General features: G+C 68.5%; 47 protein-coding genes and 1 pseudogene. 25 read left to right on the forward strand and 23 right to left on the reverse strand.

The window, feature by feature from the left end:
- Nucleotides 1-174 precede the first annotated feature (174 nt).
- From F1599_RS12285 to F1599_RS12295, 3 genes are read left to right on the forward strand one after another with little or no spacing between them, the layout of a single operon-like run.
- Nucleotides 175-3,369, forward strand: coding sequence for an MdtB/MuxB family multidrug efflux RND transporter permease subunit (locus F1599_RS12285; RefSeq protein ID WP_150083290.1), 3,195 nt, complete (start codon nt 175-177; stop codon nt 3,367-3,369).
- Nucleotides 3,366-6,698: an efflux RND transporter permease subunit gene (locus F1599_RS12290; protein WP_150083291.1), complete on the forward strand. Its 3,333-nt coding sequence runs from the start codon at nt 3,366-3,368 to the stop codon at nt 6,696-6,698. Before F1599_RS12285 ends, F1599_RS12290 begins: the two co-directional genes overlap by 4 nt.
- 17 nt (nt 6,699-6,715) lie before the next feature.
- Nucleotides 6,716-8,167: an efflux transporter outer membrane subunit gene (locus F1599_RS12295; protein WP_223819611.1), complete on the forward strand. Its 1,452-nt coding sequence runs from the start codon at nt 6,716-6,718 to the stop codon at nt 8,165-8,167.
- 183 nt (nt 8,168-8,350) lie between these two features.
- Here F1599_RS12295 and F1599_RS12300 read toward each other — a convergent pair whose 3' ends face one another.
- The gene (locus F1599_RS12300) at nt 8,351-9,265 is read right to left on the reverse strand and encodes a LysR family transcriptional regulator (protein ID WP_149316842.1); all 915 of its coding nucleotides are present in this window, start codon (nt 9,263-9,265) and stop codon (nt 8,351-8,353) included.
- Nucleotides 9,266-9,415: 150 nt separating this feature from the next.
- Here F1599_RS12300 and F1599_RS12305 point away from each other — a divergent pair, with 150 nt between their 5' ends.
- Nucleotides 9,416-9,868, forward strand: coding sequence for a PACE efflux transporter (locus F1599_RS12305; protein ID WP_150083293.1), 453 nt, complete (start codon nt 9,416-9,418; stop codon nt 9,866-9,868).
- 274 nt (nt 9,869-10,142) lie between these two features.
- On the opposite strand, the gene F1599_RS12310 is transcribed toward F1599_RS12305, so the two are convergent.
- Entirely contained in the window at nt 10,143-10,355 is a 213-nt protein-coding gene (locus tag F1599_RS12310) for a glycine zipper 2TM domain-containing protein (protein WP_006579879.1), read from the reverse strand.
- A gap of 208 nt (nt 10,356-10,563) precedes the next feature.
- On the opposite strand from F1599_RS12310, the gene F1599_RS12315 reads away from it, so the two are divergent.
- From F1599_RS12315 to dacB, 8 genes are all read left to right on the forward strand, one after another.
- On the forward strand, nt 10,564-11,316 hold the full coding sequence (locus F1599_RS12315; RefSeq protein ID WP_150083294.1) for a hypothetical protein: 753 nt from the start codon (nt 10,564-10,566) through the stop codon (nt 11,314-11,316).
- A gap of 115 nt (nt 11,317-11,431) precedes the next feature.
- A complete protein-coding gene (locus tag F1599_RS12320; RefSeq protein WP_150083295.1) occupies nt 11,432-12,694 on the forward strand; it encodes a flavin-dependent oxidoreductase in 1,263 nt (420 codons plus the stop codon).
- A gap of 34 nt (nt 12,695-12,728) precedes the next feature.
- The gene (locus tag F1599_RS12325) at nt 12,729-13,880 is read left to right on the forward strand and encodes an ABC transporter substrate-binding protein (RefSeq protein WP_150083296.1); all 1,152 of its coding nucleotides are present in this window, start codon (nt 12,729-12,731) and stop codon (nt 13,878-13,880) included.
- The gene (locus F1599_RS12330) at nt 13,877-14,377 is read left to right on the forward strand and encodes a DUF3237 domain-containing protein (protein ID WP_150083297.1); all 501 of its coding nucleotides are present in this window, start codon (nt 13,877-13,879) and stop codon (nt 14,375-14,377) included. Before F1599_RS12325 ends, F1599_RS12330 begins: the two co-directional genes overlap by 4 nt.
- 37 nt (nt 14,378-14,414) lie before the next feature.
- Nucleotides 14,415-14,963: a MarR family winged helix-turn-helix transcriptional regulator gene (locus F1599_RS12335; protein WP_149316836.1), complete on the forward strand. Its 549-nt coding sequence runs from the start codon at nt 14,415-14,417 to the stop codon at nt 14,961-14,963.
- A 195-nt stretch (nt 14,964-15,158) separates the two neighbouring features.
- The gene (locus F1599_RS12340) at nt 15,159-16,790 is read left to right on the forward strand and encodes a hypothetical protein (protein WP_150083298.1); all 1,632 of its coding nucleotides are present in this window, start codon (nt 15,159-15,161) and stop codon (nt 16,788-16,790) included.
- Nucleotides 16,791-16,880: 90 nt separating this feature from the next.
- Nucleotides 16,881-17,870, forward strand: a complete 990-nt coding sequence (locus F1599_RS12345) for a hypothetical protein (protein ID WP_149316834.1) — start codon at nt 16,881-16,883, stop codon at nt 17,868-17,870.
- A gap of 99 nt (nt 17,871-17,969) precedes the next feature.
- Nucleotides 17,970-19,562: a D-alanyl-D-alanine carboxypeptidase/D-alanyl-D-alanine endopeptidase gene (gene dacB, locus F1599_RS12350; protein WP_150083299.1), complete on the forward strand. Its 1,593-nt coding sequence runs from the start codon at nt 17,970-17,972 to the stop codon at nt 19,560-19,562.
- Between the two features lie 156 nt (nt 19,563-19,718).
- On the opposite strand, the gene F1599_RS12355 is transcribed toward dacB, so the two are convergent.
- The 7 genes from F1599_RS12355 to F1599_RS12385 form a co-directional block, all read right to left on the reverse strand.
- Nucleotides 19,719-20,696 (reverse strand): L-threonylcarbamoyladenylate synthase, encoded by a 978-nt coding sequence (locus tag F1599_RS12355; protein WP_149317097.1) that lies wholly within the window; start codon nt 20,694-20,696, stop codon nt 19,719-19,721.
- A 49-nt stretch (nt 20,697-20,745) separates the two neighbouring features.
- Complete coding sequence (locus F1599_RS12360; protein ID WP_150083300.1) at nt 20,746-21,990, reverse strand: 5-(carboxyamino)imidazole ribonucleotide synthase; 1,245 nt, start codon at nt 21,988-21,990, stop codon at nt 20,746-20,748.
- A 126-nt stretch (nt 21,991-22,116) separates the two neighbouring features.
- Entirely contained in the window at nt 22,117-22,614 is a 498-nt protein-coding gene (gene purE, locus F1599_RS12365; protein ID WP_149316831.1) for a 5-(carboxyamino)imidazole ribonucleotide mutase, read from the reverse strand.
- A gap of 40 nt (nt 22,615-22,654) precedes the next feature.
- Nucleotides 22,655-23,563 carry a phosphoribosylaminoimidazolesuccinocarboxamide synthase gene (locus tag F1599_RS12370; protein WP_150083301.1) on the reverse strand — a complete coding sequence of 303 codons (909 nt, stop codon included), beginning with the start codon at nt 23,561-23,563 and terminating at the stop codon, nt 22,655-22,657.
- 179 nt (nt 23,564-23,742) lie between these two features.
- On the reverse strand, nt 23,743-24,807 hold the full coding sequence (gene fba / locus F1599_RS12375) for a class II fructose-bisphosphate aldolase (RefSeq protein WP_149316829.1): 1,065 nt from the start codon (nt 24,805-24,807) through the stop codon (nt 23,743-23,745).
- Nucleotides 24,808-25,068: 261 nt separating this feature from the next.
- Nucleotides 25,069-26,505 (reverse strand): pyruvate kinase, encoded by a 1,437-nt coding sequence (pyk, locus tag F1599_RS12380; RefSeq protein ID WP_149316828.1) that lies wholly within the window; start codon nt 26,503-26,505, stop codon nt 25,069-25,071.
- Nucleotides 26,506-26,618: 113 nt separating this feature from the next.
- Nucleotides 26,619-27,815, reverse strand: a complete 1,197-nt coding sequence (locus tag F1599_RS12385) for a phosphoglycerate kinase (protein WP_149316827.1) — start codon at nt 27,813-27,815, stop codon at nt 26,619-26,621.
- 400 nt (nt 27,816-28,215) lie between these two features.
- On the opposite strand from F1599_RS12385, the gene F1599_RS12390 reads away from it, so the two are divergent.
- Nucleotides 28,216-29,376 carry a helix-turn-helix transcriptional regulator gene (locus tag F1599_RS12390; RefSeq protein WP_149316826.1) on the forward strand — a complete coding sequence of 387 codons (1,161 nt, stop codon included), beginning with the start codon at nt 28,216-28,218 and terminating at the stop codon, nt 29,374-29,376.
- A gap of 119 nt (nt 29,377-29,495) precedes the next feature.
- Here the strand turns inward: F1599_RS12390 and F1599_RS12395 are convergent, their stop codons facing one another.
- The 3 genes from F1599_RS12395 to F1599_RS12405 all read right to left on the reverse strand — a co-directional run bounded on the left by F1599_RS12395 (nt 29,496) and on the right by F1599_RS12405 (nt 31,953).
- Nucleotides 29,496-29,819: an AzlD domain-containing protein gene (locus F1599_RS12395; RefSeq protein WP_149316825.1), complete on the reverse strand. Its 324-nt coding sequence runs from the start codon at nt 29,817-29,819 to the stop codon at nt 29,496-29,498.
- Nucleotides 29,816-30,715, reverse strand: a complete 900-nt coding sequence (locus F1599_RS12400) for an AzlC family ABC transporter permease (protein ID WP_223819612.1) — start codon at nt 30,713-30,715, stop codon at nt 29,816-29,818. The genes F1599_RS12395 and F1599_RS12400 overlap by 4 nt, the downstream gene beginning before the upstream one ends.
- Nucleotides 30,716-30,918: 203 nt before the next feature.
- A complete protein-coding gene (locus tag F1599_RS12405; RefSeq protein ID WP_223819613.1) occupies nt 30,919-31,953 on the reverse strand; it encodes an AraC family transcriptional regulator in 1,035 nt (344 codons plus the stop codon).
- A gap of 142 nt (nt 31,954-32,095) precedes the next feature.
- Between F1599_RS12405 and F1599_RS12410 the strand changes: the two genes are divergently transcribed.
- Nucleotides 32,096-32,851, forward strand: coding sequence for an SDR family NAD(P)-dependent oxidoreductase (locus F1599_RS12410; RefSeq protein WP_150083302.1), 756 nt, complete (start codon nt 32,096-32,098; stop codon nt 32,849-32,851).
- 158 nt (nt 32,852-33,009) lie between these two features.
- Here the strand turns inward: F1599_RS12410 and F1599_RS12415 are convergent, their stop codons facing one another.
- Nucleotides 33,010-34,029 carry a Bug family tripartite tricarboxylate transporter substrate binding protein gene (locus F1599_RS12415; RefSeq protein ID WP_187829101.1) on the reverse strand — a complete coding sequence of 340 codons (1,020 nt, stop codon included), beginning with the start codon at nt 34,027-34,029 and terminating at the stop codon, nt 33,010-33,012.
- A 319-nt stretch (nt 34,030-34,348) separates the two neighbouring features.
- On the opposite strand from F1599_RS12415, the gene F1599_RS12420 reads away from it, so the two are divergent.
- The 6 genes from F1599_RS12420 (at nt 34,349) to F1599_RS12445 (ending at nt 39,308) form a co-directional block, all read left to right on the forward strand.
- Entirely contained in the window at nt 34,349-35,269 is a 921-nt protein-coding gene (locus F1599_RS12420; RefSeq protein WP_149316823.1) for a branched-chain amino acid transaminase, read from the forward strand.
- A gap of 86 nt (nt 35,270-35,355) precedes the next feature.
- Entirely contained in the window at nt 35,356-35,550 is a 195-nt protein-coding gene (locus tag F1599_RS12425) for a zinc-finger domain-containing protein (protein ID WP_150083303.1), read from the forward strand.
- A gap of 184 nt (nt 35,551-35,734) precedes the next feature.
- On the forward strand, nt 35,735-36,757 hold the full coding sequence (waaF, locus tag F1599_RS12430) for a lipopolysaccharide heptosyltransferase II (RefSeq protein ID WP_149316822.1): 1,023 nt from the start codon (nt 35,735-35,737) through the stop codon (nt 36,755-36,757).
- Nucleotides 36,758-36,953: 196 nt separating this feature from the next.
- Nucleotides 36,954-37,394, forward strand: coding sequence for a YybH family protein (locus F1599_RS12435; protein WP_149316821.1), 441 nt, complete (start codon nt 36,954-36,956; stop codon nt 37,392-37,394).
- A 118-nt stretch (nt 37,395-37,512) separates the two neighbouring features.
- Complete coding sequence (locus F1599_RS12440; protein ID WP_223819620.1) at nt 37,513-38,505, forward strand: YheT family hydrolase; 993 nt, start codon at nt 37,513-37,515, stop codon at nt 38,503-38,505.
- A 158-nt stretch (nt 38,506-38,663) separates the two neighbouring features.
- On the forward strand, nt 38,664-39,308 hold the full coding sequence (locus tag F1599_RS12445) for a DUF2946 family protein (RefSeq protein ID WP_150083304.1): 645 nt from the start codon (nt 38,664-38,666) through the stop codon (nt 39,306-39,308).
- Nucleotides 39,309-39,417: 109 nt separating this feature from the next.
- Here the strand turns inward: F1599_RS12445 and F1599_RS12450 are convergent, their stop codons facing one another.
- On the reverse strand, nt 39,418-41,355 hold the full coding sequence (locus F1599_RS12450) for a beta-barrel assembly-enhancing protease (protein ID WP_395895602.1): 1,938 nt from the start codon (nt 41,353-41,355) through the stop codon (nt 39,418-39,420).
- 161 nt (nt 41,356-41,516) lie between these two features.
- Between F1599_RS12450 and moaC the strand changes: the two genes are divergently transcribed.
- Nucleotides 41,517-41,993, forward strand: coding sequence for a cyclic pyranopterin monophosphate synthase MoaC (gene moaC / locus F1599_RS12455; protein WP_150083305.1), 477 nt, complete (start codon nt 41,517-41,519; stop codon nt 41,991-41,993).
- Between the two features lie 144 nt (nt 41,994-42,137).
- On the opposite strand, the gene F1599_RS12460 is transcribed toward moaC, so the two are convergent.
- The 9 genes and pseudogenes from F1599_RS12460 to recA form a co-directional block, all read right to left on the reverse strand.
- A complete protein-coding gene (locus F1599_RS12460) occupies nt 42,138-43,067 on the reverse strand; it encodes a hypothetical protein (protein ID WP_149316816.1) in 930 nt (309 codons plus the stop codon).
- Nucleotides 43,068-43,256: 189 nt separating this feature from the next.
- Entirely contained in the window at nt 43,257-45,083 is a 1,827-nt protein-coding gene (locus F1599_RS12465) for a PglL family O-oligosaccharyltransferase (protein WP_150083399.1), read from the reverse strand.
- Nucleotides 45,084-45,369: 286 nt separating this feature from the next.
- A pseudogene (locus F1599_RS26520) lies at nt 45,370-45,867 on the reverse strand (pilin); the annotation flags it as partial.
- Nucleotides 45,868-46,005: 138 nt separating this feature from the next.
- A complete protein-coding gene (locus tag F1599_RS12475) occupies nt 46,006-46,701 on the reverse strand; it encodes a TerC family protein (protein ID WP_150083306.1) in 696 nt (231 codons plus the stop codon).
- Nucleotides 46,702-47,008: 307 nt separating this feature from the next.
- Nucleotides 47,009-47,890 (reverse strand): succinate--CoA ligase subunit alpha, encoded by an 882-nt coding sequence (sucD, locus tag F1599_RS12480; RefSeq protein ID WP_006576698.1) that lies wholly within the window; start codon nt 47,888-47,890, stop codon nt 47,009-47,011.
- A gap of 73 nt (nt 47,891-47,963) precedes the next feature.
- A complete protein-coding gene (sucC, locus tag F1599_RS12485; RefSeq protein ID WP_149316813.1) occupies nt 47,964-49,130 on the reverse strand; it encodes an ADP-forming succinate--CoA ligase subunit beta in 1,167 nt (388 codons plus the stop codon).
- Nucleotides 49,131-49,231: 101 nt separating this feature from the next.
- Nucleotides 49,232-49,912 carry a DUF2889 domain-containing protein gene (locus tag F1599_RS12490; protein ID WP_149316812.1) on the reverse strand — a complete coding sequence of 227 codons (681 nt, stop codon included), beginning with the start codon at nt 49,910-49,912 and terminating at the stop codon, nt 49,232-49,234.
- Nucleotides 49,913-50,247: 335 nt separating this feature from the next.
- Nucleotides 50,248-50,715 carry a recombination regulator RecX gene (gene recX / locus F1599_RS12495; RefSeq protein WP_149316811.1) on the reverse strand — a complete coding sequence of 156 codons (468 nt, stop codon included), beginning with the start codon at nt 50,713-50,715 and terminating at the stop codon, nt 50,248-50,250.
- Between the two features lie 147 nt (nt 50,716-50,862).
- Nucleotides 50,863-51,915: a recombinase RecA gene (gene recA / locus F1599_RS12500; protein WP_149316810.1), complete on the reverse strand. Its 1,053-nt coding sequence runs from the start codon at nt 51,913-51,915 to the stop codon at nt 50,863-50,865.
- Nucleotides 51,916-52,351: 436 nt separating this feature from the next.
- On the opposite strand from recA, the gene F1599_RS12505 reads away from it, so the two are divergent.
- The 4 genes from F1599_RS12505 (at nt 52,352) to F1599_RS12520 (ending at nt 57,190) form a co-directional block, all read left to right on the forward strand.
- A complete protein-coding gene (locus F1599_RS12505; protein WP_149316809.1) occupies nt 52,352-53,044 on the forward strand; it encodes a response regulator in 693 nt (230 codons plus the stop codon).
- Nucleotides 53,045-53,132: 88 nt separating this feature from the next.
- Nucleotides 53,133-54,707 carry a sensor histidine kinase gene (locus tag F1599_RS12510; RefSeq protein WP_150083307.1) on the forward strand — a complete coding sequence of 525 codons (1,575 nt, stop codon included), beginning with the start codon at nt 53,133-53,135 and terminating at the stop codon, nt 54,705-54,707.
- Entirely contained in the window at nt 54,704-55,072 is a 369-nt protein-coding gene (locus F1599_RS12515; protein ID WP_149316807.1) for a DUF4212 domain-containing protein, read from the forward strand. Before F1599_RS12510 ends, F1599_RS12515 begins: the two co-directional genes overlap by 4 nt.
- Before the next feature lie 417 nt (nt 55,073-55,489).
- Nucleotides 55,490-57,190 (forward strand): MFS transporter, encoded by a 1,701-nt coding sequence (locus F1599_RS12520; protein ID WP_149316806.1) that lies wholly within the window; start codon nt 55,490-55,492, stop codon nt 57,188-57,190.
- The last annotated feature ends 124 nt before the right edge of the window (nt 57,191-57,314 follow it).

Raw genomic sequence — 57,314 nt, forward strand, 5'->3', positions numbered from 1 at the left:
CGGGGTCGGCACCAGGCGCGGCGCCCGACGCGGCCCCGAGCGCAGCCCCGAGCGCAGCCCCAAGCGCAGCCCCAAGCGCAGCCCCAAGCGCGACGCCGGGTGCGGCTCCGCGCGCGGCCTCCGCCGCCGCGCCGGCACCACGACAATGAGCCCGCGCCGTAACGAGGACGCTGCATGAACCCGTCACGCCTATTCATCGAGCGGCCGGTCGCCACCGCGCTGCTGATGCTCGCGATCCTGCTGTCCGGGCTGGTCGCCTACCGGATGCTGCCGCTGTCGGCGCTGCCCGAGGTCGACTACCCGACCATCCAGGTCACCACGCTGTATCCGGGCGCGAGCCCCGACGTGATGACCTCGGCGGTGACCGCGCCGCTGGAGCGCCAGTTCGGCCAGATGCCGGGGCTCAAGCAGATGTCCTCGTCCTCGTCGGGTGGCGCGTCGGTGATCACGCTGCAGTTCGACCTGACGCTGCCGCTGGACGTCGCCGAGCAGGAGGTGCAGGCCGCCATCAATGCCGGCAGCAATCTGCTGCCGGGCGACCTGCCGATGCCGCCCGTCTACAGCAAGGTCAATCCCGCCGACGCGCCGATCCTGACGCTGGCGATGACCTCGGACACGCTGCCGCTGCCCAAGCTGCAGGACCTGGTCGATACGCGCGTGGCGCAGAAGATTTCCCAGATCCAGGGCGTGGGCCTGGTCACCATCAGCGGCGGCCAGCGCCCGGCCGTGCGCATCCAGGCCAATCCGACCGCGCTGGCCGCGCTCGGCATGTCGATCGACGACCTGCGCACCGCGATCGGCGCGGCCAACGTCAACGGCGCCAAGGGCAGCTTCGATGGCCCGGCGCGCGCCTCGACCATCGACGCCAACGACCAGCTGCGTTCGGCCGACGAATACCGCCAGATCATCATCGGCTACCAGAACGGCGCGCCGATCCGCATCACCGACGTGGCCACCATCGTCGACGGCCCGGAGAACTCGCGGCTGGCGGCCTGGGCCAACGGCAAGCCGGCCATCGTCGTCAACATCCAGCGCCAGCCCGGCGCCAACGTGATCGCGGTGGTCGACCGCATCAAGGCCATGCTGCCGCAGCTGCAGGCCTCGCTGCCGGCCTCGGTCAAGGCCGAGGTGCTGACCGACCGCACCACCACCATCCGCGCCTCTGTGCACGACGTCGAGATCGAGCTGCTGCTGGCGATCGCGCTGGTGGTGATGGTGATCTTCCTGTTCCTGCGCAACGTGCCGGCGACCGTGATCCCCGGCGTGGCGGTGCCGCTGTCGCTGGTCGGCACCTTCGGCGTGATGTACCTGGCCGGCTTCTCGATCAACAACCTGACGCTGATGGCGCTGACCATCGCGACCGGCTTCGTCGTCGACGACGCCATCGTGATGATCGAAAACATCATGCGCTACATCGAGAAGGGCGAGTCGCCGATGGCTGCGGCGCTCAAGGGCTCGAAGCAGATCGGCTTCACCATCATCTCGCTGACCTTCTCGCTGGTGGCGGTGCTGATCCCGCTGCTGTTCATGGGCGATGTGGTGGGCCGGCTGTTCCGCGAGTTCGCGGTGACGCTGGCGGTATCGATCCTGATCTCGGCGGTGGTGTCGCTGACGCTGACGCCGATGATGTGCGCGCGCATGCTGCGCCATGTGCCCGAGGACCAGCTGCCGCGCTTTCATCGCGCCACCGGCACCTTCTTCGATCGCGTGATCGAGCGCTACGGCCGCGCGCTGAACTGGGTGCTGGGGCGGCAGCGGGCGACGCTGCTGGTGGCGATCGGCACGCTGGCGCTGACCGTGGTGCTGTACCTGGCGATTCCGAAGGGCTTCTTCCCGGTGCAGGACACCGGCGTGATCCAGGGCGTCACCGAGGCCTCGCAGAGCATCTCGTTCCAGGCGATGGCGCAGAAGCAGCGCGCGGTCTCCGAGGTGGTGCTGAAGGACCCTGCGGTGCAGAGCGTGTCCGCCTTCATCGGCGTCGACGGCACCAACACGACGATGAACGCCGGCCGCATGCTGATCAACCTGAAGCCCAAGGGCGAGCGCGACGACATCGCGACCGTGACCGAGCGGCTGCAGGCCGCGGTCGAGGAAATGGGCGGCGTTTCGCTGTACATGCAGCCGGTGCAGGACCTGACCATCGAGGACCGCGTCTCGCGCACGCAGTACCAGTTCACGGTGGAAGACCCCGATCCGCAGACGCTGGCGACCTGGGTGCCGAAGCTGGCCGAGCGGCTGAAGGAGGAACCCGAATTCCGCGACGTCGCCTCCGACCAGCAGAACAACGGCTTGCGCGTCTATGTCGACATCGACCGCGACGCGGCCGCGCGCTTCGGCATCACCACCGCGGTGATCGACAGCGCGCTGTACAGCGCCTACGGCCAGCGGCTGGTATCGACGATCTTCACGCAGGCGAGCCAGTACCGCGTGGTGCTGGAAGCGATGCCCGAATTCCGCGACAACCCGCAGGCGGTGGCCGAGCTGCGGCTGCCCTCCTCGTCCGGCGGACAGGTGCCGCTGGGCGCGTTCGCCCGCATCAGCGAGCGCACCGGCCCGCTGGTGATCAACCACCAGGGCCAGTTCCCCGCCGCGACGATCTCGTTCAACCTGGCGCCGGGCGCGTCGCTGGGCCATGCGGTCGACAAGATCAAGCAGGTCGAGCAGGAGATCGGCCTGCCGATCTCGATGCAGACCACCTTCCAGGGCGCGGCGCTGGCCTTCAGCGCGTCGCTGTCGAACACGCTGTGGCTGATCCTGGCCGCGGTGGTCACGATGTACATCGTGCTCGGCGTGCTGTACGAGAGCACCATCCATCCGGTGACGATCCTGTCGACGCTGCCGTCGGCCGGCGTCGGCGCGCTGCTGGCGCTGCTGCTGGCCGGCCATGACCTGGGCATCATCGCGATCATCGGCATCATCCTCCTGATCGGCATCGTCAAGAAGAACGCGATCATGATGATCGACTTCGCGCTGGAGGCCGAGCGCGAGCGCGGCATGGCGCCGCGCGACGCGATCTTCGAGGCGTGCCTGCTGCGCTTCCGGCCGATCCTGATGACGACGATGGCGGCGCTGCTGGCCGCGCTGCCGATGATGCTGGGCACCGGCATCGGCTCCGAGCTGCGCCGGCCGCTGGGCATCACGATGGTGGGCGGCCTGCTGGTCAGCCAGGTGCTGACGCTGTTCACCACGCCGGTGATCTACCTGGCGTTCGACCGGGTCGCCGGCCGGCTCAAGGGCTGGCGGCGCCGCCGCTTCGGCGATCCCGACGCCGACGTCGATGGGGACTTCGGCCCGGGCGGCACGCCGGGGGGTACCCCGGGCGGCATCCCCGGAGCCCCGCCGCCCGTCGACACGCCGAGGGCGCCATGAACCTGTCGGCCATCTTCATCCACCGGCCGGTCGCGACCGCGCTGCTGACGCTGGGCATCCTGCTGGCGGGGCTGGCCGCGCTGCGGATGCTGCCGGTGTCGCCGCTGCCGCAGGTCGACTATCCGACCATCTCGGTGTCGGCCTCGCTGCCGGGCGCGAGCCCCGAGACGATGGCCGCCACCGTGGCGACGCCGCTGGAGCGCGCGCTCGGCTCGATCGCCGGCGTCAACGAAATCACGTCGAGCAGCTCGCTCGGCTCGACGCGGATCGTGCTGCAGTTCGACCTGTCGCGCGACATCGACGGCGCCGCCCGCGACGTGCAGGCAGCGATCAACGCCTCGCGCGCGACGCTGCCGAGCAGCCTGCCGGGCAACCCGACCTACCGCAAGGTCAACCCGTCGGACGCGCCGATCATGATCATCGCGCTGACCTCGCCAACGATGACACGCGGCCAGCTGTACGACGCCGCCTCGACCATCCTCGCGCAGAAGCTGTCGCAGATCGAGGGCGTCGGCCAGGTCACGATCGGCGGCGCCTCGCTGCCGGCGGTGCGGGTCTCGCTCAATCCCACCGCGCTGAACAAGTACGGCATCGCGCTGTCCGACGTGCGCAACGCGATCAGCGCGACCAATGCGAACCGGCCGCTGGGCGTGGTCGAGAACGACAGCAAGGCCTGGCAGATCTACGCCAACGACCAGGCGATGAAGGCGGAAGACTACATGCCGCTGATCATCCGCTATGCGACGCCGGGCAGCTATTCGACCACCACCGCCGGCGCGCTGATCGCCAGCACGTCGAGCGCGACCTCGGGCGGCACGGTGCGCACCACCACCGTCAACGGCGTGACGACCACCACGGTGACCGCGGGCGGCACGACCACCACGACCGTCAACAATGCCAGCGGCAGCAATGGCGCCACCAGCGGGCCGAACGCCTTCGCGGTGCCGGTGCGGCTGTCCGACGTCGCCACCGTGACGGACTCGGTGCAGGACGTGCGCAACGCCGGCTCGGCCAACGGCGAGCCTTCCGTGCTGCTGGTGCTGAACCGCTCGCCGGGCGCCAACATCATCGAGACCGTCGACCGCGTCAACGAGATGCTGCCGACGCTGCGGCAGATGATCCCGGCCGCGATCTCGATGGACGTGATGATGGACCGCACGCCGACCATCCGCGCGTCGCTGCGCGAGGTCGAGCACACGCTGATCATCTCGGTGGCGCTGGTGATCATGGTGGTGTTCCTGTTCCTGCGCAACGTGCGCGCCACGCTGATTCCCAGCGTCGCGGTGCCGGTGTCGCTGATCGGCACCTTCACCGTGATGTACCTGGCCGGCTTCTCGCTGAACAACCTGTCGCTGATGGCGCTGACGATCGCCACCGGCTTCGTCGTCGACGATGCGATCGTCGTGCTGGAGAACATCTCGCGCCATCTGGAGGCCGGCATGCGGCCGGTGCAGGCGGCACTGCGCGGCGCAAGGGAGGTCGGCTTTACCGTGATCTCGATGAGCCTGTCGCTGATCGCGGTGTTCATCCCGCTGCTGCTGATGGGCGGCATCATCGGCCGGCTGTTCCAGGAGTTCGCGATCACGCTGTCGGTGGCGATCCTGGTCTCGCTGGTGGTGTCGTTGACGACCACGCCGATGATGTGCGCGCGGCTGCTGCGCGAGCCGCAGCGGCAGCGCCCGCCTGGTCGCTGGTATCGCGCCAGCGAGCGCGTGTTCACCTGGATCAACGAGCGCTATGCGCGCTCGCTGTCGGTGGCGCTGCGGCACAGCCGCCTGGTCTGGCTGATCCTGCTGGTGACGATCGGCCTGAACGTCTGGCTCTATGTGATCGTGCCGAAAGGGTTCTTCCCGCAGCAGGACACCGGCCGGCTGATCGGCTTCATCCGCGCCGACCAGGCCACCTCGTTCCAGGCGATGCGCCAGAAGCTCGACAGCTTCATCCGCATCGTGCAGTCCGACCCCGCCGTGGTCAACGTGACCGGCTTCACCGGCGGCTCGCAGCGCAATACCGGGCAGATGTTCGTCACGCTCAAGCCGCTGTCGGAACGGACCGAGACCGCCAACGAGGTGATCGCCCGGTTGCGCGGCAAGCTTGCCAGGGAGCCCGGCGCCAGCCTGTTCCTGGTGCCGGTGCAGGACATCCGCATCGGCGGCCGGCAGAGCAGTTCGCAGTACCAGTTCACGCTGCGCTCGGACGACCTCGAGGTGCTGCGCGCCTGGGAGCCCAAGGTCCGCAATGCGCTGTCGAACCTGAAGGAGCTGGAGGACATCGACACCGACACCAACGACAAGGGCCTGCAGACCTCGGTGATCGTCGATCGCGACACCGCGTCGCGGCTCGGCGTCACGATGCAGCAGGTCGATTCGCTGCTGAACGACGCCTTCGGCCAGCGCCTGGTGTCGACGATCTACCATCCGCTGAACCAGTATCGGGTGGTGATGGAGCTCAGTCAGGAGTACCTGCAGGGGCCCAACGCGCTGAAGGACATCTATGTGGTGACCGGCGCGGGCAATCGGGTGCCGCTGTCGGCGTTCGCGCGCGTGGTGCCGACCAGTACGCCGCTGGGCGTCAACCACCAGGGCCAGTTCGCGGCCTCGACGATCTCGTTCAACCTGGCCGAAGGCGTGTCGCTGTCGCAGGCGACCGAGCGCATCCAGCACGAGATGGCCCGCATCGGCGCGCCCGAATCGCTGCAGGCGAATTTCGCCGGCACCGCCAGCGCCTTCCAGGAGTCGCTGCGCAGCCAGCCGCTGCTGATCCTGGCCGCGCTGATCACGATCTATATCGTGCTGGGCGTGCTGTACGAAAGCTACGTGCACCCGCTGACGATCCTGTCGACGCTGCCGTCCGCGGGCGTCGGCGCGCTGCTGGCGCTGCTGGCCTCGGGCACCGAGTTCAGCGTGATCGCGCTGATCGGGGTGATCCTGCTGATCGGCATCGTCAAGAAGAACGCGATCATGATGATCGACTTCGCCATCGATGCCGAACGGCGCGAGGGGCTGACGCCGCGCGAGGCGATCTATCGCGCCTGCCTGCTGCGCTTCCGCCCGATCATGATGACGACGATGGCGGCGCTGCTCGGCGCGGTGCCGCTGGCGCTCGGCCGCGGCGACGGCGCCGAGCTGCGCGCGCCGCTCGGTATCTCGATCGTCGGCGGCCTGCTGGTCAGCCAGCTGCTGACCCTGTACACCACGCCGGTGGTCTACCTGACGCTGGACCGCTGGCGCCTGAAGTGGCAGGCCTGGCGCAACCGCCGCCAGGCCCGTCGCAACAGCGGCGGCGGCGGCGCGCCGTCCGCGCCCACGCCTGCCGGATTCGATTCGTGACGATGACCCAGAAAGCGATGACCCGCCCCTCCTCCCTGCCCCGCTGCGTCGTGATGGCCTGCGCGCTGCTGCTCGGCGCCTGCGCGGTCGGCCCCGACTACCAGCGGCCCGATGCGCCCGTGACGCCCACCTTCAAGGAGGCGCCGGCCGAATGGGGCCAATGGAAGCCCGCCGAGCCGGGCGACGCCAGCCAGCGCGGCGACTGGTGGACCGTGTTCGGCGATCCGCAGCTCGACGCGCTGATGGCGCGCGTGAAGATCTCCAACCAGACCATCGCCGCCGCCGAGGCGCAGTACCGGCAGGCCACCGCGATCCTGCGCGCGGCGCGCTCGGGCTACTTCCCGGTGGTCGGCGCGCAGGCCAGCGTGGACCGCTCGCGCAGCGGCAACGGCAATATCAGCAGCGGGCAGACGGCGACGCTGTCGGCCAGCTGGGAAGTGGACCTGTGGGGCCGCGTGCGGCGCCAGGTCGAAAGCAGCGAGGCCAGCGCGCATGCAAGCGAGGCCGACCTGGCCTCGACGCTGCTGTCGACGCAGGCCACGCTGGCGCAGACCTATTTCCTGCTGCGCGTCGCCGATGCGCAGCAGGCGCTGCTGCAGCGGACCGTGGCCGACTACGAGAAGTCGTTGCAGCTGGTGCGCAACCAGTACCAGGCCGGCATCGCGCAACGCTCTGACGTGCTGCAATCGGAGACGCAGCTCAAGAGCGCGCAGGCGCAGCTGATCGACATCCAGATCGAGCGCGCGCAGTACGAGCATGCGATCGCGGTGCTGACCGGACAGCCGCCGGCCGCGTTCTCGCTGGCGCCGATCGACTTCACCGAGACGGTGCCGCGCGTGCCGGTCGCGGTGCCGTCGCAGCTGCTCGAACGCCGCCCGGACATCGGCGCGGCCGAGCGCCGCATGGCGGCCGCGAACGCGCAGATCGGCGTCGCGCAGGCCGCGTATTACCCGACGCTGAGCCTGTCGGCCGCGGGGGGCTTTACGTCCAGTTCGCTGGAGCGCTGGCTGTCGCTGCCGAACCGGATCTGGTCGTTCGGCCCCGAACTGGCGATGACGCTGCTGGACTTCGGCGCGCGCAGCGCGGCCAAGGAACAGGCCATCGCGGTCTACGACCAGACCGTTGCCAACTACCGCCAGACGGTGCTGACGGCGTTCCAGGAGGTCGAGGACAACCTCGCCGCGGCGCGCCTGCTCGAGCAGGAAGCGGTGGTACAGAACGAGGCGCTGCAGTCCGCGCGCGAGGCGCTGTCGCTGGTCAACAACCGCTATCGCGCGGGTACCGCCGGCCTGCTCGACGTGCTGACGGCGCAGACCGCGGCCTATACCGCCGAGCGCACCGCGCTGTCGATCGCCGGCCGGCAGTTGAGCGCCAGCGTGGTGTTGATCAAGGCGCTGGGCGGCGGCTGGCAGGGGCCGGGGACGGCGGTGGCGAAGGAAGCCGGGGACGGCGCGGCGGTGGCGCGCTGAGCGGTGCGCCGGCGGGATGCCGGCGCCCTTGCCCTCTCCCCCGCCCCTCTCCCGCTTGCGGGAGAGGGGAGAGAACCGGCGTATTCACCCACGCATCGCCAGTTCCAGCGATACCGTGCTCCCCGCTTGCGGGAGAGGGGGTTGGGGGAGAGGGCAAACCCGCCTGCCACCTTGCTGCGCAACTCATCCCCCTGCGCGCCGCCGTGGCGCCGGTTGCGGCAGCGGCTGGTGGCTGACCCGCTCCTGCAGCCATGCGCCGGCCTTGCCGAGCGGACGCTGCTTGTGCCAGACCAGCTCCATCGCCACCGGCCAGTCCTGATCGTCGAAGTCCAGTTCGGGCGAGACGAGTTGCGCGGCGGCCGGCGAATTGGCGGCGACGTGCCACGGCACGAAGGCCCAGCCCAGTTCGCGCTTGACCAGCTCGACGATGACCCAGTGGCTCTCGACCCACCAGACCTCGGCGGCCACGCGCAGGCGCATCTTCTCCTCGCTGTCGCTGCGCACCGCCACCATCAGCTGGCGATGGCGCTTGAGCTCTTCCCAGCCGACCCGCTGCTGCGCCGCCAGCGGATGGTCGGGCGCGCAGATGATCTGCATCGGCACCCAACCGAGCCCGCGGAACGCCAACGCGGGCGGCAACACCTCCTGCCGCCACATCAGGCCCAGGTCCGCGCCGCCCTCCAGCACCAGCCGGCTGACGTCCTCCATTACCGGAAACAGCAGCTCCAGCTCCACCGCAGGAAACCGGTGCGAGAACTCCTCCAGCAGCACGCCCAGCGTCTCCTCGGGATACAGCTCGTCGACCGCCAGCACCAGCCGGCTTTCGACGCCCTCGCCCAAGCTCTTGGCCACGCCGCGGAAATGCTCGCAGCGCTCCAGGATCACGCGGGCCTCGACCAGCAGGCGCTCGCCCGCCGGCGTCAGCGCGGGATAGCGGCCGCTGCGGTCGAACAGCGCGTTGTCGAGATCGATCTCGAGATTGGACACGGCGGTGCTGACCACCGACTGGGCCTTGCCGAGGCGGCGCGCCGCCGCCGAAAACGAGCCGGTCTCGGCCGCGGCGACAAAGGCTTGCAGTTGTTCAAGGGACAGGCTCATGGCAGATGCTCGGCTGGATGCGGATGAAGCGGAGGAAGGCCCCATGGTGCCACAGTTCCGGCGACCCATCTGTATAAGCGATACTTCCCAACTTGTATCTGCTGCTCTACCCGATAGACTCGGCGTCATTGTCTTTCATGGAGCAGCACAATGCGCGGTACGCTCGACAGAATCCGTCACACGGTCGGCTTCGAACTGATCGGCCTGCTGATCTTCGCGCCCCTGGGCAGCTGGGTGTTCGGCTACGCCCTGCACCAGATGGGCGTGATCGCCGCGGTCGCTTCGCTGGTCGCCGCGGTCTGGAACTACGTCTACAACCTGATGTTCGACAAGGCCATGGTGCGGCTGACCGGCTCGGTGCGCAAATCGCCGGCGGTGCGCGTCTGCCATGCGCTGCTGTTCGAGCTGGGCCTGCTGATCGTGTTCCTGCCGTCGGTGGCGTGGTATCTGAAGATCAGCCTGCTCGATGCGCTGCTGATGGATCTGGCGGTGGCCGGCTTCTACGTGGTCTACGCCTTCGTCTACAACTGGGCCTACGACATCGTGTTCCCGGTGCCGGGCCGCGCGGTCCCCGGCGAGGCCTCGGGCAGCGAGCCGGCCTGACCGGCGCGAGGCCAACACAGACGGCATCAACGACAACGCCCCGGCCATCGGCCGGGGCGTTCTGCTTTTTGGCGCCGCCAATGCGCGACGAATCTGCGGGCAAGCCGCGCGCCCTGCGGTGGCGCGCTGTGGTGGCGCGCTGTGGTGGCGCGCTGTGGTGGCGCCCTGGGGTGGCGCGCTGGGGTGGCACGCTGCAAGGGCTCGCTGCGATGACTCTGCTGGCGGCGCGCTCGCGCGATCCCTGCTTCTTGTCCCTGCTTGTTGTCCCTGCTTCTTACTTCTTCTTGTCGTCGGTCAGCACATTGCCGACCACGCCGCCAAGCGCGGCGCCGCCCAGCGTGGCGCCCGGCCCGCCGATCAAGGTCGCGCCCGCGACCCCGCCCACGCCCGCACCGATGGCGGTGTTGCGCTGCTTGGCGGTCATGTCGGCGCAGCCCGCGGTGGCGAGCAGCGTGGCCAGCGCGAACGACAGGGTAAGGGTACGCATCGAGAGCTCCTTGTACGGGCGAGAGGTAGTTCGATTGTGCGGGGGCGTGGCACACGGCAGGCAGACGATGGCCACCTATGTCGGTGTCAGATAAATCCCACATGGGTCGCCGCACCGTTGGCGACGGCGGCGTGGCGCGACACCTTGTCATCGGTGCGCGTTAGACTTCGGGCGCGCCACTGCGAGCCCGACCATGCTGCCGATTCTCATGCCGCTTCTCCTGCCGATCCGCCTGCCGATCCCCCTTCGCCTCTGCGCCTTGCGCCGCCCCTTCGCGGCAGCGCTGCTGCTGTGCCTGAGCCCGCTGGCATGGGCGGCGCGGCCGCTGGTCACCGACGACGCGCGCATCGTCGATCCGCAATCGTGCCAGCTCGAATCGTGGCTGCGCTTCAACCGCGACGGCACGGAGCGCTGGGCGCTGCCGGGCTGCAATTTCACCGGCAACTTTGAATGGACGTTCGGCGGCGCGGTGCAGCGATACGGCGACGGCCCCGGCAACGCGATCACCGATCTGCAGTTCCAGGGCAAGACGGTGCTCAAGCCGGTCGAGACCAACGGCTACGGCGTCGCGCTGACGCTCGGCATGACCGAATACCCGAAGGCCGAGCGGCGCAGGACCCCGGGCGGGCTCTATCTGAATCTGCCGCTGACGGTGTCGATGCGCGACGACCGCCTGCTGCTGCATGCGAACTTCGGCGCCACCCACGATCGCGCCGAACGGCAGACCCGCATGACCTGGGGCGTGGCCGGCGAGGCGGCGGTCAGCGAGCGCTGGGCCATGATCGCCGAGAGCTTCGGCGAAAGCGGAGACAAGCCGTGGATCCAGCTGGGCGCCCGGGTGTGGATCGTGCCGCAGCGCGTCCAGGTCGACATGACCTGGGGCACGCAGCTGAACCAGCCGCGCGAGACGCGCTTTGTTTCGATCGGCCTGCGCCTGCTGTCGCCGAGCTGGGGCAACTGATCCCGGGCTCGCGCTTGCGCACGTCGACGATTTAGTTATACTCCATAACAATTCGTCGACCATCAAGATCGAAAGCGGATCGCCCGTCGCGCGCAGGTCCGCCACAGGAGACACCATGCGCATCGCCATCGCAGGCGGCGGCATCGGCGGGCTGACGCTCGCGCTGCTCTGCCATCGCCACGGCATCGACGCCGAAGTCTGGGAAGCCAGCGAATCCCTGAAGCCCCTCGGCGTCGGCATCAACCTGCTGCCCCATGCGGTCCGCGAACTGGCCGAGCTCGGCCTGCAGCCGGCGCTGGCGCAGATCGCGATCGAGACCAGCTCGCTGTCCTACTACAACAAGTTGGGCCAACGGATCTGGCACGAGCCACGTGGACTCGCCGCGGGGTATCCCTATCCGCAGTTCTCCGTGCATCGCGGCGAGCTGCAGATGCTGCTCTATCGGACCGCGGTGGAAAGGCTCGGCGCCGAGCGCGTGCATACCGGCCATGCCTTCGAGACGGTGCACGACACCGGCGCGCGGCCCGGCTCGCCGGTGCGATTCACGCTGCGCCGGCGCGCCGACGGTGCCGAGGTGCAGGCCAGCGCCGACGTGCTGGTCGGCGCCGACGGCATCCATTCGGCGGTGCGGCGGCAGTTCTATCCGAGCGGCGACGAGCCACGCTTTTCGCGGCGGATGCTGTGGCGCGCGGTCACCGAGGCGCCGCCCTATCTCGATGGCCGCTCGATGTTCATGGCCGGCCACCAGGACCAGAAGTTCGTCGCCTATCCGATCTCCGAGCCGCTGCGACGGCAGGGCCGTTCGCTGATCAACTGGATCGCCGAGCTGCGCGTGCCGGACGACGCGTCGGACACGCCGCCGCGCAGCGACTGGAACCGGCAGGTCGACAAGTCGGTGTTCCGCGAGGCCTTTGCCGGCTGGCGCTGGGACTGGATCGACATTCCGGCGCTGATCGACGGCGCTGCCGCGATCTACGAATTTCCGATGGTCGACAAGGACCCGCTGCCGCGCTGGACCTTCGATCGCGTCACGCTGCTCGGCGACGCTGCGCATCCGATGTACCCGATCGGCTCGAACGGCAGCGCGCAGGCGATCGTCGATGCGCGCCATCTGGTCGACTGCCTGCTCGGCACGCCCGATACCGGTTACGCGCTGCGCGAGTACGAGGCAGAGCGGCTGCCGCGCACGGCGGGCATCGTGCTGCGCAACCGGCTCAACGGTCCCGAGCAGGTCATGCAATTGGCCGAGCAGCGTGCGCCGCAGGGCTTCACCGATATCGAGCAGGTCATTGCGCGCAGCGAACTCGAGGCGATCGCATTGCGCTACAAGCAGTTGGCGGGATTCGATCGCCAGTCCGTGCAGGGCGGCGCCCGCTGACCGCCCGCGCCATCATAAAAAAGGGAGACATTCGATGACACTTCGCCGCACCACGCTTGCGCGCCTCGTTCTGGCGCTCGCCGCCACCGGCGCGCTTGCCGGCCCCGCGCTGGCCGACGTCACCGTCGGCGTCAGCATTTCGTCGACGGGGCCGTCGGCATCGCTGGGCATTCCGCAGAAGCAGTCGCTGGGCCTGCTGCCGCAGCAGATCGCCGGGGAGACGATCCGCTATGTAGTGCTCGACGACGGCTCCGATCCGACCCAGGCGACCAAGGTCGCGCGCCGCTTCGTCAGCGAGGACAAGGTCGACATCATCCTCGGCTCGTCCGCGGTGGCGCCGTCGATTGCCATCGCCGAGGTCGCCGACGAGAGCAAGACCGTGCAGCTGGCGTTCTCGCCGATCGAACTGAAGCCCGGCCGCGGCGAATGGACCTACCGGCTGGCCCAGCCGATCAGGCTGATGGCGGAGGCCGTCGCGGCGACCGCCAAGGCGAAGGGGGTCAAGACGATCGGCTTCATCGGCTTTGCCGACGCCTATGGCGAGACCTGGCTGAAGGAATTCACCACCGCGGCGGCGGCCAACGGCATCCGCGTCGTCGCCACCGAGCGCTACGCGCGCTCGGATACCGCGGTCACCGCGCAAACGCTGAAGCTGATCTCGGCGCGCCCGGACGCGATGCTGATCGCCGGCGCCGGCACCGGCGCCGCCCTGCCCCACACCACGCTGCGCGAGCGCGGCTATCGCGGGCCGATCTACCACACGCACGGCGCCGCCACCAAGGACCTGATCCGCATCGGCGGCAAGGCGGTCGACGGCGCCATCCTGCCGGCCGGACCGGTCATCGTGCCCGAGCAGCTCCCCGCCGACAGCGCGCCGAAGAAGCCGGGCCTCGACTACGTGAGCCGCTACGAGAAGCAGTACGGCCCGGAGAGCCGCACGCAGTTCGGCGCGCATCCCTACGATGCCGGCCTGGTGCTGCAGCGGATCGTGCCGGTCGCGCTGAAGCGGGCCAGACCGGGCACGCCGGAGTTCCGCGCGGCACTGAAGGCGGCGCTCGAAAGCGAGCGCGAGATCGTGGTCTCGCACGGCGTGCTGAACTACACCAGCCAGGACCACTTTGGCTTCGACCAGCGCGGCCGCGTGATGCTGACGATCGACAACGGCAACTGGAAGCTGCTCAAGTGAGCGCCGCATCGGCATTGGCCGGCTTGCCGACGCCGAAGCTCGAGCATGTCGCCGACTTCAGCTTCCGGCTCGATCCGGCGATCGAGGTCGGCGCCAGCGCGGTGGGGCAGCGGCGCGTGATCCCGATTCTCGATGGGGTCGTCGATGGACCGCTGCTGCGCGGCCGTGTGCTGCCCGGCGGCGCCGACTTCCAGCTGGTCCGGCCGGACCTTGGCGACGGCGTCACGGTCGCGGAGATCGAAGCGCGCTATGTCGTGCAGACCGATGACGGCGCCCGGATCTACATCGTCAACGCGGGCCTGCGCAGCGGTCCCGCCGATGTGCTCGCGCGCCTGTCCGCCGGCGAGACGGTCGATCCGTCGCGGATCTACTTCCGCACCGCCCCGCGCTTCGAAACGCAGGCGCCCGCCTATCGCTGGCTGATGCAACACACCTTTGTCGCCACCGGCGCGCGGTTCCCGGACCGCGTGCAGATGCGATACTTCCGCGTCGCCTGAACGGATCGCGGGCTTCGCGTCCGCCATCCCCTGCTCCATGTCCGCTTCGCCGCCCTCCTCGCCGCCCTCGCCCTCGTCCCCTTCTTCCCGGGCCGCGCGCAAGACCCGCGATACGCTCGCGCCCGACCCCGCCACCGAAGCCGGCGGCTTCGATCCGCATCTGCCGGACGTCGACTACGGGGTTCTGGACGGCCTGATCGGCTACGCGATCCGTCGCGCGCAGATCCGGCTCTACGAAGACTTCGTGCGCTCGCTGGCGCCCTGGAACATCACGCCGCCACGCTTCTCGGCACTGGTGCTGATTTCGCGCAATCCGGACCTGAAGCTGACGGACCTGGCCAGGATCATGGGCATTGCGCGTTCGGGCGCCGTGCTGCTGGTCGATGCGCTCGAGGAGATGAAGCTGGTGGCGCGACGGCCGTCGGCCAACGATCGACGGGCGTTCAGCCTGGTGTTGACGGCGGCGGGACGCCGAACGCTGGAGGCGGCAACCCGGGCGGTTTGCGACCACGACGTGAAGATGGCGCGCGCCCTGTCGGAGCAGGAACAGCAGACGCTGAGAGGGCTGTTGGCGCGACTCGGCTGAGGCTCTCGCCTCCCCGACAGCCGCCGGATATCGCGACGCCGCCCGGGGTCGCTGAACCATCGGTTCAAATTCTTTAGCGGCCGCCACGATTAGAACAGCGGCGTCGCAGTGCGGTGGGTAGGCTTCGCTGTCCTGAAGCCCCAGCCAACGTTGCCGTCCATCGTTGGCGTTTCTCCACCCCACCGCCGCGACGACATGTTCCGTATCTTTGCCCAGCCTCGCTCCACCGAAAATCCCGCCGCCTCCCTCCCGGACACCAGTTCAATCCGCTCCGAAGCCCATCCTCAGCCGCATGAGATCGAGCCGTCCCGCATCGATGCCGCGGCCGCCAATGGCGCGCAACACGTGCAACCCACCGGCGCTGTCGAGCACCCGCCGGCGCCCCGTGTGATCGACCTGCTCGATGCCGGCTGGCAGGAGCTCACAAACGCGGTGCATTCGTTGCCGGATACGAGCCGCAAGGCCGAGATCCTGAGCAGCGCGGCACGATGCGGCAAGAAGATCGCGGATGCCCAGTCTGCCGCTGCCCGCATCGAAGCATGGGACCTGCAGCAACACAACGACGTACGTATCACGCGCCAGGAACTGCTGCGGCTGCGTGCGGATATCAAGCAGTGCGCGAAGTCGGTCGGCGATGCGCTGGCCGACCTGGATCAACTGGCCACCGATGTTCGCGACTATCCGGACAACGAGGCGCCCGGCGCCAAGGCCATCCTGTTGCTGGGCATCGCCGGCATCGCCAGCGCACTAGCGATGCTCGTCGTCACGGTCGCCTTCCCTCCTCTCGGTCTCGTGCTGCTCGGAGCGCTCGCTGCCGGGGGCGCGGCGGGGGGCGGCTATCTGATTCACAAGATATGTCAGGCCGCGTCCGCTCACGAGGGCTTCGAAAGAGCAAACAGCGACGTGTCCGGCGCCCTCCGGCAATCGCTCGAACAGGCCAGGGCCCTGGAAGCCCGGTTCAACGACGAATTGCTGCCCGCGTTGATGCGGAACGCGAAGCTCCGATCCACGGAGGACCTGCAGGAATTCTTCGCCGACCAGATGGCGCTGAATCGGTTTGCCAGTTATGGCGATGTCACGAAGCAAAGGGCGGAATGGCGGCGGGATCTGATTGCTCAGTTGCAGGCCGACATTCCAAGGGATCAGTCGGAACTGGTGTATCCGTGCGAGATCGCCAACGAGCGATTGATTCCGCCAGGCTTCGGTGACGGGCTTGCAGGGCTGCCGGTGGAGCAGCAGCAGAAGGAGATCCAGAATCGTCTGCCGGGGGCTGTGGATATCGCCATGGAGAAGATCCACGCGGCCGCCGAGGGCAACGATGACACGTTCGATGCCCTGCTGTATCTGATCACGCAGCGGCCCCGCAGCGCGGTGGAGAACGCGGCGACGATCGCGCTGGCCAGGGCCATTGGACTTCCCGAGGCGATCACGACCGCCGCGGGGCAAAAGATCAACCTCGTGCAGATAGCGTGCGATGAAAGCGGAAGAGCGATCGGCGGCACGATCACCTACAAGCTATACCAGCCGGCGCCCGACATCGGCACCGCGTTGCATATCATGCCGCTGGCGGCCGGCAACATCGTGCCGGCGCCGGAAGATGCCGGTCTTCGTGCTGTCGCGACGTTCGCGTTGGAAGGCCGGAGCATCAAGATCACGTCGCTCAAGTTCAAGGCGACGCTTTCCATCCTTGCAGCCTGCGCCGAAATGTTCGCGCACGAGATCGACCGGTTGGCGCAGTCGGGCGACCCGCGGCATTTTGTGTTTGACGAGAAGCCGTCCAGCAGCAACGTTCCGGTACCCGGCGATCTGTCCGCTGGCGGCGGCTGAGCACTGACGAGCGAGCCCGATCGGCAGACCGGATCGGCTCGACGGCGGTATCGGGGCAATCCATGATTCAAACCTGGGAGGGAACTGCATATGCCATTGGTACCGACAGCATCGACGCACACGGCCAGGCCGCACGATCTCTACGGAACGGACCATCACGACCGGCCACATTCCAATCGACCCGGATATCTGGGCGCCCTGCCGACGGAATTGAAGCTCGCGGTGATCGATGCCGATCCGGACGCCGCGCTTGCCTTGATGGATACCACGCACGAATTCGAGGTGCTGGTTTGCGGCGGACCACTGCGCCCGCTTTTCCAGTACTTCGAACGGTCGCCCGGCCGCCTGCGGTCCTTCTTGCAGGCAGGTATCCGCTCGGGAAAGACGGCCAGCCAATTCGTGCGCCTGGCGACGGTATTCGACGAGGTGACGAGCGCCCCGCCCGAATGCATTCGTTATGCCGCGCGATACCTGGTGGAGTTGGGAATGCTGACTCCACGAATCTACAACGCCATGTGTCCCGAATTCGTGCATCTGCTGTGCGACAAGGACACGTTGACGTTCTCGTTTTCGCGCCGCTTTCCCTTGCTCAGCGAAGGCGAGTTGGCCGAGCATCAAAACATGCTGCAGCCGTACGCCGACGAGCACGCGGTCAATCATGTTTCCGAACTCGATATCGTCCTGCTTCGTATTGCACCCGCGCTCGGTGAAAGAGGACTGCTCGGACTTGCTTTTGAACAGTTGTTCGATCGGGACCGCTTCGGCCGCTTTCTGGTCCCCAACGGATTCGCTGATCGTGAGGAGGCCTACACGTATTCAAGAATCGACTCGGCGGCTCTTGCACAAATGTTGAAGCGGTTCTATTGCGCGCTGGACCTTCGGGTCATCAATTTCGACCGAAGCGCGCGGGATGGTGCCCTCTACCGGACCGCCTTCGGCAGCGCGGGAAGCTCGTCCGCCGGCTGTCAATCCACGGCGTCGCAGTCATCGCCCCGTGTCCGTATTCTTCCCGGGGCAGGCAGGCGTCACACTCGGGACGACCAGCGAATCTGGCTGTTTCAGCTGTTCCGCCAACTCTGAAGCCAACGCACGGAAGCCGGGATCTGGCAGCGCTTCCTCGCCACCATGAGCAGGTGAGTCGGGCATCGGGGTCGCATCGTTGCAGACGACTACGGTACCATGCTGCCCATGCCTGCTCGCCCCCTTCTCGCCCGCAGCATGGTGCCATTCCTGGCGTTTGCCCTGGCAATCGGCGCCGCTGCCAACTCCGAAGCCGCCACCAAGCGGTCCAAGTCAAAGGCCGCCGCTGCCAAGGCAGCGGGGCCCTCGTCGTCGACAAGGGTGGCGGCATCCAAAGCCAGGCTGCTGTCGCTCGCACAGGATCAAACGGGCCTGCCACCGTCCGTGCTGCTGGCGTTGCGGCAGGCGGGCGTACCGCTTTCCGCCACCAGCTTCTACGTCGTCCGCCAAGGCGCGCCGACGGCCACCGCCAGCTGGAACGCCCAGACGCCGATGAACCCGGCCTCGACGATGAAGCTGATCACCACGTTCGCCGGCCTGCAACTGCTGGGCCCGAGCTACCGGTGGCAGACCTCGCTCTATGCGGATCGCGAGCCCGGCGCGGATGGCGTGGTCGGCAACGTCTATCTGCGCGGCCAGGGCGACCCGAAGCTGGTGCCCGAGGAAATGGCCAAGCTGGTCGCCGGGGCGCTGCGCGCGGGCGTGACCACCATTGCAGGCGACATCGTGCTCGATCGCAGCTACTTCCAGAATGGGCTCGACAACGGCGGCACCATCGACGGCGAGACCCATCGCGCCTACAACGTGGCGCCGGACGCGCTGCTGTATTCGTTCAAGACCCTGTCCTTCACGCTGACGCCGGATGCCGCCACGCAAACGGTCGGCGTTTCCGTGACGCCGCCGCTCGCGCAACTGCGCTTGGACAATCGGCTCGCGCTGACCAACGGCCGCTGCGGCGACTGGCGCGCCGGCGCGACGCCGACGCTGTCGCCGCAGACGGACGGCACCGTGGTGGCCGCGTTCGAGGGAAGCTACTCGGCCGATTGCGGCGAGCAGGTGCTGAACTTTGCCGCGCTCAGTCATGACGACTTCATCGGCGGCGGCTTCATCGCGCAATGGCTGGCGGCCGGCGGTACCTTCGCCAGGCCGCCCGCGGTCCGCAGCGGCCGCGTGCCGCGGCCCGCGTTCCGGCTGACGCGCCACTACGGCATGCCGCTGGCCGACATCGTCCGGGACATCAACAAGTACTCCAACAACGTGATGGCGCGCCAGCTGTTCCTGACCGTCGGCGCGGAGATCGATCGCGGCGGCCCGGCCAGCACCGCGCGCTCGGCGGCGGTGATCCGCCGCTGGCTGTCGCACCAGGGCCTCGACATGCCGGGGCTGACGTTGGACAACGGCTCGGGACTGTCGCGGCAGGAACGCATCAGCGCCTACGATCTGGCGCGCCTGCTGCAACAGGCGCTGGCGAGCGAGGCGGCGCCGATCTTCGTGAACTCGCTGCCGGTGCTGGGCGTGGACGGCACGCTGCGCAACCGGTTGACGCGCAGCAGCGCGGCCGGGCATGGCTATCTGAAGACCGGCACGCTGGCCGATGTGCGGGCCATCGCAGGCTATGTCGATGCGGCCGACGGCGGACGCTATGTCGTCGTCAGCCTGATCAACCATCCGAATGCATCGCAGGCGCAGCAGGCGCATGACGCGCTGCTGGAGTGGGTGTATCGGGGCGCGCCGGCGTCCGCGGCGCATTGACGGTCCAAAGCACTAACGAACGGTCTGGAGCACCAACGGTCTGGAGCACCAACGGACCACGGCACTGACGCATTGACGCACTGACGCATCGACGCATTCCCACACTAAGGCATTCACGCACCGGCGCACCAGCGCGCCGCCACCGGCCGCCCAGCGCTAGTCCTGGAACGCGGCGGCGGCACGCTGCAGACGGTCCCGTACGCCCGCCCACTCGTGCCCCTCGGGCAGGGGCTCGACGTACAGCCGGGCGAAGCCTTCCTTGTCGAGCCGGCGCAGCAGCCGGTACAGCTCCCGCGCATAGGCCCTGGCATCCGCCGGGGCCTGCACCCACACGCAGCGGGGATCGTCCGCCGGCGCGGCGGCGACCCAGGCCACGCGGGCATCGGCCGGCAGCGTGGCGAGGTCGCGTGCGAGCGCACGCGTATCGGCCAGATACAGAGGCGTGCGCGGCGCGTAGTGGGCCTTCAGCGTGCCGGAGGCTCGCGGCGCGGCCGCATCGGGCGGCAGCGGCGCGGTGCCGAGCACGTCGGCCATCATCGCCGGCGTGATCGCGCCCGGGCGCAGCAGCACCGGGCCGACGCCCTGGTCAAGCCGCGACAGGTCGACGATGGTCGATTCGATGCCGACCTCGACGCCATCGCCCTCGAGCACATAGACGCTGTCGCCGAATTCCTCGCGCACATGCTGCGCGGTCGTGGGGCTGACCTGGCCGAACTTGTTGGCCGACGGCGCCGCGATGCCGCCGCGGCCGCGCTTGAAGCGCGACAGCAGCGCCTGCGCGACCGGATGCGAGGGGCAGCGCAGGCCGATGCTGTCCTGCCCGCCGGCGACATCGGCGGGGATATGCGCGGCACGCTTCAGGATCAGCGTCAGCGGCCCGGGCCAGAAGGCATCGATCAGGCGCTGCGCGGCCTCCGGTACCTCGTCGGTCCAATGGCCGATGTCGGCGCCGTCGACCACGTGAACGATGATCGGATGGTTGGACGGCCGTCCCTTGGCCGCGAAGATGCGCGCCACCGCCTCCGGGTTCTCGGCATCGGCGCCGAGGCCATAGACGGTTTCGGTCGGAAACGCGACCAGCTGCCCGGCCTCGAGCAGGCGCGCGGCCTCGTCGAGTTCGGCGGCGGTCGGCATGCGGGAGGCATCGGAAGCGGCGGCCATCGTCATCACCCTGTGCAGGAAATCAGGGCGCGATATGCAGGATCTGCAGCGCCGCGTCGAAGGCGCGCTGCGCGTCTTCGGCACGCTCGCCGATGCAGTTGACGTGGCCCATCTTGCGTCCGGGCCGCGCATCGCTCTTGCCGTACAGATGCAGCTTGGCGCCGGGCTGGCCAACCACCGCATCCCACGCCGGCTCGCGCTCGAGCCCGTATTCGTACCAGACGTCGCCCAGCAGGTTCAGCATCTTGCCGGCCGAATGCTGGCGGGTGCTGCCCAGCGGCAGCCGGGCCATCGCCCGCACCTGCTGCTCGAACTGGCTCGTCTCGCACGCATCCATCGTGATATGGCCGGAGTTGTGCGGGCGCGGCGCCATCTCGTTGGCGACCAGGCTGCCGTCCTGCAGCACGAAGAACTCGATGCACAGCACGCCGACATAGCCCATCTCGCCGGCGATGGTCGCCGCGGCGGCACGCGCGCGGTCGGCGATCTCGGCCGACACCTGGCGCGACGGCATCACCGTCGAGAACAGGATGCCGTCGCGATGGACGTTCTCGGCCAGCGGCCATGTCGCGGTCGCGCCGTCGACGCCGCGCGCGGCCAGCACGGAGACCTCATAGGCCAGCGGCAGCATCTGCTCCAGCACGCACGGCACATGCTGCATCGCGTTCCAGGCGGCGCGCACGTCCTCGCGGGTCTTGACGCGGGCCTGGCCCTTGCCGTCGTAGCCCATGCGCGCGGTCTTCAGGATGCCCGGCAGCAACTGTTCGGGCAGCTGGTCGATATCGGCATCGTGCTGGATCACCCAGTGCGGGGCCGGCGGCACGCCGGTGCGCTCGGCGCAGGCGGCGAAGAACTTCTTCTCGCCGATGCGGTTCTGCGCGATCGACACGCAGTGGCCGCGCGGCGCGACGAACGCGCCGAGCTGCTCCAGCCGCTCCAGCGACATCGACGGCACGTTCTCGAATTCGGTGGAGACCGCCTGGCACAGCTTCGCCATCTCGGCCAGCGCGGCCTCGTCGGTGTAGGCCGCGCAGATATGCCTGTCGGCGACCGCGCCGGCCGGGCTGTCCTGGTCGGGATCGAGCACGCAGACCTTGTAGCCCATCGCCTGGGCGGCGTGGGTGAACATCCGGCCCAGCTGGCCGCCGCCGAGCATGCCGAGCCAGGCGCCGGGCAGGATCGGCGCGTTCGGGCCGCCGACGCCGAATTCGGCGCGCGACTCCGGCGTGTGCGCTTCGATCAGATGGGGATGGATATCGGTGGGCATGCTCGTGCGGATTCCAGGGGAACGGTTCGCGGCCGCCGGCGACGGCCGCGGGGCGTGATTCAGCGAGTCGGCAAATCAGTGAATCGGTGACTCAGTCAATCGGAGAAGCGGATCGGCGTCGGGCGCTCACAGCGGCAAGGTCATCGCCCGCGCCGCTTCGGTCTGGCGCGTGCGGAACGCTTCCAGCGCCGCGGCCAGCGCGTCGTCGGTGGCCGCCAGCGTGGCGATCGCGTGCAGCGCGGCATTGGCCGCGCCCGCCTCGCCGATCGCGAAGGTGGCGACCGGCACGCCCTTGGGCATCTGCACGATCGACAGCAGCGAATCCTCGCCGCGCAGGTATTTGGACGGCACCGGCACGCCGAACACCGGCACGATGGTCTTGGCCGCGATCATGCCCGGCAGGTGCGCGGCACCGCCGGCGCCGGCGATGATCGCGCGCAGTCCGCGCGCGCGCGCCGTCTCGGCGTAGCGGAACATCTCGTCGGCCATCCGGTGCGCCGATACCACCTGGGCCTCGAACGGGACGCCGAAATCCTTCAGCATCGCCACGGCGTGCTGCATCACGTCCCAGTCCGAGCTGCTGCCCATCACGACGCCGACCAGCGGCTTGTTTGTCTGGCTCACTTCCAATCCTTGCTTGCGTGGCGTGCCGGCGGCCGCCCGGTTATTGCAGTTCCTGCCCGGTCAGCCGGGTCAGCGCCTCGCGGTACTTGGCCGCGGTCTTCTCGATCACGTCGGCCGGCAGGGCCGGCGCCGGCGCGGTCTTCGGCCACGGCTTGCCGTCGATGCGCACCGCCTCGAGCCAGTCGCGCACGAACTGCTTGTCGAACGACGGCGGGTTGGTGCCCACCTGGTAGGAGTCGGCCGGCCAGAAGCGCGACGAATCGGCGGTCAGCACCTCGTCCATCAGCGTCAGCGTGCCGTTCTCGTCCAGGCCGAACTCGAACTTCGTGTCGGCGATGATGATGCCGCGCGTGGCGGCGTAGTCGGCCGCTTCCTTGTACAGGCGGATCGAGATGTCGCGCATCTGCGCGGCCAGCTCCTTGCCGATGCGCGCCTCGACCTCGGCGAAGCTGATGTTCTCGTCGTGCTCGCCCATCTCGGCCTTGGCCGCCGGCGTGAAGATCGGCTCGGGCAGCTTCTGCGCGTTCCGCAGGCCCGCCGGCAGCTCGATGCCGCAGACGCGGCCGGTCGCCTGGTAATCCTTCCAGCCGGAACCGGCCAGATAGCCGCGCACCACGGCCTCGACCAGGATCGGCTTCAGACGCTTGACCACCACCGCGCGGCCGCGCACCTGCGCGACTTCGTCCGGCTGCACCACGGTCTCGGCGGCGATGCCGGTCTCGTGGTTCGGCACGATATGGGCCAGCTTCCGGAACCAGAAGTTGGCCATCTGGTTCAGCACGCGGCCCTTGCCCGGGATCGGCTCGCCGAGGATCACGTCGAACGCCGACAGGCGATCGGTCGTCACGATCAGCAGCTTGTCGTCGCCGACGGCATAGTTGTCGCGCACCTTGCCATGGCCGAGCAGCGGCAGCGAGCGGATGGAGGACTGATAGAGAGCGTCAGACATAGAAATAGGTCGGCGAGCCGGAGAGAGGGAGAAACAATGAGGGGCTTCGTGCAGTCGCGAAGCCCCATCGGTCGATGCACTGGCCACGCCATGGCGTCGGCCATGGCCCGGCCCTCATGCGCTGAAGGCCGGGCCGCGACGGCTCAATGCACCGCTTGCCGCATGGCCTGATGCACGGCTTACTGCACCACCTGCGACAGCTTGCCCGACTTGTACTGCTCGGCGATGTCCTTCAGCGCGATCGGCTTGATCTTGCCGGCCTGGCCTTCGCAGCCGAACGCGACATAGCGCGCCTTGCAGACCTGCTTGGCGGCCTCGCGGGCCGGCTTCAGGTATTCGCGCGGGTCGAACTTGCTCGGGTTCTCGACGAAGAAGCGGCGGATCGCGCCGGTCATGGCCAGACGGATATCGGTGTCGATATTGATCTTGCGCACGCCGTACTTGATCGCTTCCTGGATTTCCTCGACCGGCACGCCGTAGGTTTCCTTCATGTCGCCGCCGAACTTGCGGATTTCTTCCAGCAGTTCCTGCGGGACCGACGACGAGCCGTGCATCACCAGATGGGTGTTGGGGATGCGGGCGTGGATTTCCTTGATGCGGCTGATCGCCAGGATGTCGCCGGTCGGCTTGCGGGTGAACTTGTATGCGCCGTGCGAGGTGCCGATGGCGATCGCCAGCGCGTCCAGCTGGGTCGCCTTGACGAAGTCGGCGGCCTGCTCGGGGTCGGTCAGCAGCATCGAGTGGTCGAGCTTGCCTTCGGCGCCGATGCCGTCTTCCTCGCCGGCCTCACCGGTTTCCAGCGAGCCCAGGCAGCCCAGTTCGCCCTCGACGGTCACGCCGACGGCGTGGGCCATCTGGACGACCTTGCGGGTCACCTCGACGTTGTACTCGTACTCGGCCGGCGTCTTGCCGTCTTCGCGCAGCGAGCCGTCCATCATCACCGACGAGAAGCCCAGGTCGATCGCGCCCTGGCAGATCGCCGGCGACTGGCCGTGGTCCTGGTGCATCACGACCGGGATGTGCGGATAGGCTTCGACCGCGGCCTCGATCAGGTGGCGCAGGAAGTGTTCGCCGGCATATTTGCGGGCGCCCGCGGAAGCCTGCATGATCACCGGCGCATTCACTTCGTCGGCGGCCTGCATGATGGCCTGGACCTGCTCCAGGTTGTTGACGTTGAATGCCGGCAGACCGTAGCCGTTCTCGGCGGCGTGGTCGAGCAACTGGCGCATCGAAACGAGTGGCATGTCAGACTCCTAAGAAAAGAATGGGGTTCTCGGTATTGGGATGTTCTTCGGGCTGCCGGGCTGTCGCCACGGTCCGCCGCTATCGTGGCAAGTTTCCGTGGGGCGCGGCACCGGGCTGTGTTCCCCAGCGCACCGTGCTCGCCATCATGGTTTGCGTCATGGTTCGCGTCATCGGCATCGCCTCCCGCTTGATGGTCGGCCTTGTGGTCGCCCTTGTGGTCGGCCTCATGGTCAGTCCCAGGCTCGGCATCAAGCTCTCCGTCACAGCCCGACCCGGACGATCTTCAGCGTATTGGTGCCGCCCGGCTGCCCCATCGGCTCGCCGACCGTCAACACGATGAAATCGCCGCGCTGCACCACGCCCTTGGCGAGCAGCAGCTCCTCGGCCTGTTCCAGCGCGGTGTCGCGGTCGGTGCTCGATTCCAGCGGCAGCGGCACCACGTTGCGATACAGCTGCATCTTGCGCTGCGAGGCCAGGTTCGGCGTCATCGCGTAGATCGGCACATGGATGCGGTGACGGCTCATCCACAAGGCGGTCGCGCCCGAGTCGGTCAGCGCGGCGATGGCCTTCACTTGCAGATGATAGGCGGTGAACAGCGCGCCCATCGCGATCGACTGGTCGATGCGGGTAAAGGTCTGGTTCAGGAAGTCGGTGTCGAGCTGGACCACTTCGGACTTCTCGGCCTCGACGCAGACCGCGGCCATCGCCTCGACGGTCTCGACCGGATAGCGGCCGGCGGCGGTCTCGGCCGACAGCATCACGGCATCGGTGCCGTCGAGCACGGCGTTGGCGACGTCCGACACCTCGGCGCGGGTCGGCACCGGGTTGACGATCATGCTTTCCATCATCTGCGTGGCGGTGATGGTCAGCTTGTTGGCCTCGCGCGCGAGCCGGATCATCCGTTTCTGCAGCGCCGGCACCGCGGCGTTGCCCACTTCCACGGCCAGGTCGCCGCGCGCCACCATGATGCCGTCCGAGGCCGCGAGAATTTCCTCCAGCACGCCGGGCCGGATCGCCTCGGCCCGCTCGATCTTGGCGATCATCCGCGCCTTGTGGCCGAACTGCTGGCCCGCCACGGCGGCGAGCTGGCGCGCCATTTCCATGTCGGTGGCATTCTTCGGGAAGCTGACCGCGATATAGTCGGCGCCCAGCGCCATCGCGGTCTTGATGTCTTCCATGTCCTTGGCCGTCAGCGCCGGCGCCGACAGGCCGCCGCCCTGGCGGTTGATGCCCTTGTTGTTGGACAGGTCGCCGCCGACCTTGACGGTGGTGAAGATCTCGTTGCCGATCACGCGGTCGACGCCCAGCACGATCAGTCCGTCATTGAGCAGCAGCAGGTCCCCGGGGCCGACATCGCGCGGCAGGTCCTGGTAGTCGAGGCCCGCGCGCTCCTGGTTGCCGAGCTTGCAGCCGGCGTCCAGCACGAAGGGGTCGCCCGCCTTCAGCGTGACCTTGCCGTGCTCGAACTTGCCGACGCGGATCTTCGGCCCCTGCAGGTCGGCCATGATCGCCACCTCGCGGCCGCAGGCCTGGGCGGCCTCGCGCACCAGGCGCGCGCGCTCGAGGTGGTCTTCGGCCACGCCGTGCGAGAAATTGAGCCGCACCACGTCGACCCCGGCCGCAATCATGCGGGTCAGCATCTCGAGCGTGCTGGAAGCGGGGCCGATGGTGGCGACGATCTTGGTCGAACGGGTCATCTGGTTTCCTTGTCCTTGGAGTGTCGCGGCGGGTTGCCGGCGGGTCGCCGGCGAGCGCTGCGGCTGCGGCCGCGTCCCGCGTCCGGTGAACGGCGGGCGGCCGGGTCCGGCGCTCAGCCCGCGGCGCGCTGCTCCAGGACTTCGAAGGCCGGCAGCTTCTTGCCTTCGAGGAATTCGAGGAAGGCGCCGCCACCGGTCGAGATATAGCCGACCCGGTCCGCGATGCCGTATTTGGCGATGGCGGCCAGCGTGTCGCCGCCGCCGGCGATCGAGAAGGCCTTCGACTCGGCAATCGCTTCGGCCAGCACCTTGGTGCCGTTGCCGAACTGGTCGAATTCGAACACGCCGACCGGGCCGTTCCAGACGATGGTGCCGGCGGCCTTCAGCTGCTCGGCCAGCATCGCCGCGGTGCGCGGACCGATGTCGAGAATCATGTCGTCGTCGGCCACGTCCTTGACGTCCTTGACGGTGGCCGCGGCGTTGGCGCTGAACTCCTTGGCGCAGACCACGTCGACCGGGATCGGCACCGAGGCGCCGCGGGCGGCCATGATGTCGATGATGGCCTTGGCTTCGGCGGCCAGGTCCGGCTCGGCCAGCGACTTGCCGATCTTCAGGCCGGCGGCCAGCATGAAGGTGTTGGCGATGCCGCCGCCGACCACCAGGTTGTCGACCTTGTCGGCCAGCGACTTCAGGATGGTCAGCTTGGTCGAGACCTTCGAGCCCGCGACGATCGCCACCAGCGGCCGGGCCGGCTGGCCCAGCGCCTTGCCCAGCGCGTCGATCTCCGCGGCCAGCAGCGGGCCGGCACAGGCGATCGGCGCGTACTTGGCGATGCCGTGGGTGGTGGCCTCGGCGCGGTGCGCGGTGCCGAAGGCGTCGTTGACGTAGATATCGCAGAGCTTGGCCATCTTCTGCGCCAGCTCGTCGCTGTTCTTCTTCTCGCCCTTGTTGACGCGGCAGTTCTCAAGCAGCACCACCTGGCCGGGCGCGACCTCGACGCCGTCGACCCAGTTCTGCACCAGCTTGACGTCCTTGCCCAGCAGTTCCGACAGGCGCTTGCCGATCGGCGCCAGCGAATCGGCCGGCTTGAATTCGCCCTCGGTCGGGCGGCCCAGGTGGGAGGTCACCATCACGGCGGCGCCGGCGGCCAGGCAGGCCTCGATGGCGGGCACGGAGGCGCGGATGCGGGTGTCCTCGGTGATATGGCCGGCGTCGTCCTGCGGCACGTTGAGGTCGGCGCGGATGAACACACGCTTGCCGGACAGTTTGCCTTGGGAAATCAGGTCGGATAGACGCAGGACAGAGGTCATGGCTCTTGCGGGAAAGATCGGAAAAACCGGCATTTTACCTGAACGGGGACCCCCTTTTGCGCAATTGCAACGGGGTTGCGACGCCCAGCGCACAAAGGCAGGTGAAACCCTCATCACATCCTGCTGACGGCCCCGCGTCAAACCCGTACCATAGCTTCTCGGCCACCGCAGGCGCCCTCGGGCGCCGCCATCGAGAAGCCGTCCCAATCAAGAAGAAAGAAGAAAGAAGGTCGAAGCCGACCGGGCCGTCGCAAGAGCCTGGCGGCGCATTGCTTTGTCGTCGGAACCAGGGGTAGTCGATGAACCAACGGGAAGTCCATGGCGCAGACCATGGGCGGCGCCAGCCTTTGCACGTGCCGCCCGCCGCCTGCCGCGCCATCGCGTCGATGCGGAGGCGGCAATGAACGACAGCGACATCCACGACACGATCCGCGGGCTCTACGAGGGCATCGTCGATCCGCAGGCGTGGCAGCGCAGCCTGCAGAACCTGCGCCGCGCGAGCGGCAGCACCCAGATGGGCATGGTCGTACTGGACAGGCGCAATGACCGCATGTCGGTGACCGAGCTGGCCAATCCGGTCGAAGGCCTGGCTCAGGCGTACCAGCAGACCTTTCAGGCGCTGGACCCGGGACGATCCTTCGCGCCGCGGATGCCGGTCGGCGGCTGGTACATCGATGCGCGCGAGCTGGGTGCGGGCACCATCGCGCGGCATCCCTTCTACGGCGACTTCCTGCACCGCTACGGCATGGGCTCGGTGATGGCCTGCCTGGTCGATCGCCAGCCCTACTACGAGGTCTATTTCTCGCTGCAGCGGCCAGTCGATGGGCCGCTGTTTGCGTACGAGGACGCGCGGGCGCTGGACTGGGCGATTCCGCATATCCGCCAGGCGATGGCCCTGCGCGAACGCACCAGCGCGCTGACCGCGCTGCAGCGCATGTCGATGCAGCTGCTGGACCAGCTGGCCTTCGGCGTGATCGTGTTGACGGCCGACGCGCGCGTGCTGCTGCACAACAGCGAGGGCGAGGCCTGGGTGCGCCGCCTGGTGCCGAATCCTGCCGCGCCGCGCACCGGTACTGGCGCCGGCACGGGCGACGAATGGAAGCTGTCGCGCCCGTTCACGGCGATGGTCCGCGCCGCTTGCGACGCCAACGCGCCGGTGCCCGCCCAGGCGGCGACGGCGCAGTCGCGCCAGGGCGCCCGCGCCCAGGTCATCGTGCTGCCGCTGCCGCCGTCGCACGCGATGGGGCAGGCCTGGCAGCAGCCGGCCGCGCTGGTCGCGATCCACGACGCCCGCGGCAGCTCGCCGCTGTTGCCCCAGGTACTGCGCGATCTCTATGGACTGACGCCGGCCGAGATGCGGCTGGCGACGCTGCTGACCACCGGCATCGGGCTGCCCGAGGCCTGCGAGCAGTTGCAGATCGGCCGCGAGACCAGCCGCACGCAGCTGAAGTCGGTGTTCATCAAGACCGGCACCAACAGCCAGGCGCAGCTTTCGCACCTGCTGACGCAACTGAGCGCCACGCTGAAGGCGCCGCGGGCCGCGCCCGATGGGGGCGGCTGACGTCTGCCCAGCGCCTGCCCAGTGCCTGCCCGACGTCTGCCCGACGTCTGCCCGAGGCTGCCCGATGGCTGCGATGGCTGGCCGAGGCTGCCCGATGCTGCCCGACGCCTGCCTGACGGCTAGGCCAGCAACCGCAACGCGGTATAGACCGCCATGCCGACCGCGATCATGCCGAGCATCTTGCGGGTGGCGAGGTAGAACAGCGCCGCCGCGATGCCGGCGATCAGCTTGTAGTTTTCCAGGCCGACGGTGAAATGGCCCTGCCAGGTCATCAGGTCGGGCAGGATGATGGCGGCCAGCGCGGCGGCGGGCGCGTAGCGCAGCGCCCGCTGCAGGCGGTCGGGCAGGCTGACGTGCTCGCCGGCCATCAGGAACAGGGCGCGCGTGACGATGGTCACCACCGCCATGCCGATCAGCGCGATCCAGATCTGCCAGTGGCTCATGCCTTGTCCTCCGCCGACGACGCGGCATGGCTGGCCCGAGTGCCAGCGTCCTTGCCGAGGTTCATGTTGACCGTGCCGGCCGCCTTGTCGCGCCGCCGCTTGTTTTCGATGCCGCGCAGCGTGGCGCGGGCCGCCATCTGGTCGCTCGCCATGCCGGCCGCGATCGCCCCCGCCACCGCCACCACCAGCCCGAGCCGGTACGGCAGGTCGAAGAAGAACAGCGCCAGCACCGCCGACACCGCGACCGCCATCAGCGTCGAGCGGGAATTGATCGTCGACACCATCACCGGGATCAGCGCCAGCGTGCCGGCCAGCGCCAGCCCCCAGCTGTCGGGAAACAGGCTGGCCAGCAGGATGCCGGCCAGCGACGAGACCTGCCACATCACGAAGTTGGTCAGCGCCATGCCCCAGAAATAGCCTTCCTTGCCGGGCTCGTAGCCCGGCGCCTGGTAGCGCTGCATGAAGAAGACGAAATGCAGGTCGCCGTTGAACGACCCCAGCAGCGTCCGGCGCCACAGCGGCAGATAGCTGAAGTGCGGCTGCAGCGCGGCGCTGAAGATCACGAAGCGCAGATTGACCACGGCGGCGGTCAGCCAGATCGTCCACAGCGGCATGCCGGCGGCGAACAACGGCAGCACCGCGAGCTGGGCCGAGCCGGCGTAGACCAGCAGGCTCATGCCGATCGCCTCGGGCACCGTCATCACCGACTTGCTCATGGCGACGCCGGTCACCAGCCCCCACGAGAAGGTCGCCGGCAGCGACGGCGCGAAACGGCGCGCGCCGGCCAGGAAGCCGGTGCGCTCGGCGGGCGGAAAGCGGGTCCAGAAATGGTGCAGGACGCCTTGCGTGGCACGATGCCAAAGGCGCAGCCAGGCCGGGGGCCGAGGGGAAGTCATGGAGCGGACGCGGTGAGGATTCCGGCCGATCGCGCGACGGCGATCCACGCGCCGCGCCGGCATCGCCGGACACCCCGCCGCGAGCGCGGCGGGTAAGGCGCCATTATAGGGCCTGGCGGGAATTGGGTAAGTGGGCGCTTAAATGATGCGGGCGGACAGCAATCACGCGCACTCTTTGGCCGTACGGGACGGGGACGAGGGCATCAATTCCGGTCCCCCGCCGACGCGCCCAGTTCCGCGATTGCCGCGTTCATGTCATCGACCGAAACGGGTCTGCCCGGTTTCGGCACAACGCCCTTCAGCCGCTTGACCGACCGGTGCGCCGAAATTGCCTCGTCGTTGCCTCTGGCTTCGTTCAGTACCGCGCTGCGCATGGCCTCCGCATCTTTTGCCGGCGGCATGCCGAACAGGCGGCGGTATTCGCGCGTGAACTGCGGCACGCTTTCGTAGCCCACGGCAAAGGCGGCACTGCTGGCCGTCATGCCGTCGGCCAGCATCAGGCGGCGCGCTTCGATCAGTCGCAGCTGCTTCTGGAATTGCAATGGCGACAGCGACGTGACCGCGCGGAAGTGCTGGTAGAACGACGATGGGCTCATGCCGGCGACGCCGGCGAGCCGCGCCATCGGCAATGGCCTGGTGAACTCCTCGCGCAGCACCGCCACGGCGCGCGCCACGCGCCGTGCATTGCCTTCCGGCCATCCCAGTTCGCGGATGGCCGCGCCATGCCGGCCGGCCAGCAGCCAGTAGTGCAACTCCCATACGCGCTGTGCATGGAGCACCGGCACCGCTTCCGGCCGCTCGAACAGGCGCATCAGCCGCAGCGCGGCGTCGGCGACCTCGGCCTCGGTCGGCTGGTACCGCACCGCCCCGCCATCGGCCGCCGGCAGGCTCTGCATCTGCGTGGCGAGGTCCGCGATCACGGCCGGCTCGAGGTCCAGCACCAGCGAGAGATACGGCGCTTCGGGGCTGGCCCGCGTGACCTGGCTGACGGTCGGCACGTCGGCGGTGATCAGCAGCGAGTCGCCCGCCTCGAAGGTGAAGGTCTGCGTGCCCATGGTGACCTGCTTGCTGCCCTGAAGCACCAGGCAGACCAGCGGCCGCGCGATGGCATGGAGCAGTCCGCTGGGAGCGGTCGCCCTGATCGTGGTCAGGCCGGGCACGGGCGTTTGGGCAAGGCCCTCGGGGTCGGCGTAGGCGTCCGTGTACCGGCGGACGGCATCGAGCAGGTCGGCGTTCATGGACGCAGCATAGCGCTGCCCTCCGGCGACGGCGAGCCGGCTCGGAGATTCAGGCAAGAAAGCGGGAGGAATTGGCTAAGACTATTGGCGTCGGAACTCCAATAATTCGAAGCACCATCAACCGAACCAAGGAGTGATCGCCATGACCAGAATTGCCCTCGTGACGGGCGCCAGCCGCGGGCTGGGCCGAGCCACCGCCCTGAGCATCGCCCGCAGCGGCGGGGATGTCATCGTGACCTACCAGCGCCGGGCCGACGAGGCGAACGCCGTCGTCGCCGAGATCGAAGCACTGGGGCGCAAGGCCTGTGCGCTGCAGCTCGACACCGGGGACGTCGGCAGCTTCGCGGCCTTCGCGCAAACGCTGCGCGCCGCCCTGCGCCAGACATGGCAGCGCGACACCTTCGACCATCTGGTCAACAACGCCGGCCACGGCGACTATGCGTTGATCAGCGACACCACGGAAGCGCAGTTCGACGCGCTGGTCAATGTGCACTTCAAGGGCGTCTTTTTCCTGACGCAGACGCTGCTGCCGCTGATCGCCGACGGCGGGCGCATCGTGAACCTGTCCAGCGGGCTGACGCGGGTGTCCTTCCCCGGCTACGCGGCGTACGCCGCCGTCAAGGGCGCGGTGGAAGTGCTGACCCGGTATATGGCGAAGGAACTGGGCGCGCGCGGCATCGCGGTCAACACCGTGGCGCCGGGCGCGATCGAAACAGACTTTGGCGGCGGCGCCGTGCGCGACAACCCGGAGATCAACAAGCTGTTCGCCGAGATGACCGCGCTGGGCCGCGCCGGCGTGCCCGACGATATCGGGCCGATGATTGCGGGCCTGCTGTCGGAGAGCCACCGCTGGGTCAACGCCCAGCGGATCGAGGTGTCGGGAGGACAGGGAATCTGAGGCGGCACGCCTGCAGAACGTGGCCGGCACATGCCGTGTGCATGGCCGGGACATGGCGGGCACATGGCGGGCAAGTGCCGGCGCCCCGGACCCTGACCGGGGCTGCTGCCTGGCGGGGCCGACCGGCGGCGGTGCCGCCAGCCCTATCTCAATCCGTCTCAGTCGATCGACGCCCCCACCGTCTTGACGACGTTCGCCCACTTCTGGCGGTCGGCCTTCACCGTGGCGCGGAACTGGTCGACGGTCTCGACGCGCGGCGTGTTGCCCGCCTCGACCAGCTTCTGGCGCACCGCCGGGTTTTCCAGCGCGACGCGCACGGCCTCGTTGACCTTGCGGGCGATCTGCGGGTCCAGCCCCTTGGGACCGAAGAAGCCGAACCAGATCGTGCTGTTGTAGTTCGGCACGCCGCTCTCGGCGATGGTCGGCACGTCGGGGATCACCGGCACGCGCTTGGCGGTGGTTACCCCGAGCAGGCGCACCTTGCCGGCGCGGTATTGCGGCAGCACGCTCTGCACCTGGTTGAAGATGCAGCAGACCTCGCCCTTGAGCACCGCCTGCAGCGCGTCCGGGCCGCCCTTGTACGGCACGTGGACCATGTCGAGGCCCGCGCGCGCGTTGAATTCCGCGAAAGCCAGATGCGTGCCGGTGCCGTTGCCGGTGGACGCGTAGTTGTACTTGCCCGGATTGGCCTTGACCTTCTCGATGAATTCCTTGACCGACTTGACGTCGATCACCGCCGGATTGACGGTCAGCACGTTGGACACCTCGACCAGCGGGGCGATCGGCGTGAAGTCCGCCTCGGCATCGAACGGCAGGTTCTTGTACAGCGCCGGGTTGATGCCATGGGTGGCGGCGGTGCCCAGCAGCAGCGTATAGCCGTCCGGCCTGGCGTGGGCGACCACTTCGGAGGCCACGTTGCCGCCGGCGCCCGGCCGGTAGTCGTACAGGATCGTGGTCTTGAGCGACTTCTGCAGCGAGTCCTGCAACGTGCGGCCGACCATGTCGACGCCCGAGCCGGCGGTAAAGCCCATCAGGATCGTGATCGGCTTGTTGTCGGGCCAGTTGGCCGGACCCTGGGCGTGCGCGGACGGAGCCAACGACAGGCAGGCGAGGCTGCCCAGGCTGGCCAGGGTGGCGGCAAGACGGGTCACGAGGCGGCGGGTCGAAGTGCGGGTCATGGCGGCAGGAATCGAAATACCAGGATGGAAAGGCAGGAACAGAGCCAAAAACGGCTCGGCCGGCGCGGCCCGCTGCCTGCGTGCGCTGCGGGGGCCGGATTCCAAAGCAAGTACGATACCAATGAATCGCCACTTTCCAAACGATTGAGTTCGCTTGAGCGTATGCCGTGCCGATATAAGCCCGGCACCACGGCCACTGGATCGCCCCCGATCCCCAGCCTGGCGGCGCCATACCGCCGCCTCGCCGCGTTGGCACGGGGTGTGCCGGGGCTTACAATGTCGCCTTTGCACCTTTTTGACGTTTTTGCGGGAGACGAGCATGTCGATGGCCGATCGTGACGGAAAGATCTGGATGGATGGCAAGTTGATCGATTGGCGCGATGCCAAGATCCACGTGCTGACCCATACCCTGCACTACGGCATGGGCGTATTCGAGGGCGTGCGCGCCTACAAGACCCCGGCCGGCACCGCGATCTTCCGGCTCAAGGAGCACACCCGCCGGCTGTTCAACTCCGCCAAGATCTTCCAGATGGAGATCCCGTTCGATCAGGCGACCCTGGAGGCGGCGCAGCGCGAGGTGGTCAAGGCCAACCAGCTCGAGTCCTGCTACATCCGCCCGCTGGTCTGGATCGGCTCGGAAAAGCTCGGCGTCTCCGCGCGCGGCAACACGATCCACGTGGCGATCGCCGCCTGGCCCTGGGGCGCCTACCTGGGCGAGGAAGGCATGGAGCGCGGCATCCGCGTCAAGACGTCCTCGTTCACCCGCCATCACGTCAACGTGTCGCTGGTGCGGGCCAAGGCCAGCGGCTACTACATCAACTCGATCCTGGCCAACCAGGAGGCGACCAGCCTCGGCTATGACGAGGCGCTGCTGCTCGACACCGACGGCTATGTCAGCGAGGGCTCCGGCGAGAACGTCTTCATCGTGCGCAACGGCGTGATCTACACCCCGGACCTGGCCTCCTGCCTGGACGGCATCACCCGCGACGCGACGCTGACGATCGCGCGCGACCTGGGCATCGAAGTCCGCGAGAAGCGCATCACCCGCGACGAGGTCTATTGCAGCGACGAGGCCTTCTTCACCGGCACCGCGGCCGAAGTCACGCCGATCCGCGAGCTCGATGACCGCGTCATCGGCGAAGGCCGCCGCGGCCCGATCACCAAGCAGATCCAGGACGCGTTCTTCGCCGCCGTCGGCGGCACCAACGAGAAATACCAGCACTGGCTGACCCTGGTCTGATGCCGGCGGCCCGGCCGCCCAAGGCGCCGGGCCCCGCCGCAGCACGAGCCAGAACCCTCCCCTGACAAGACTGACCCCGCAACACCATGACGCAAACCGCAAACGTCGTCGAAATCGGCGCCGAAGACCTTCCGCTGCACTGTCCCACGCCCAATACGCCGACCTGGAACTACCATCCGCGCGTGTTCCTCGATGTGGCGAACACCGGCCAGGCCAAGTGCCCGTACTGCGGCACCGTCTACCAGCTCAAGCCGGGCACCGTGCTCAAGGGCCACCACTGATCGCCCGCTCGTCCGTTCCCGCGCGCGGCCACGCTGGCGTGGCCGCGCCCGCGCCGCAACCAGCGCCGGCCCCGGCCGCCTTACCGGCAGGGGCCGCTTCGCCCGCCGGCGCCGAACGCCCCGTTTCGCTCTCGCCGCTCTGCCGCCCCGGTCACCTCCCGGGCGGCACGGCGGCGCCTTGCTTATGAACAAAGCCCTCGTCATCGCGCCCAACTGGATCGGCGACGCCCTGATGGCGCAGCCGCTGTTCGCGCTGCTCAAGCAACGCCATCCGCGTCTGGCCATCGATGCGCTCGCGCCGAAATGGGTCGCGCCCGTCCTCGCGCGCATGCCCGAGATCGGGCGCGTGTTTCCCAGCGACCTGGCGCACGGCAAGCTGCAGCTGTCGGCGCGGCTGATGTTCGCCCAGCAGCTGAAGAACGAAGGCTACGACGTCGCCTACGTGCTGCCCAACTCGCTGAAGTCCGCGCTGATCCCGTGGCTGGCCGGCATTCCGCTGCGGGTCGGCTATCGCGGCGAGGCGCGCTTCGGCCTGCTCAACATCCGCCACGCCAATCCGCCGAAGGACAAGCGTCCGCCGATGGTCGAGCACTATGCGCGGCTGGCGCTCAAACCCGGCGCGCGGCTGCCCGAGGGCCTGCCCGAGCCGCGGCTGCGCGTCGATCCGGCGCGCGTGGTCAAGACCGCCGAGCGCTTCGACATCGCGCCGCAGACCCGGCTGATCGCCTTCTGCCCGGGCGCCGAATACGGCCCGGCCAAGCGCTGGCCCGCCGCGCATTTCGCCGAGCTGGCGCAGATGCTGCGCCGCTCGTACCCGTACGCGCAGATCGTGACGCTGGGCTCGGCCAAGGACGGCGAGATCGCCGCCGAGATCTGCGCCGGCGCGCCCTTCGTGCGCAATCTGTGCGGCCAGACCTCGCTGGACGACGCGGTCGACCTGCTGGCACTGTCCGAGGCGGCGGTCTGCAACGACTCCGGCCTGATGCACGTGACCGCCGCGCTGAACCGGCCGCAGGTCGCGGTATTCGGCTCCAGCGATCCGCGCCATACGCCCCCGCTGTCACAGGCAGCGAGTATCATGTGGCTCCAGCTCGAGTGCAGCCCGTGTTTCCAGCGCGAATGTCCGCTCGGCCATCTGCGCTGCTTGCGGGAGATCGAGCCGGAAATGGTCTTCGTGGAACTGCGCAAGCTGCTGCACCGGCCCTGATGGAACCACCGCTGACTGAATAGCTGAACTGCGAATAGCTGAACCGCGTGCGCCGACCCGGCGCCGCCAGGCGCGTCCGGCGCGCCGTTGACTGACCCGCGATGGCCGTCCCCGCCCACACCGCCAGACACCGGCGACCGGGACGGCTTCGATTCATGGCCCGGCCTGCCGGCGGGGCCCACCGACCGATCCCGCCATGCCTCGCTTCGCCCGCCTGTTCGATTCCGCCGAAGACATCCTGGAAGCCTTTCGCGAGGCATTGAAGCTGCGCGATGCCGAAGGCGCGCTGAAGCTGTGGCTGGACGAGGATTCGATCACCTGCGTGATGCCCGACGGCCAGCGGCTGATCGGCCACGATCATCTGCGCCAGGCCTTCCTGCAGCTGCTGGACCGCCAGCCGGTGCTGATCGACGTGCTGGAAAGCAGCAGCCATTCGACGCTGGGCGTCTCCATCTTCGACGTCACCGAGGCGCTGCGCTTCGCCACCGACCGCGTCGAGGCCGACCTGTACGTGCACACCACCTACGTGCTGCTGCAGAACCACGAGGGCTGGCGCCTGGCACATATCCATTGCAGCCCGGCCAACGCCGCGCAGGTCACGATCTCGACCGCGACGGCCAAGCAGGCCCTGCACTGAACCGGCCGGGGAAACGCCCGGCATCCGACCACCCGCCGTCATGTCCCGCCCCGCCGACCTGCTCCGGCATCCGCCCTCGCCGCTGGCCGACCCGCACGGTTTCGACGCCCACGCGCGCATGCCATGGTGGCTGCGCGACGGCCATAGCCAGACCATCATCCCGGCAAGGCTGACGCGCCGGCCGCGCGTGAGCTTTCGCCGCGAACGCTGGGACACCCCCGACGGCGACTTCATCGACCTGGACTGGACCACGCACCCGGTCGCGCCCGGCACGCCGCTGCTGGTGCTGTTCCACGGGCTGGAGGGCAACTCGACCAGCCACTACGCGCAGTCGATGATGGCGGCGCTGCGCGAGCGCGGCTGGCAGGGCGTGATCCCGCATTTCCGCGGCTGCTCCGGCGAGCTGAATCTGGCGCCGCGCTTCTATCATTCCGGCGACTACGTCGAGATCGACTGGGTGCTGCGGCGGCTGCGCGAGCGGCATGCGGCCGATGGCCGGCGGCTGTATGCGCTCGGCATCTCGCTGGGCGGCAACGCGCTGCTGCGCTACCTGGGCGAGGCGCAGTCGAGCGCCGGTTTCCTCGCCGGCGCCGCCTCGGTGTCGGCGCCGCTCGATCTGGCGGGCGGCGGCGCGGCGCTGTCGCGCGGCTTCAACCGCGTCTATACGCAGATGTTCCTGCAGACGCTCAAGCGCAAGTCGCTGGACAAGCTGGCCCAGTACCCTGGCCTGTTCGACCGCGCCGCGCTGCTGGCCAGCCGCGACCTCTATGCCTTCGACAACGTGGTCACGGCCCCGCTGCACGGCTTTCGCGATACCGACGACTACTGGGCGCGCGCCGCCAGCAAGCCGGTGCTGCGCCATATCGCGGTGCCGACGCTGGTGCTGAACGCGCGCAACGATCCCTTCCTGCCGGCGCACTATCTGCCGGGCGCGCGTGACGTCAGCGGGCAGGTGCTGCTGGACCAGCCCGAGCATGGCGGGCACGTCGGCTTCCTGGCGCCGCCGCGCGACTGGCGGCGCCATCTGCCGCTGTCGTCGCTGCTGCCGGGCGGCGGCCATACCGACTGGCTGCCGGCACGGGTGCTGCGGTTCTTCGATAGCCTGGGCTGACAGGGTCTACGCTGGGAACGTAGTGTATTGCGGCGTATAGCGGGCCTGGTGCAGGCCTGCTGCGGGCCTGGTGCGGCCCTTCTGTCGGCCTGCTACGGGCGGGCGTACTGCAACGAGGCCGCAAGCCGCGCAGGCAAGGAGTTCAACAGGAGACGAGCATGGACGAAATCGTCAAGCAGGCGATGGCCCGCTGGCCCAATGTCCCCTACTGCTATGGCTGGCTCGCGCTGGACCGGCGCGGGCAATGGCGCATCCGCAACGAATACGCGCAGCAGCATGGGCTGTCCGGCGATCCGCTGCGGCATCCCGCGCTGGTGGCCTTTATCGAACGCAACTACGTGTGCGACGAGCATGGCGCCTGGTTCTTCCAGAACGGGCCGCAACGCGTGTTCGTCGAGCTTGCCTATGCGCCCTGGGTAGTGCGGCTCCACCAGGGACAGTTCCACACCACCTCGCAGCGGGCCTTCACGCCGCGGTCCTGCCATGCCGACGAGCACGGCAACGTGGTGCTGGTGGGCGAGATCGAGGGCGGGAATGAGGGCGGGAACGCGGGCAGGAACGAGGGCAGGAACGCGCTTCATGCCGCGCTGCTGCATGACCACGATCTCGACGCGTTCAGCAGCAGTTGCGACTGGCACGGCGAGGCCTGCGGCACGGACCTTGGCGTCTTTCACTTCGACGGCCGCGATCTGCCGATCGAGCCGATTGCCGAGGCCGAGGTGCCCCGGCGCTTCGGCTTCGTGCGGCAGCCGCGGCCGCAGCCGGCACCGCAGCAGCGGGCCCAGGAACCGCCGTCCCGCTGACGCGCGGGATGGCGCGCGCGGCGGCGGCGGGGGCCGCTGCGGCTTCCGCTTTGGCTTTGGCTTCGGCTTTGGCTGCGACTGCGACTGCGACTGCGACTGCGACTGCGGCTCAGTTCGGCATGCCCTTGTTGTCCTGCCGCTCTTCCCGATACTGCCGCTCGAGCTGGTGCAGCCGGGCATCGACCTCGGACAGCGTATAGAAGTCGCCGTCGCCGGCCTTGCGCGCGATCTGCAGCTGTTCGATCGCGGCCTGATAGGCGCCGTCGCGCGCGTACTTCTCGGCCAGCGCCTGATGCTGCTGCACGCGCTTGCCCTGCGCCGCGTAGGCGCGCGCCAGCAACTCCCACCATTCCGCGCGCGCGCTCTCCTCGCGGGTGCGCGAACGCAGGAACGTCACCAGCTCGTCGGCACGGCCGGCTCCCAGCAGCGTCTCCGCATACGACAGCGCGACCGCGTGCGACAGCGGGAAGGTCTTCATCGAGGCCAGCGCCTGGCGGACCGCGTCCGGCACCCGGCCTTGCGCGCGCGCCAGCTCGATCGCCATCACGTCGAGCATCGGGCTGCCCGATGACGCCCCGGGAATATTGCCGTACAGCCGGCGCGCCTCGGCCAGCGCCTGCTCCGCCTGCACCAGCCGGCCCAGCCGCTGCTCGGCAAACGCAATGCCGTAGTAGATCGCCGGCTGCCGCATCGGCGATGCGCTGGACAACTGGGCCTGCAGCGCGGCGCGCGCGTTCTGGATATCGGTGGGATTGGCTTCCTGCAGGATGCGCGCGCGCACCCGCGCGAATTCGTATTCGGGCGTGCTGCCGACCTTGCGCGCCGGCAGATGGCTGGCGCGGTCCTGCATGTCGGCGATCCGCTCGGAGGTCAGCGGGTGGGTGCGCACATAGGACGGCACCGAGCTTTCCGAGATGCCGGTGACGCGCTGCAGCCGGCGGAAGAAGTCCGGCATGCCCTGCGGATCGAAGCCCGCCGCCGACAGGATCTGGAAGCCGACGCGGTCGGCCTCGCGCTCGGCGCCGCGCGAGAACGACAGCTGGTTGGCCAGCGCCGCGCCCTGCCCGCCCATCGCCAGCGCGGCCGCGGCGTCGGGGCTGCGGGTCGCGGCCAGCCCGGCCAGCACCATCGACGCCAGCGCGATCCACATCGATTGATCCTGGCTGGTGATGCCGCGCGCGATATGCCGCTGCGTGACGTGGCCGATCTCGTGGCCGATCACCGACGCCAGTTCCGACTCGGTGTCCGACTGCACCAGCAGGCCGGTGTGCACGCCGATATAGCCGCCGGGCAGCGCGAACGCGTTGATGGTCCGATCGCGTACGGCAAACAGTTCGAAGCCGGTGGCGAAGGTGCCGCCGCCGGTGGTGCCTGCAAGGTTCTGGCGGCGCGCGGCCTGGATCAGCTTGTAGCCGAGCGCGTTCAGATAATCGGCCAGCAGCGCATCGGTGACGTACTGCGGATCGCGGCGGATGTCGCGCATGATGCGGTCGCCCAGCCGCTTCTCCATGTCGGGCGACAGCGCCGCGGTCGACGGGTCGCCCATGTCGGGCAGCTGGATGCCGTTGCTCTCGACCACCGGGTTGCCGCTGCGCAGGCCGAAGTCGGACTTCTGCCCAGCCTTCACGCTGCGGTTCAGGTTGTCGTAGACCTGATCGCTGGCGTCGCCCGGCAAGCCCAGCAACGGCGGCGCGATCGTCGGCACCGCCTTGCCCGCCGGCGCCGATGCGGCCTGGGGCCAGGCCGGCGTGGCCAGCGCCAGCATCAGCAGCGCCGCCAGCGGGCGACGCAGCACGGCAAGGCGGGGCCCGGCATGGCGCGATGCGGGCGCCGAGCGTGAACGTCCGGCGGCACGGGCATCGGCACGGCGATCGGCACCGAGATCGGCTTCGAGATCGGCTCCGAGATTGGCTTCGAGATCGGCACCGAAATCGGCACGGAGATCAGCACCGAAATCGGCTCCGGGATCGGTACCGGGATCGGCACGGGAATCGGCGCGAAGATCGGCGAGCGAAGCGCGCCGGGCGACGGGGCGGAAAATCAGCATGTTGCTATGATAGCGGCCTGGCGCGACCGTTCCGCGCCCGGCGGGCACCCCTGCTCTGCCGTCCTGCTTTCCGGATTTCCTGCGATTTCCTTCGATCCCCTCCCGCTTCGGTCCCAAACGTTCGACCCCAACCGTTCGACGCCAACCCTGCGACGCCAATCATGAGCAAGCTCACTCACTTCGATACCGCCGGCCAGGCGCATATGGTGGATGTCGGCGCCAAGGACGCCACCCACCGCGTGGCGATCGCCACCGGCACCATCACGATGGCGCCGGAGACCTTCGCGCTGGTGCGCGACGGCACCGCGAAGAAGGGCGACGTGCTCGGCATCGCTCGCATCGCCGGCATCATGGCCACCAAGCGCACCGCCGACCTGATTCCGCTTTGCCATCCGCTGGCGCTGACCAAGGTCGCGCTCGAATTCGCGCTGGACGAGGCGGGCAGTTCCGTGCACTGCACCGTGCGCGCCGAGACGCGCGGCCAGACCGGCGTCGAGATGGAAGCGCTGACCGGCGTGCAGGTCGCGCTGCTGACGATCTACGACATGTGCAAGGCCGCCGACCGCGGCATGGTGATGGGCGGCATCCGCCTGCTGGAGAAGCATGGCGGCAAGTCGGGGGATTGGGTGGCGCAGTAAGAGCGGCACGCCGAGGCCCGCAAGAGGGGCAATCAAGCCCAGGCAGCACGCCGGGCGGCCCCGCTTCCCTGCTTCCCTGCTTCCCTGCTTCCCTGCTTCCCTGCTTCCCTGCTTCCCCGCTTCCCCGCAGCCCCCGCCGCCCCGCTAGTGGCGCAGACCGAACGCAGCGACGTGCCGGCCCCCGGCGGGCAGATTGGCGGCCGCCAGCAGCGCGTCGGTGAGCAGGTCCTGTCCTTCCGGGCTCAGGTGGATGTCATCGAGATAGGCCACATCGCGTGCGCGGCGCTCGGCGTCGCGCATGCTCACGACCGGCACCTCGTATTCCTCGCACAGCCGGGAGAAGGCCTGCAGGCCGGCCGGCAGGCCGGCGCCATCCAGTTCGTCGCGCTCGTAGTGCTGTACCAGCCGGACCTGCACGCCGGCCCTCCTGGCCATCACGATCAGTTCGGCCAGGTCACGCAGCGAGGCGGCGCGATCGGCATCGGTCGATTCGCGCGCCGGTCCGGACGACTGATCCAGCCCGAGATAGGCGGGCAGATAACGGGTGGCGCCCTCCACCAGCGCCGACAGCGGCGGTTGCGAGGGATGGGTATCCGGCCGCAGCGGCGCGAAGGTCGGCACATCGCCATAATCGGCGCCGTTGACGACGATGATCGCGGTATCGGCGTCGAGAAAACCGAAGCGCCGCGCGTAGGCGAGCCAGTTGCCCGGCCCCCAGCTGAATGCCGCCACATTGCCCACGGTCGCCACCTGGCTGGTCCGGCCCAGCCGTACCCGCAATTGCTCGGTGGCAAGGCGCCCCTGGTCGACCTGCGCGCCGCCGTTGACGACGGAATCGCCGAACACCAGCACGCGCCGCTCCCCGGGCGCGCCTTTCTTCGGCTCGAAATCGTCCGAGCGCATGCCGTAGCGGTTGACCACATAGCGATGGCCGAAGCGCTTCACGCGCTGGTTGGGCTTGAGCAGGTACTCGATTTCCGGATCGGTCTGATAGAGCGGCGGATCGCCCAGGCCGAGGCCGGCGCGCGCCAGCACCTCGGTGGTGATGATGGCCACCAGTCCCAGCACAGCCACCGTCAGGATCCTTCGCTTGCCAGTCCGCATTCGTCTCTCCCGTGTGACACAGGCACCGGGCGAGTCTATGGGCCGGAACTGGCGTGACAAATCGTGCCGACGGATGAAATGCCTCGGCGCGGCGCTTCTCCGGAAACGAAGCCGCGCACGGCTTGCGGCAGCGCGGCATTCCTCCTTCGGACTACCGCCCTACCGTGGTATCGGTGTGGCGGCCCGGCGGCGCTGGACCCACTCGCAGAATTCGCGCGGCCGCCTGGCAGCGTCGACGCCCTCGCAATAGCCGGCGACGCGGGCGAACTGGGCGGCCTCGTCGCCGCGATAGTAGTAGCGCAGCCGCTCGAGCCATTCCCGGCCCTGCTCCGGCTCGCCATTGAGCGCCAACAGCCAGGCGCCGCGCGCGATCATCGTCGGGGTGGGCAACAGGTGGATCGCGGCGATATGCGGCGGCAGCCACGCATCGGCGCCGTCGGCGGTCAGCGGCGCGAGCTCGGCCCGGTGCGCCTCCGCGTGCTGGCCAAACCACAGATTCGGCGCGGGCAAGGTGTCGACCCGCGCCGGGCTGGCGTACTCGCGCGCTTCGACGCGGCGGTAGTCCTGCCACATCGTCGCGAGCACCAGGGCCGCGGCCACGCCGACCACCGCGGGCCCCATCGTGGCCAGCGCGCGCGGCATGCGCGTGACCGCCAGCGCGGCGGGCTCGAGCCAGCCCAGCAGGAAACAGAACGGCAGCAGGAAATACAGGTAGTGCAGCGGATATTCGAGCATCGAATGCACGCACAGCATCGCCAGCCACGTCAGCGCCGCCGCCGTGCGGGCGCGTTCCGCCGTATCGGCACGCCACAGCCTCGCGCGCACCACCCGCCATAGCCAGGCCGCCAGAAACAGCGCGACGCCGGCGGTGCCGACGATCCCGGTCTTGGCCAGCAGGTCCAGCACGGCGTTATGCGCGTGCAGCGACATCTCGACGGTGATGCCCAGGCGCGCCAGTTGCTCGAACTGTGCCCAGCCGAATTCGCCCCAGCCGACGCCGAACCACGGATGCGCGACGAACATCGCCCAGGCATGCGCCCACAGCGCGCCGCGCGCGGAAATCTGGTCGCCGGCCTGCAGTTGCGCCATGGTGTCGAACAGCGACCAGCCGAACGCCTGCCCCGCCGCCTTGATCGCAGGCTGCAGCAGCATCAGCATGGCCACCAGCGCCGCCGCCGCAAACACAAGGCCGGCGGGGGCGCGCAGGGACCAGCGCGCTGACGCCGGCGCCACGTCCTGCGCGGAGCGCGCCAGCCAGGCCGCGACCAGCGCATAGCAGGCGGCCAGCCCCACGTGCAGCACGCCAGTGCGCGAGCCGGACAGCACGACACCGCTTTCGACCAGCGCCACCGCGACCAGCCACGGCAGCGCGCGCAGCTTGCCGCGCGAGGCGAGCCACACCGACGCCGCCAGCGCCAGGCCATGCACGGTCGCCTGGTGGTTGGGCTGGTTCAGATTGCCCCATAGCCGGCGATTGGCGTCGTAGAAGTAATCGGACACCAGCCCGAAGCTGTCGCCCTCGAGCCGGAACAGTTGCACCCATTGGGCGAGCGTGCCGAACAGCCCTGCCGCCAGCCACGCCGTCGCGAACGCGGTCAGCACCACGTCGGCGTCGAGCGCGCGGCGATAGCGATGGCCAGCCCAGATCGCGCCGGTGGCGAGCAGCAGCGCGGCCAGCGTCAGGCTGCGGCTGCCGGTCACGTCGGGCTGACCGGCCAGCGTGGCGCCCGTGCCCAGGGCGATCAGCCACAGGCAGAACGCGGTCACGAACGGAACGCCGGCGGGGGTGGCGGCACCAACGGGGGCACCAGCGGTGGCACCAGCGGCGGCACCGGTAGCGGCACTGCGGGCGGCCCCATCGGCGGCGCGCAGCGTCGCGCACCACAGCACCAGCACGACGAAGGCCAATGCCGACGCCCACTCGCCGTAAAAGGTGGCCAGCGGCAAGGTGTGTTTGGAGACCAGCGGCGGCAACGCGACGGCCATCGCCAACAGCGGGCACGCCCAATCCAGCGCAACGTTCCTGCGCAAATTCACATTCGATTCCCGACGAAGGCGACACGCCCATGGGCGTGTCGCCGAGATGATCCTTGCGCAGTCCGGCGTGGCTGGCGTCGTCCGTCATGACACCGGCCCGGCTACCCGACTCCGCCCTCGCCTGCGATGTATCGGCGGGCGACTGGCTGTTCCTGAGGACATACTGCCTGGCGACCGCGTTCTCGATCGTGGTGGTGATCTCCCAGCTGACCGAGGTCGCGTTGACCGATGGCCGCAGCACGATGTCCCTGCCGTCGACCCCGGCGCCGAGCCCGCTGGCGGACAGCGTCAGCGTGATCACGCCCGGACCGCTGACGGTCGCCTGCGCGATCTCGCGGCTCCGCGCGAACGGCGGAATCGCGGCGGCCGCGTTGTCGTCATTGCAATCGTCCAGCACGCCGCCCGCTTCCTGCGCGCACAGGCTGACCGCCATCTTCAAAGGCGCGGCCGCGGTCAGCACGCTCGACAGCCTGGCCCGAATTGTATCGTCCCGATATTGCGGCACCGCGATGGCGGCCAGGATGCCGATGATGGCGACCACCACCATCAGCTCGATCAGCGTGAAGGCGCGATGGGTTCGATGAGTTCGAGGGGCCCCATGGGCATGATGGGCATGATGGGCGTGATCAGCGCGGCGGCCCCGCGGCAAGCGTGCGGCGACTGGCATGGAGCGGCTCCCGAACGATTGGACGGCCGACAGTATCGAGCGGGCGGACCGCGTTTCGCCGTCCATTCACAAAATTTGGCATCGAAGCCTTGCCCTGGGACCGGCGGCAGCGTCCATGAAAAAGCCCGGCAACGCTGGCGCGTGCCGGGCTCGGTTCGCATGGCCGCACCTGCCCGCAAGAGGGCAAGCGCGCCGGGCGGGGCGTCAGGCGGTCTGCGCGCCGCGCTTCTGCATCAGCTTGCCGATCACCACCACCAGGATCGCGCCGATGGCGCCGAACACCAGGTGGGCGTGGGGCACGTGCACCTCGAACCAGGCGGCGTCGACCGGATCGCTGACCAGCATCTCGCCGGCCAGATAGCCGAGCAGCGCGGCGCCGGCCACGATGATCACCGGGAAGCGTTCCATCACCTTCAGCAGCAGCGTGCTGCCGAACACGATCAGCGGAATCGACAGGCCCAGGCCGATCACCAGCAGCAGCAGCTGGCTGCCCTCGGGGCCCTTCTGCGCGGCGGCGGCGACCGCCACCACGTTGTCGAGCGACATCACCAGGTCGGCGATCAGGATCGTGCGGATCGCGGCCCAGATGTTGTCCTTGGCGTCGTGGCCTTCCTCGTCGTCATCGCCGGTCAGCAGCTGCACGCCGATATAGACCAGCAGGATCGCGCCGATGATCTTCAGGTACGGCAGGCTCAGCAGCTTGACCGCGGCGACGGTCAGCACCACGCGCATGATGATCGCGGCGGCGCTGCCCCAGAAGATCGCGCGCTTCTGCTGCGCCGGCGGCAGGTTGCGCGAGGCCAGCGCGATCACGACGGCGTTGTCGCCGGACAGCACGATATTGGTCAGGATGATGGATCCCAGTGCGATCCAGAACGTGGTGGACGACAGCAATTCCACTGCGTGGCTCCTCGAAGTCGATATTGGAATTGGAATGAAGACGGGGTGTCAGGGCCCAGCCAGCAACGGGACTTGCCCGTCCGCGATTGCGGCCTTTCGGATGTCTGACGCCCAAGACATTGAGATGTACCGCAGAAACCTTTCGTTTTGATTTCAACAAACCGGCAGATACATCAGAGAATGATCTATTTGTCGTTCCAGTGGCGCCAAAACGACAATGCCCTCGCGTGGAGCGAGGGCATTGCAGGGGAGCCGCGGCGGACCGCGGCCCCGGCCGATGGACCGGCAAGGCCGGCCCCGACCCGTATTACAGGATCGACTTCAGCAGACGGCCCATTTCCGACGGGTTCTTGGTGACCTTGATACCGCAGGACTCCATGATCTCCAGCTTGGCCTGCGCCGTGTCGGCACCGCCCGAGATCAGCGCGCCGGCGTGGCCCATGCGCTTGCCCGGAGGCGCCGTCACGCCGGCGATGAAGCCAACCACCGGCTTCTTCATGTTGTCCTTGATCCAGTAGGCGGCATTGGCCTCGTCCGGACCGCCGATCTCGCCGATCATCACGACCGCATCCGTATCCGGATCGTCGTTGAACATCTTCATCACGTCGATGTGCTTCAGACCGTTGATCGGGTCGCCACCGATGCCGACGGCCGACGACTGGCCCAGGCCCAGTGCGGTCAGCTGGCCCACGGCTTCATAGGTCAGCGTGCCCGAGCGCGACACCACGCCGATGCGGCCCTTCTTGTGGATGTGGCCCGGCATGATGCCGATCTTGATTTCGTCGGGCGTGATCAGGCCCGGGCAGTTCGGTCCGAGCAGCAGCGTCTTCTTGTTTTCGCGGCGCATGCGGTCCTTGACTTCCATCATGTCGCGCACGGGGATGCCTTCGGTGATGCAGACCACCAGGTCCAGGTCGGCGTCCACGGCTTCCCAGATCGCGGCGGCGGCGCCTGCGGGCGGGACGTAGATCACCGACACGGTGGCGCCGGTCTGCTGCTTGGCTTCCTTGACGCTCGCGTAGATGGGAATGCCCTCGAAGTCCTCGCCGGCCTTCTTCGGGTTCACGCCGGCGACGAAGGCGTTCTTGCCGTTGGCGTAGTCGCGGCAGCCACGGGTGTGGAACTGGCCAGTCTTGCCGGTAATACCTTGGGTGATGACCTTGGTGTCTTTGTTGATCAGAATCGACATGCTGTAATCCTTTGCTTGGCTGTCGCGGCGGGCGCCCGGCGCCACGCCGCTCGCTTTCGGTTTCGCGTCTGGCTTACTTGCCTGCGGCCGCGGCCACCACCTTCTGGGCCGCTTCTTCCATGGTGTCGGCGGAGATGATCGGCAGGCCCGACTCGGCCAGCATCTTCTTGCCGAGGTCTTCGTTGGTGCCCTTCATGCGGACCACCAGCGGCACGCCGAGCTGCACCGCCTTCGAGGCCGAGATCACGCCTTCGGCGATCACGTCGCAGCGCATGATGCCGCCGAAGATGTTGACCAGGATGGCCTGCACGTTCGGGTTCTTCAGCATCAGCTTGAAGGCCTCGGTCACCTTCTCGGTGGTGGCGCCGCCGCCCACGTCGAGGAAGTTGGCCGGCTCGCCGCCGAACAGCTTGATGGTGTCCATGGTGGCCATCGCCAGGCCGGCGCCGTTGACCAGGCAGCCGATATTGCCGTCGAGCGAGATGTAGGCCAAGTCGAACTTCGAGGCTTCGATTTCAGCCGGATCTTCTTCGTCCAGGTCGCGGTAGGCGACGATTTCCGGGTGGCGGAACAGCGCGTTCGAGTCGAAGTTGAACTTGGCGTCGAGCGCGATCACCTTGCCGTCGCCGGTCAGGATCATCGGGTTGATTTCGGCCAGCGAGGCGTCGGTGTCCCAGAACGCCTTGTACAGGCCCTGCAGCGCCTGGCGGGCTTGCGACAGGCTGGCGTCGGGCACGCCGATCTTGCGGGCGATGTCGTCGGCGTCCTTGTCGGTCAGGCCGATCGACGGCTCGATGATCAGCGTGTGGATCTTCTCGGGGGTCTGCGCGGCGACTTCCTCGATGTCCATGCCGCCTTCGCTCGAGGCCATCAGCGCGACCTTCTGCGACACGCGGTCCACCACCAGGCTGACGTACAGTTCCTTCTTGATGTCAGCGCCTTCTTCGATCAGCAGGCGGTTGACCTTCTTGCCTTCCGGACCGGTCTGGTGCGTGACCAGCTGCATGCCCAGGATGTTGCTGGCGTAGGTCTTGACCTCGTCCAGGCTCTTGGCCACCTTGACGCCGCCACCCTTGCCGCGGCCGCCGGCGTGAATCTGCGCCTTGACGACCCACACCGGGCCGCCAAGCTGTTCGGCCGCCTTCAGCGCTTCTTCGACCGAGAATGCGGGGATACCGCGGGGAACCGGCACATTGTATTTGCGCAGGATTTCCTTGCCTTGGTACTCATGGATATTCATGCGTGTTTCCTTTCGGGTAGGCGTAAATGGGTAGAAAAGCCGGGTAGTAAAGCGTGGTGATGAAGCGGGAGAGGTCGAGATCTCGTGGGGATCCCGGAACCTCACCCGGAGGTTCCGGTGGACCGGTGCGGGGCGCCGCCGTCGTCGTCGGCAATCGCCTGCGGGGCCTGCGGTGACTGCGGCGGCGAGGCCGGCGGCGCATCGGCCCGGGCTCTCGGTTTCGGCTGGTGTCCGTACCAGCGCGGATAAAACTGGCGAACCACCTCCCCTTCGAAGTGCAGCGCATGGCAGCCATGCAGCTGGTAGGGCGGTTCGGGATTGCTGTCGTCGCTGGCGCCGTCGCGAATCTTGAAGACGTCGCCAGCAAAGGCCTGGATTGCCGTCGTCGGCAGGATCCCGGCCAGTTCGGTCAGATGGGTGCAGCCGGCCACCCCGCCCAGGCGCTCGCGCACGGCCTTGCGGAAGCCCTTCATCAGGTTCAGGCCGATCAGCTGGCGGTAGGCCGGGCCGATGGTGTCGCAGTGGCCGGGATAGGGAACCCAGTCGGAGCAGGCCTCGGCGTCGACCACGTTCATGCGCAGGTCGATGGTCACGCGCAGCCACAGGTCGTGCAGCGGCTGGCCGATCGGACGGACGCCGCCGCCGGCGAGCGGAATGTCGCGGGGCTTGGTGTCGGTGAGCCGGGCCTCGATGTCCCACAGGCCGTCTTCGCGGAGATACGCCTCGGCCGTGATGGCGCGACGATGACGCAGGGCGCGATTGACGGGGGCGGAAAGCGGCATGGCACCAGGCTGTGACAAGGGAAGGCGCGGCGGAACCGGCCTGAAGACGATTTGCTGCGGGCGCACGAATTCGCGCCGCGCTTGCGGAAAACTCGTGGAGTTTAACATGCCGGACCGCATTGGCCGGGAATACCCGGATGTGCGCAATGTCGAGCCCGATTGTCGGCGCGGATGATCGGACTGACCGGGCGGACTACGGCGGCGGACTACGGCGTCGCACTACCGCGTCGGACTGACGCGCCGGACTAACGCGTCGGACTGCCGCGTCGGACTACCGCGGCGGCCGCATCACATCCTGCACGCCTGCCGCTCCGGCACGCCGTTCCATCGGTCTTTCACTCGCCCTCCTCGTCCGGCGGCCGCTCGGCATCGCGGATCACCCGGCTGATCGCCGCCTGGGAGAAGCCGCGCGCGGTCAGGAAGCGCAGCTGTTTGGCCTTCTCCTCCGGCGTGGCCGGCGCGACGCCGAAGCGCTTGCGCCAGACCTCGCGCGCCCGCTCGAGCTCGGTGGCACGCAACTGCTGCTGCAGGTCGGCCAGCTGCTCGCCGTCGAGCTGGTGAGTGCGGGCCTCCTGCATGACGCGGGAAGCGCCATAGCGGCTGGCGCGCCGGTGCACCAGGCTCTCGGCAAAGCGGGCATTGGACAGCCAGTTCTCGCGCTCCAGCGTATCGAGCAGGCGCTCCAGTTCCTCCGGCGACTCGGCATGCGGCGCCAGCTTGCGCGCCAGTTCCGCGCGGCTATGCTCGCGGCGCGACAGATAGCCGACCGCGCGCGCTTTCAGGGACAGCGGAGGACGAGGCATGGGGTTGGGAGGGAACGGCGGAGCGGCGGGGCAAGGACGGCAGCCGGGACGGGACGCCCTCTCCCGCTGGGCGAAAGGGGTGGAGGGCGAGCGAACGCGGCGCTTGCAGGCCCGGCGGAGCCGGACCCACAGCGCCGCAAACCCGGCTTACTCTGCCGCCAGCGCCGGCGTACCGTTCATCGGCACCACGCCGAGGGCGGCGCGGACCTTGTTCTCGATTTCGTCGGCGATATCGGGATTCTCGCGCAGGAATTCGCGCGCATTGTCCTTGCCCTGGCCGATCTTCTCGCCGTTGTAGCTGTACCAGGCACCCGACTTCTCGACGATCTTGGCGTCCACGCCGAGGTCGATGATTTCGCCCTGGCGCGAGATGCCCTGGCCGTACAGGATGTCGAAGAAGGCCTCGCGGAACGGCGGCGACACCTTGTTCTTGACCACCTTGACCTTGGTCTCGTTGCCGATCACGTCGTCGCCCTTCTTGATCGAGCCGATGCGGCGGATGTCGAGGCGGACCGAGGCGTAGAACTTCAGCGCATTGCCGCCGGTCGTGGTTTCCGGCGAGCCGAACATCACGCCGATCTTCATGCGGATCTGGTTGATGAAGATCACCAGGCAATTGGTGCGCTTGATGGTGCCGGTCAGCTTGCGCAGCGCCTGGCTCATCAGGCGGGCCTGCAGGCCCGGCAGCGCGTCGCCCATCTCGCCTTCGATTTCGGCCCGGGGCACCAGCGCCGCCACCGAGTCGATCACGATCAGGTCGACCGAGCCCGAGCGCACCAGCGCGTCGGTGATTTCGAGCGCCTGCTCGCCGGTGTCCGGCTGCGAGATCAGCAGATCGCTGACGCTGACGCCCAGCTTGCTGGCGTAATTGACGTCCAGCGCATGCTCCGCGTCGATGAACGCGCAGGTGCCGCCCAGCTTCTGCATCTCGGCGACCACCTGCAGCGTCAGCGTGGTCTTGCCCGACGATTCCGGGCCGTAGATCTCGACGACCCGGCCGCGCGGCAGGCCGCCGACGCCCAGCGCGATGTCCAGGCCCAGCGAGCCGGTCGACACCACCTGGATGTCCTGCTCGACCTCGCCGTCGCCCATCCGCATGATCGAGCCCTTGCCGAACTGCTTCTCGATCTGGGCCAGCGCGGCGGCCAGCGCCTTCTGCTTCTCGGCGCTCACGCCAGCTGCCTTCTTGCCGTCATCCATGGTCGTCCTTCCGTCAATGGTGTATAAATAGGCCGCATGCGGCGCGCCGCCTGCTATTCGATGCCGATATTGTGCGGCACCTCGTTACGCAGACCCACGCGCCCGACCCGCGCCACCCCGGCGTCTGCATCGTCGGAGCGCGCTGCGGCAACGCATTCTAGAGGCGGAGCATGGCAGCCGTGAATCAGCATCGGCTCAAAAATGCAGCCGGGTTGGACCACGGCACCGCCCGGCTGACCGGCGCCCTCTGTGACGCGTGGCCCCGGTTGCGATCCAGCCCCATGCGCTCGCCTGGAATCAGCGGGTACTGTATAAAAAAACAGTATGCTTGGCAAGCCCCATTTCATCCCATAGTGCGCATGACGATCGGGAGGACAGGGGAAACAGGGCGGCCCGCGCGGGCCGGCGCCCGCCTGCCAAGCCAGGGGAGACCACCATGCGCATTCTGATTGCCGAAGACGACGACGTGCTGGCCGACGGCCTGACCCGTTCCCTGCGCCATTCCGGCTATGCGGTCGATCATGTGGCCAACGGCATGGAAGCCGATTCGGCGCTGTCCACGCAGGCCTACGACCTGGTCATTCTCGATCTGGGGCTGCCCCGCATGCCGGGGCTCGAAGTCCTGAAGCGGCTGCGCGCCCGCGGCGCGATGGTGCCGGTGCTGATCCTGACCGCCGCCGACAGCGTCGACGAGCGGGTCAAGGGCCTGGACCTGGGCGCCGACGACTACATGGCCAAGCCCTTCGCGCTGTCGGAACTGGAGGCGCGCGTGCGCGCGCTGGTACGGCGCGGCACCGGCGGCGGCGCCACGCTGATGCGGCACGGTCCGCTCGCATTCGACCAGGTCGGCCGCATCGCCTATCTGAACGACCAGATGCTGGACCTGTCCGCGCGCGAGGTGGGCCTGCTCGAGATCCTGCTGACGCGCTCGGGGCGGCTGGTGTCGAAGGAGCAGCTGGTCGACCACCTGTGCGAATGGGGCGAGGAAGTCAGCAACAACGCGATCGAGGTCTACGTGCACCGGCTGCGCAAGAAGATCGAGGTCGGCGGCATCCGCATCGCCACCGTGCGCGGCCTCGGCTATTGCCTGGAGAAATTCCAGCCGGCCCCGGCCGCGGCGCATTCCTGATCCCACCGACCGCAGCGGCGCCCGGGCTTTCCCTTCGAACCTGCCCGGCGCGCCTCCGCCCTCCGCCCCTATCTCCCACGCCCTTCGCATGTATCCGCTGCGCCTGCCCTGGAAACGCCCGTCGCCGGCGCTCGGCGACACGCGCCGCCGCCGCGCCGCCGCGGCGGCCACCGCCGAGGACGAGGTCAGCGACGAGATGCTGGCCGACGCCCTGCCCCATCTGGAGGACGACGCCGGGCACGCGTCGCCGCGCTCGCTGTTCGGCGAGATCCTCGACTGGATGCTGGCGCCGCTGCTGCTGCTGTGGCCGCTGAGCATCGCGGTGACCTACCTGGTCGCCAAGTCGATCGCCAACGGCCCCTACGACCGCGCACTGGAATCGAGCGCGATCGTGCTGTCGCAGCAGGTGCGCGAGGTCAATGGCGGCGTGACGCTGCAGCTGCCGCTGTCCGCGCGGGAGATCCTGCGCGCCGACGAGACCGACGCGGTCTACTACCAGGTGGTCGGCACGCGCGGCGAGCTGGTGGCGGGCGATCGCGATTTGCCGCTGCCCGTCGAGGAAGACCGCGGCCACGCCGGGCTGGTGTCGCTGCGCGACGACCAGGTGGCCGGCAACGACGTGCGCGTGGCGTATACCTATGTCGAGATGCCGGCGGTGCCCGGCGGCCATCCGGTGCTGGTGCAGGTCGCCGAGACGCTGGACAAGCGCGCGCGCCTGGCCAACGAGATCATCAAGGGCGTGATCCTGCCGCAGTTCGTGATCCTGCCGCTGGCGGTGCTGCTGGTGTGGTTCGGCCTGTCGCGCGGGCTGGCGCCGCTGACCGCGATCCAGCAGCGCATTCGCGCGCGCAATCCGGGCGACACCAGTCCGATCGACGAACAGGCCGCGCCGCAGGAAATCACGCCGCTGGTGGCCTCGTTCAACGAACTGCTCGAGCGGCTCGATCAATCGGTGCAGACGCAGAAGCGCTTCATCGCCGATGCCGCGCACCAGATGAAGACGCCGCTGGCCGGGCTGCGCATGCAGGCCGAACTGGCCCAGCGCGAGCAGTCGCCCGAGGAACTGCGCAAGTCGCTGGCGCAGATCGCCGGCAGCTCGCAGCGCACCGCGCATCTGGTCACGCAGCTGCTGTCGCTGGCGCGCATGGAGAACTTCGCCGGCAGCGGCAACATGGCGCCGCTGGACCTGGCCGCGCTGGCGCGCGAGGTGGTCAAGGACTGGCTGCCGCAGGCCTGGGCCAAGCGCATCGACCTGGGCCTCGATGCGTCCGACCATCCGGTGATGGTCCAGGGCAACCGCCTGATGCTGACCGAGATGCTGAACAACCTGCTCGATAACGCGATCCGCTACACGCCGCCGGGAGGCCACGCGACCGTTCGCGTCAGCGCCGATCCGTTCGAACCGTTCGCCTATCTGGACGTGGAGGACACCGGGCCGGGCATTCCGCCGGCCGAGCGGCCGCGCGTGATGGAGCGCTTCTATCGCGTGCTGGGCACCAGCACCGAGGGCAGCGGCCTGGGGCTGGCGATCGTGCGCGAGATCGTGCAGCAGCATGGCGGCGACGTCGCCATCGAGGACCACGTCTACCAGCAGCAGCCGCGCCTGGCCGGTGCGCGGCTGCGCGTGACGCTGCGCCGTCCGGCGTCCGCGGAGGCGGCATGAACGCGCCCGATCCGGTACGCCTTGCCCGCCAGCAGCGCGCCGCAGCCGCCTGGCGCACCAACCTGCGCTGGACCGCGGTGCTGCTCGCACTGTGGTTTGCCGGCACGTTCGGCGTCAGCTGGTTCGCGCGCGAGCTGCGCTTCGACTTCTTCGGCTGGCCCTTCTCGTTCTGGGCCGGCGCGCAAGGGCTGCTGATCCTGTACGTGCTGATGGCCGCCGCCTATGCCTGGCGCATGAACCGGGCCGATCGCGAGATCGGCGAGCCGGCGGACGAGCCGAGGGACCAGTCGAGAGACCAGTCGGGATACGAGCCGAGCAACGATGCCGGGCACGCCGACGACGGCGATGCCGCACGGCACCGCTGAACGCCGCGAACGCGCTCGTCGCCCTGCGGGCCGTTCTGCCGGCCGCCCTGCGCACCGCCCCTGCGCACCGCCCCGCAGCGCCCCCCAGCACCCCCCCAGCACCCCCGCAGCACCCCCGCAGCATCGCCTGCAGTACCGCCTGCAGTACCGCCTGCAACACTGCTCGCCGCGTGCTCGGGACCTGCAGCGTCCCGCATCGCAGCATCGCTCCCCCCCCACGAAAGGCGGGTGCCCGCACCGCGCGACGCTAGCGTATACCCCGAGCAATATCGGCCCCCGCGCACCCTCCGCTGTCAGAACGCCGTAAGTTTCGCCTCCCAGAATCCACACACATTCGACGGCCCGCGCCGGAACGCGGCGTGTCCGCCTGCCTTGCGCGGCCGTGCGAAGGACCCCTGAACAGTAGGAGGAGACAAAATGGCTAATGCCCCGAATGTCGCGGTGCCCGGAGGCAGCGCGCAGAACACCCCGATGACGGCCGAGGAGAGGAAAGTCATCATCGCGTCGTCGCTCGGCACGGTATTCGAGTGGTACGACTTTTATCTGTACGGTTCGCTGGCGGCGATCATCGCCAAGCAGTTCTTCGCCGGCCTGGATCCGACCTCGGCCTTCATCTTCGCGCTGCTCGCCTTTGCCGCCGGCTTCATCGTGCGGCCGTTCGGGGCGCTGGTGTTCGGCCGCCTCGGCGACATGATCGGACGTAAATACACGTTCCTCGTGACGATCCTGATCATGGGCGTGTCGACCTTCATCGTCGGCCTGCTGCCCAGCTATGCCACCATCGGCTGGGCCGCGCCGATCATCCTGATCGCGTTGCGAATGCTGCAGGGCCTCGCGCTCGGCGGCGAGTACGGCGGTGCGGCGACCTACGTCGCCGAACACGCGCCGCACGGCAAGCGCGGTTCGTACACCTCGTGGATCCAGACCACCGCGACGATGGGCCTGTTCATGTCGCTGATCGTGATCCTGGTGTGCCGTCAGCTGACCGGCCCGGATTTCGAGGTCTGGGGCTGGCGCATTCCGTTCCTGCTGTCGATCGTGCTGCTCGGCGTCTCGGTCTACATCCGGCTGTCGATGGCGGAATCGCCGGCGTTCCAGCGCATGAAGTCGGAGGGCAAGACCTCGAAGGCGCCGCTGACCGAATCGTTCGCGCAATGGCGCAACCTGAAGATCGTGATCCTGGCGCTGGTGGGCCTGACCGCCGGCCAGGCCGTCGTCTGGTACACGGGCCAGTTCTATGCGCTGTTCTTCCTGACGCAGGTGCTGAAGGTCGACGCCAAGACCGCCAACCTGCTGATTGCCGGCGCGCTGGTGATCGGCACGCCGTTCTTCGTGTTCTTCGGCGCGCTGTCGGACAAGATCGGCCGCAAGTGGATCATCATGGCCGGCTGCGCGCTGGCGATGCTGACCTACTTCCCGCTGTTCAAGGCGCTGACGCACTACGCCAACCCGGCGCTGGAGCGCGCTCAGCAGTCGGCCCAGATCGTCGTCACCGCCGATCCGAAGCAGTGCTCGTTCCAGGGCAGCCCGATCGCCCGCGAGATCGACTTCCGCAGCTCCTGCGACATCGCCAAGCGCACGCTGGCGCAGTCGTCGGCCAGCTACGAAGTCGTCGAGGCGCCGGCCGGGACCACCGCGACCGTCAAGATCGGCGATCGCGAGATCCAGTCCTTCAACGCGTCGCTGGTGCCGCAGGGCCATAGCTTCGAGCCGGAGAGCAAGGCCAGGATCGACGCCTTCAAGAAGGAGGTCGCCGGGGCGATGTCCGCGGCCGGCTACCCGACCAAGGCCGACCCCGCCGAGATGAACACGGTGATGGTGCTGGTGATACTGGTGATCCTGGTGATCTACGTGACCATGGTCTACGGTCCGATCGCCGCGATGCTGGTCGAGCTGTTCCCGACCCGCATCCGCTACACCTCGATGTCCCTGCCCTACCACATCGGCAACGGCTGGTTCGGCGGCATGCTGCCCACCATCTCGTTCGCCCTGGTCGCGCAGAACGGCAACATCTACTACGGCCTGTGGTACCCGATCGTGATCGCCGGCATCACGCTGGTGATCGGCTCACTGTTCATCCGCGAGACCAAGGACGTGGATATCTACGCGAACGACTGATATCCGCATCGCGCCACGCCGGCTCCCGTGCCGGCGGCGAAACGGAGACGAAACCGGCGGTCCGGGAGGGCCGCCGGTTTTTTTGTGGGATAGCTGCATCCGCCGCCACCGCGGCCGGCAGAAC

This window comes from Cupriavidus cauae (genome assembly GCF_008632125.1).
Taxonomy (GTDB): Bacteria; Pseudomonadota; Gammaproteobacteria; order Burkholderiales; family Burkholderiaceae; genus Cupriavidus; species Cupriavidus cauae.

Bases quoted from the DNA above. Each gene is read 5' to 3' on its own strand.
- F1599_RS12440 (WP_223819620.1), top strand. From the start codon at position 37,513: ATGCCATGGTGGCTGCGCGACGGCCATAGCCAGACCATCATCCCGGCA.
- sucD (WP_006576698.1), bottom strand. From the start codon at position 47,890: ATGTCGATTCTGATCAACAAAGACACCAAGGTCATCACCCAAGGTATT.
- F1599_RS12285 (WP_150083290.1), top strand. From the start codon at position 175: ATGAACCCGTCACGCCTATTCATCGAGCGGCCGGTCGCCACCGCGCTG.
- F1599_RS12305 (WP_150083293.1), top strand. From the start codon at position 9,416: ATGCGCGGTACGCTCGACAGAATCCGTCACACGGTCGGCTTCGAACTG.
- F1599_RS12340 (WP_150083298.1), top strand. From the start codon at position 15,159: ATGTTCCGTATCTTTGCCCAGCCTCGCTCCACCGAAAATCCCGCCGCC.
- F1599_RS12300 (WP_149316842.1), bottom strand. From the start codon at position 9,265: ATGAGCCTGTCCCTTGAACAACTGCAAGCCTTTGTCGCCGCGGCCGAG.
- F1599_RS12355 (WP_149317097.1), bottom strand. From the start codon at position 20,696: ATGCCGACCGCCGCCGAACTCGACGAGGCCGCGCGCCTGCTCGAGGCC.
- F1599_RS12385 (WP_149316827.1), bottom strand. From the start codon at position 27,815: ATGACCTCTGTCCTGCGTCTATCCGACCTGATTTCCCAAGGCAAACTG.
- F1599_RS12320 (WP_150083295.1), top strand. From the start codon at position 11,432: ATGCGCATCGCCATCGCAGGCGGCGGCATCGGCGGGCTGACGCTCGCG.
- F1599_RS12410 (WP_150083302.1), top strand. From the start codon at position 32,096: ATGACCAGAATTGCCCTCGTGACGGGCGCCAGCCGCGGGCTGGGCCGA.
- recX (WP_149316811.1), bottom strand. From the start codon at position 50,715: ATGCCTCGTCCTCCGCTGTCCCTGAAAGCGCGCGCGGTCGGCTATCTG.
- F1599_RS12345 (WP_149316834.1), top strand. From the start codon at position 16,881: ATGCCATTGGTACCGACAGCATCGACGCACACGGCCAGGCCGCACGAT.
- F1599_RS12360 (WP_150083300.1), bottom strand. From the start codon at position 21,990: ATGCCCACCGATATCCATCCCCATCTGATCGAAGCGCACACGCCGGAG.
- F1599_RS12505 (WP_149316809.1), top strand. From the start codon at position 52,352: ATGCGCATTCTGATTGCCGAAGACGACGACGTGCTGGCCGACGGCCTG.
- dacB (WP_150083299.1), top strand. From the start codon at position 17,970: ATGCTGCCCATGCCTGCTCGCCCCCTTCTCGCCCGCAGCATGGTGCCA.
- F1599_RS12390 (WP_149316826.1), top strand. From the start codon at position 28,216: ATGAACGACAGCGACATCCACGACACGATCCGCGGGCTCTACGAGGGC.
- F1599_RS12335 (WP_149316836.1), top strand. From the start codon at position 14,415: ATGTCCGCTTCGCCGCCCTCCTCGCCGCCCTCGCCCTCGTCCCCTTCT.
- F1599_RS12450 (WP_395895602.1), bottom strand. From the start codon at position 41,355: ATGCTGATTTTCCGCCCCGTCGCCCGGCGCGCTTCGCTCGCCGATCTT.
- F1599_RS12395 (WP_149316825.1), bottom strand. From the start codon at position 29,819: ATGAGCCACTGGCAGATCTGGATCGCGCTGATCGGCATGGCGGTGGTG.
- waaF (WP_149316822.1), top strand. From the start codon at position 35,735: ATGAACAAAGCCCTCGTCATCGCGCCCAACTGGATCGGCGACGCCCTG.
- F1599_RS12325 (WP_150083296.1), top strand. From the start codon at position 12,729: ATGACACTTCGCCGCACCACGCTTGCGCGCCTCGTTCTGGCGCTCGCC.
- F1599_RS12465 (WP_150083399.1), bottom strand. From the start codon at position 45,083: ATGGCCGTCGCGTTGCCGCCGCTGGTCTCCAAACACACCTTGCCGCTG.
- F1599_RS12370 (WP_150083301.1), bottom strand. From the start codon at position 23,563: ATGTCTGACGCTCTCTATCAGTCCTCCATCCGCTCGCTGCCGCTGCTC.
- F1599_RS12520 (WP_149316806.1), top strand. From the start codon at position 55,490: ATGGCTAATGCCCCGAATGTCGCGGTGCCCGGAGGCAGCGCGCAGAAC.
- F1599_RS12445 (WP_150083304.1), top strand. From the start codon at position 38,664: ATGGACGAAATCGTCAAGCAGGCGATGGCCCGCTGGCCCAATGTCCCC.
- F1599_RS12515 (WP_149316807.1), top strand. From the start codon at position 54,704: ATGAACGCGCCCGATCCGGTACGCCTTGCCCGCCAGCAGCGCGCCGCA.
- moaC (WP_150083305.1), top strand. From the start codon at position 41,517: ATGAGCAAGCTCACTCACTTCGATACCGCCGGCCAGGCGCATATGGTG.
- sucC (WP_149316813.1), bottom strand. From the start codon at position 49,130: ATGAATATCCATGAGTACCAAGGCAAGGAAATCCTGCGCAAATACAAT.
- pyk (WP_149316828.1), bottom strand. From the start codon at position 26,505: ATGACCCGTTCGACCAAGATCGTCGCCACCATCGGCCCCGCTTCCAGC.
- F1599_RS12405 (WP_223819613.1), bottom strand. From the start codon at position 31,953: ATGAACGCCGACCTGCTCGATGCCGTCCGCCGGTACACGGACGCCTAC.
- F1599_RS12435 (WP_149316821.1), top strand. From the start codon at position 36,954: ATGCCTCGCTTCGCCCGCCTGTTCGATTCCGCCGAAGACATCCTGGAA.
- F1599_RS12295 (WP_223819611.1), top strand. From the start codon at position 6,716: ATGACCCGCCCCTCCTCCCTGCCCCGCTGCGTCGTGATGGCCTGCGCG.
- F1599_RS12290 (WP_150083291.1), top strand. From the start codon at position 3,366: ATGAACCTGTCGGCCATCTTCATCCACCGGCCGGTCGCGACCGCGCTG.
- F1599_RS12415 (WP_187829101.1), bottom strand. From the start codon at position 34,029: ATGACCCGCACTTCGACCCGCCGCCTCGTGACCCGTCTTGCCGCCACC.
- fba (WP_149316829.1), bottom strand. From the start codon at position 24,807: ATGCCACTCGTTTCGATGCGCCAGTTGCTCGACCACGCCGCCGAGAAC.
- F1599_RS12490 (WP_149316812.1), bottom strand. From the start codon at position 49,912: ATGCCGCTTTCCGCCCCCGTCAATCGCGCCCTGCGTCATCGTCGCGCC.
- F1599_RS12510 (WP_150083307.1), top strand. From the start codon at position 53,133: ATGTATCCGCTGCGCCTGCCCTGGAAACGCCCGTCGCCGGCGCTCGGC.
- F1599_RS12400 (WP_223819612.1), bottom strand. From the start codon at position 30,715: ATGACTTCCCCTCGGCCCCCGGCCTGGCTGCGCCTTTGGCATCGTGCC.
- F1599_RS12420 (WP_149316823.1), top strand. From the start codon at position 34,349: ATGTCGATGGCCGATCGTGACGGAAAGATCTGGATGGATGGCAAGTTG.
- F1599_RS12425 (WP_150083303.1), top strand. From the start codon at position 35,356: ATGACGCAAACCGCAAACGTCGTCGAAATCGGCGCCGAAGACCTTCCG.
- F1599_RS12310 (WP_006579879.1), bottom strand. From the start codon at position 10,355: ATGCGTACCCTTACCCTGTCGTTCGCGCTGGCCACGCTGCTCGCCACC.
- F1599_RS12315 (WP_150083294.1), top strand. From the start codon at position 10,564: ATGCCGCTTCTCCTGCCGATCCGCCTGCCGATCCCCCTTCGCCTCTGC.
- recA (WP_149316810.1), bottom strand. From the start codon at position 51,915: ATGGATGACGGCAAGAAGGCAGCTGGCGTGAGCGCCGAGAAGCAGAAG.